44 protein-coding genes are annotated in these 53422 nt (G+C 58.3%); 24 read left to right on the top strand and 20 right to left on the bottom strand.

Annotated features, from left to right (window positions below; translation table 11 throughout):
* From IM267_RS09365 to IM267_RS09340, 6 genes are all read left to right on the top strand, one after another.
* A partial coding sequence (locus IM267_RS09365; RefSeq protein ID WP_193033250.1) for a BapA/Bap/LapF family large adhesin occupies positions 1-10434 on the top strand: 10434 nt, incomplete at its 5' end.
* 80 nt (positions 10435-10514) lie between these two features.
* On the top strand, positions 10515-11918 hold the full coding sequence (locus IM267_RS09360) for a TolC family outer membrane protein (protein ID WP_063865314.1): 1404 nt from the start codon (positions 10515-10517) through the stop codon (positions 11916-11918).
* Positions 11915-14107 (top strand): type I secretion system permease/ATPase, encoded by a 2193-nt coding sequence (locus IM267_RS09355; RefSeq protein WP_193033249.1) that lies wholly within the window; start codon positions 11915-11917, stop codon positions 14105-14107. Before IM267_RS09360 ends, IM267_RS09355 begins: the two co-directional genes overlap by 4 nt.
* Positions 14088-15287: an HlyD family efflux transporter periplasmic adaptor subunit gene (locus IM267_RS09350; RefSeq protein ID WP_226847992.1), complete on the top strand. Its 1200-nt coding sequence runs from the start codon at positions 14088-14090 to the stop codon at positions 15285-15287. The genes IM267_RS09355 and IM267_RS09350 overlap by 20 nt, the downstream gene beginning before the upstream one ends.
* Before the next feature lie 316 nt (positions 15288-15603).
* Positions 15604-15903: a type II toxin-antitoxin system RelE/ParE family toxin gene (locus tag IM267_RS09345; RefSeq protein WP_193033248.1), complete on the top strand. Its 300-nt coding sequence runs from the start codon at positions 15604-15606 to the stop codon at positions 15901-15903.
* Positions 15904-15913: 10 nt separating this feature from the next.
* Complete coding sequence (locus tag IM267_RS09340) at positions 15914-16261, top strand: HigA family addiction module antitoxin (protein WP_193033247.1); 348 nt, start codon at positions 15914-15916, stop codon at positions 16259-16261.
* Between the two features lie 50 nt (positions 16262-16311).
* Here the strand turns inward: IM267_RS09340 and IM267_RS09335 are convergent, their stop codons facing one another.
* Entirely contained in the window at positions 16312-17493 is a 1182-nt protein-coding gene (locus IM267_RS09335; protein ID WP_112792777.1) for a PLP-dependent aminotransferase family protein, read from the bottom strand.
* A 20-nt stretch (positions 17494-17513) separates the two neighbouring features.
* A complete protein-coding gene (locus IM267_RS09330) occupies positions 17514-18401 on the bottom strand; it encodes a LysR family transcriptional regulator (RefSeq protein ID WP_112792776.1) in 888 nt (295 codons plus the stop codon).
* Between the two features lie 97 nt (positions 18402-18498).
* Between IM267_RS09330 and IM267_RS09325 the strand changes: the two genes are divergently transcribed.
* Positions 18499-19101, top strand: coding sequence for a short chain dehydrogenase (locus tag IM267_RS09325; RefSeq protein ID WP_203465061.1), 603 nt, complete (start codon positions 18499-18501; stop codon positions 19099-19101).
* On the opposite strand, the gene IM267_RS09320 is transcribed toward IM267_RS09325, so the two are convergent.
* The 5 genes from IM267_RS09320 to IM267_RS09300 all read right to left on the bottom strand — a co-directional run bounded on the left by IM267_RS09320 (position 19098) and on the right by IM267_RS09300 (position 23877).
* Positions 19098-19829, bottom strand: a complete 732-nt coding sequence (locus IM267_RS09320; RefSeq protein WP_193033246.1) for a bifunctional 2-polyprenyl-6-hydroxyphenol methylase/3-demethylubiquinol 3-O-methyltransferase UbiG — start codon at positions 19827-19829, stop codon at positions 19098-19100. The two genes, IM267_RS09325 and IM267_RS09320, sit on opposite strands and share 4 nt — an antisense overlap.
* A 74-nt stretch (positions 19830-19903) precedes the next feature.
* Positions 19904-20902, bottom strand: a complete 999-nt coding sequence (locus IM267_RS09315; RefSeq protein ID WP_063451815.1) for a transketolase family protein — start codon at positions 20900-20902, stop codon at positions 19904-19906.
* Positions 20902-21747 carry a transketolase gene (locus tag IM267_RS09310; RefSeq protein WP_193033245.1) on the bottom strand — a complete coding sequence of 282 codons (846 nt, stop codon included), beginning with the start codon at positions 21745-21747 and terminating at the stop codon, positions 20902-20904. The genes IM267_RS09315 and IM267_RS09310 overlap by 1 nt, the downstream gene beginning before the upstream one ends.
* A 12-nt stretch (positions 21748-21759) precedes the next feature.
* Complete coding sequence (locus tag IM267_RS09305; RefSeq protein WP_003862216.1) at positions 21760-22509, bottom strand: SDR family NAD(P)-dependent oxidoreductase; 750 nt, start codon at positions 22507-22509, stop codon at positions 21760-21762.
* Between the two features lie 36 nt (positions 22510-22545).
* Entirely contained in the window at positions 22546-23877 is a 1332-nt protein-coding gene (locus IM267_RS09300; RefSeq protein WP_193033244.1) for an MFS transporter, read from the bottom strand.
* A 216-nt stretch (positions 23878-24093) separates the two neighbouring features.
* On the opposite strand from IM267_RS09300, the gene IM267_RS09295 reads away from it, so the two are divergent.
* On the top strand, positions 24094-25014 hold the full coding sequence (locus IM267_RS09295) for a LysR substrate-binding domain-containing protein (protein WP_063451819.1): 921 nt from the start codon (positions 24094-24096) through the stop codon (positions 25012-25014).
* An 18-nt stretch (positions 25015-25032) separates the two neighbouring features.
* On the opposite strand, the gene IM267_RS09290 is transcribed toward IM267_RS09295, so the two are convergent.
* The 6 genes from IM267_RS09290 to IM267_RS09265 all read right to left on the bottom strand — a co-directional run bounded on the left by IM267_RS09290 (position 25033) and on the right by IM267_RS09265 (position 32597).
* Positions 25033-26412, bottom strand: coding sequence for an amidohydrolase family protein (locus IM267_RS09290; protein ID WP_193033243.1), 1380 nt, complete (start codon positions 26410-26412; stop codon positions 25033-25035).
* A 1-nt stretch (position 26413) separates the two neighbouring features.
* Complete coding sequence (locus IM267_RS09285) at positions 26414-27370, bottom strand: carbamate kinase family protein (RefSeq protein WP_193033242.1); 957 nt, start codon at positions 27368-27370, stop codon at positions 26414-26416.
* On the bottom strand, positions 27367-28917 hold the full coding sequence (locus tag IM267_RS09280; RefSeq protein WP_045260886.1) for a hypothetical protein: 1551 nt from the start codon (positions 28915-28917) through the stop codon (positions 27367-27369). Before IM267_RS09280 ends, IM267_RS09285 begins: the two co-directional genes overlap by 4 nt.
* Positions 28918-28928: 11 nt before the next feature.
* A complete protein-coding gene (locus IM267_RS09275; RefSeq protein WP_193033241.1) occupies positions 28929-30344 on the bottom strand; it encodes a DUF1116 domain-containing protein in 1416 nt (471 codons plus the stop codon).
* Positions 30344-31885, bottom strand: a complete 1542-nt coding sequence (fdrA, locus tag IM267_RS09270) for an acyl-CoA synthetase FdrA (protein ID WP_193033240.1) — start codon at positions 31883-31885, stop codon at positions 30344-30346. The genes IM267_RS09275 and fdrA overlap by 1 nt, the downstream gene beginning before the upstream one ends.
* A 106-nt stretch (positions 31886-31991) precedes the next feature.
* Positions 31992-32597 (bottom strand): ankyrin repeat domain-containing protein, encoded by a 606-nt coding sequence (locus IM267_RS09265; RefSeq protein ID WP_193033239.1) that lies wholly within the window; start codon positions 32595-32597, stop codon positions 31992-31994.
* Between the two features lie 319 nt (positions 32598-32916).
* Here IM267_RS09265 and IM267_RS09260 point away from each other — a divergent pair, with 319 nt between their 5' ends.
* Positions 32917-33846, top strand: a complete 930-nt coding sequence (locus IM267_RS09260; RefSeq protein WP_193033238.1) for a LysR substrate-binding domain-containing protein — start codon at positions 32917-32919, stop codon at positions 33844-33846.
* Here the strand turns inward: IM267_RS09260 and IM267_RS09255 are convergent.
* Positions 33843-34001, bottom strand: a complete 159-nt coding sequence (locus tag IM267_RS09255; RefSeq protein ID WP_003862203.1) for a YqaE/Pmp3 family membrane protein — start codon at positions 33999-34001, stop codon at positions 33843-33845. The genes IM267_RS09260 and IM267_RS09255 overlap by 4 nt on opposite strands.
* Positions 34002-34179: 178 nt before the next feature.
* Here IM267_RS09255 and IM267_RS09250 point away from each other — a divergent pair, with 178 nt between their 5' ends.
* Together IM267_RS09250 and IM267_RS09245 are read left to right on the top strand one after the other, a co-directional pair.
* On the top strand, positions 34180-34698 hold the full coding sequence (locus IM267_RS09250) for a rhodanese family protein (RefSeq protein ID WP_193033237.1): 519 nt from the start codon (positions 34180-34182) through the stop codon (positions 34696-34698).
* Between the two features lie 82 nt (positions 34699-34780).
* Positions 34781-34960 (top strand): hypothetical protein, encoded by a 180-nt coding sequence (locus tag IM267_RS09245; RefSeq protein ID WP_193033236.1) that lies wholly within the window; start codon positions 34781-34783, stop codon positions 34958-34960.
* Between the two features lie 37 nt (positions 34961-34997).
* Here the strand turns inward: IM267_RS09245 and stpA are convergent, their stop codons facing one another.
* Positions 34998-35402 (bottom strand): DNA-binding protein StpA, encoded by a 405-nt coding sequence (gene stpA / locus IM267_RS09240; protein ID WP_063869457.1) that lies wholly within the window; start codon positions 35400-35402, stop codon positions 34998-35000.
* Positions 35403-35898: 496 nt separating this feature from the next.
* On the opposite strand from stpA, the gene alaE reads away from it, so the two are divergent.
* Positions 35899-36348: an L-alanine exporter AlaE gene (alaE, locus tag IM267_RS09235; RefSeq protein ID WP_063869455.1), complete on the top strand. Its 450-nt coding sequence runs from the start codon at positions 35899-35901 to the stop codon at positions 36346-36348.
* Between the two features lie 32 nt (positions 36349-36380).
* Here alaE and IM267_RS09230 read toward each other — a convergent pair whose 3' ends face one another.
* A complete protein-coding gene (locus IM267_RS09230) occupies positions 36381-36725 on the bottom strand; it encodes a DUF2002 family protein (RefSeq protein ID WP_006811693.1) in 345 nt (114 codons plus the stop codon).
* A 158-nt stretch (positions 36726-36883) separates the two neighbouring features.
* Between IM267_RS09230 and IM267_RS09225 the strand changes: the two genes are divergently transcribed.
* The 12 genes from IM267_RS09225 to emrB all read left to right on the top strand — a co-directional run bounded on the left by IM267_RS09225 (position 36884) and on the right by emrB (position 49848).
* Entirely contained in the window at positions 36884-37210 is a 327-nt protein-coding gene (locus IM267_RS09225; protein WP_063869453.1) for a DUF883 domain-containing protein, read from the top strand.
* 243 nt (positions 37211-37453) lie between these two features.
* Positions 37454-37693, top strand: coding sequence for a glutaredoxin-like protein NrdH (gene nrdH, locus IM267_RS09220; RefSeq protein WP_063451831.1), 240 nt, complete (start codon positions 37454-37456; stop codon positions 37691-37693).
* Positions 37690-38100 (top strand): class Ib ribonucleoside-diphosphate reductase assembly flavoprotein NrdI, encoded by a 411-nt coding sequence (nrdI, locus tag IM267_RS09215; RefSeq protein WP_063869450.1) that lies wholly within the window; start codon positions 37690-37692, stop codon positions 38098-38100. Before nrdH ends, nrdI begins: the two co-directional genes overlap by 4 nt.
* Entirely contained in the window at positions 38073-40217 is a 2145-nt protein-coding gene (gene nrdE, locus IM267_RS09210) for a class 1b ribonucleoside-diphosphate reductase subunit alpha (protein WP_193033235.1), read from the top strand. The genes nrdI and nrdE overlap by 28 nt, the downstream gene beginning before the upstream one ends.
* A 9-nt stretch (positions 40218-40226) precedes the next feature.
* Entirely contained in the window at positions 40227-41186 is a 960-nt protein-coding gene (nrdF, locus tag IM267_RS09205; RefSeq protein WP_112792766.1) for a class 1b ribonucleoside-diphosphate reductase subunit beta, read from the top strand.
* Positions 41187-41519: 333 nt separating this feature from the next.
* On the top strand, positions 41520-42722 hold the full coding sequence (gene proV / locus IM267_RS09200; RefSeq protein ID WP_063869443.1) for a glycine betaine/L-proline ABC transporter ATP-binding protein ProV: 1203 nt from the start codon (positions 41520-41522) through the stop codon (positions 42720-42722).
* Entirely contained in the window at positions 42715-43779 is a 1065-nt protein-coding gene (gene proW / locus IM267_RS09195; protein WP_063869441.1) for a glycine betaine/L-proline ABC transporter permease ProW, read from the top strand. The genes proV and proW overlap by 8 nt, the downstream gene beginning before the upstream one ends.
* Positions 43780-43788: 9 nt before the next feature.
* Positions 43789-44784, top strand: a complete 996-nt coding sequence (gene proX, locus IM267_RS09190; RefSeq protein ID WP_063869439.1) for a glycine betaine/L-proline ABC transporter substrate-binding protein ProX — start codon at positions 43789-43791, stop codon at positions 44782-44784.
* 169 nt (positions 44785-44953) lie between these two features.
* On the top strand, positions 44954-46138 hold the full coding sequence (locus IM267_RS09185; protein WP_107533585.1) for an MFS transporter: 1185 nt from the start codon (positions 44954-44956) through the stop codon (positions 46136-46138).
* Positions 46139-46452: 314 nt separating this feature from the next.
* Entirely contained in the window at positions 46453-46983 is a 531-nt protein-coding gene (gene emrR, locus IM267_RS09180; protein ID WP_017694792.1) for a multidrug efflux transporter EmrAB transcriptional repressor EmrR, read from the top strand.
* 128 nt (positions 46984-47111) lie between these two features.
* Positions 47112-48284 (top strand): multidrug efflux MFS transporter periplasmic adaptor subunit EmrA, encoded by a 1173-nt coding sequence (gene emrA, locus IM267_RS09175; RefSeq protein WP_064909826.1) that lies wholly within the window; start codon positions 47112-47114, stop codon positions 48282-48284.
* Positions 48285-48300: 16 nt separating this feature from the next.
* Complete coding sequence (gene emrB, locus IM267_RS09170) at positions 48301-49848, top strand: multidrug efflux MFS transporter permease subunit EmrB (protein ID WP_006811709.1); 1548 nt, start codon at positions 48301-48303, stop codon at positions 49846-49848.
* A gap of 151 nt (positions 49849-49999) precedes the next feature.
* Here the strand turns inward: emrB and luxS are convergent, their stop codons facing one another.
* From luxS to yqaB, 4 genes are all read right to left on the bottom strand, one after another.
* Complete coding sequence (gene luxS / locus IM267_RS09165; protein WP_063451839.1) at positions 50000-50515, bottom strand: S-ribosylhomocysteine lyase; 516 nt, start codon at positions 50513-50515, stop codon at positions 50000-50002.
* Between the two features lie 151 nt (positions 50516-50666).
* On the bottom strand, positions 50667-52211 hold the full coding sequence (gene gshA / locus IM267_RS09160) for a glutamate--cysteine ligase (RefSeq protein ID WP_107533587.1): 1545 nt from the start codon (positions 52209-52211) through the stop codon (positions 50667-50669).
* Between the two features lie 83 nt (positions 52212-52294).
* Entirely contained in the window at positions 52295-52723 is a 429-nt protein-coding gene (locus IM267_RS09155) for a YqaA family protein (RefSeq protein WP_017692791.1), read from the bottom strand.
* On the bottom strand, positions 52720-53286 hold the full coding sequence (gene yqaB / locus IM267_RS09150; RefSeq protein ID WP_063869432.1) for a fructose-1-phosphate/6-phosphogluconate phosphatase: 567 nt from the start codon (positions 53284-53286) through the stop codon (positions 52720-52722). Before yqaB ends, IM267_RS09155 begins: the two co-directional genes overlap by 4 nt.
* Positions 53287-53422 lie beyond the last annotated feature (136 nt).

Raw genomic sequence — 53422 nt, 5'->3', positions numbered from 1 at the left:
CTCACCGCGCCGGATGCGCCGCAGATTGTCACCGTCAGTGATAACGTGGGCACCGACGCCGGCCCGCTGAGCAACGGACAGCGCACGGACGATGCACGCCCGACGTTTAGCGGCATCAGCGAAGCTGGCACCGTCATTACCTTCTATGACAACGGCAAGCAGATCGGTACCGCCACGGCCGATGCCAGCGGTAAATGGAGCTTTACCCCGTCGACCAACCTGTCTGAAGGAAACCACGCTATTACCACCACCGCGACCGATGCCGCAGGCAATACCAGCCCGGCGTCCACGGCGGTGACTTTCGTGGTGGATACGGTCGCGCCGGGTGCCCCGGCGATCGTCAGCATAACTGATGACGTTGCGCCCAATACCGGCACGCTCGGAAGCGGAAGCACCACGAACGATCCGCGCCCGCAGCTCACCGGCACGGCGGAAGCGGGCTCTACGGTCACCATCTATGACAACGGCATTGCCATTGGCACCGCGGTTGTGGGCAGCAACGGAAGCTGGAGCTTTACGCCGACGGTAAACCTGAGCGAAGGCAGCCACCAGCTTACCGTACGCGCCACCGACGTCGCCGGTAACACCGGACCGGCCTCGCCGGCCTTTACCGTAACGGTGGATGTCACCACCCCGCCGGCGCCAACAGGATTTATCGTTAATGACGATACCGGAGGACTGAAAGGCGCGATTACCGCCGGACAGGTTACCGACGAGTCACAGCCGCGTCTGACGGGCCGCGGAGAGCCGGGCAGCACGATTACGGTTTACGATAACGGCGTTGCGATTGGCAGCACCACCGTTCTGCCGAACGGTACCTGGAGCATCACGCCGACAACGCCGCTGGCAGAGGGTGCACACTCAATTACCCTGCGCGAAACCGATGCGGCAGGCAACCAGAGCGGCCTGTCTGAGCCGATCAACTTCACCGTCGATCTTACGCCGCCAGACATGCCGGAGGCGACGCTCAACTCCACAGGCACGCAAATCACCGGTACCGCCGAGCCGGGCAGTAAAATTGTCATCACCAACAACGCCGGGGTGCAAATCGGGACCGCCACTGCCGACAGCAACGGCAACTACGTCGCCAACCTCAACCCTGCACAAGTGAACGGCGAGATCATCTCCGTGGTCGCTTCCGATGCCGCAGGCAACCAGAGTTCACCGGCGCTGGTTAACGCTGCGGATATCACCCCGCCTGCCGCACCGGGTAACCTTGTGGTGGCAGAAGACGGGGCAAGCGTCAGCGGAACCGCCGAGCCAAACAGCACGATTATCATTAAAGCGCCAGACGGTACGACCATCGGCCAGGCCACCGCCGGCCCGGATGGCACCTTCACTATCCCGATTTCGCCAGCCCAGACCAACGGCGAGGCCCTTGAAGTGACGGCTACCGACGGCAGCGGCAACACCAGTCCGTCCGGCTTTGCCGACGCGCCAGACAGCACGCCGCCGCAGGCGCCGGAAAATGTGGTTATCTCTGCCGACGGCACCACGGTGACCGGTACAGCCGAGCCGGGCAGCACCGTGACCATTCGTGAAAATGGCGTGAAGGTCGGGGAAGCGGTTGCCGACGATCAGGGTAATTTCAGCGTTGATCTGATCCCGCCGAAAGCCAACGGCGAAGCCCTGACCGCCGATGCCACCGATACCGCCGGCAACACCGGCCCGACCGCGCCGTTTGACGCGCCGGACATCACCGCAGCGCAAACCCCGGTCATCACCGGCGTGGTGGACGATGCGCCAGGCGATACCGGTCCCGTCAGCCAGAACGGTCTCACCAACGACAGCACGCCAACCATCAACGGAACGGGCGAGCCAGGCACCACCATCACCCTTTACAGCGGCACTACCGTCATTGGCACCGGTACGGTTGGGCCTGACGGCCAGTGGTCCATCACGCTGGCTACCGCGCTGCCGGACGGCGGGCACGTGCTGACGGCGACCGCGGTTGATGCCGACAACAACCTCAGCGGGACATCGAACACCTGGAGCATCACGGTGGATACCGCCGTTCCGGGCGCCCCGGCCATTACGCAGGTCGTTGATGACGTACCGGGCACTACGGGGGCGCTGGACAGCGATGGCATCACCAACGACACGCTCCCTACCGTGAACGGTACCGGCGAGCCGGGAACCACCGTAACGATCCGACTGGATGGGCAGGATATTGGTACAGCCCTCGTTAACAGCGCCGGCGCGTGGACCTTTACGCCTGCCACGCCATTAGTGAACGGCCAGCATACCTTCACCGTCGTTGCGAGCGATGCGGCAGGTAATACCAGCGCGCCTTCTGGCGGCTTTACCTTTACCGTCGATACGACTCCGCCACTGGCGGCCACCATTGACACCGTCTCCGATAATATTGGTCCAGTGCAGGTTCCGCTTAACAGCGGGGATACTACCGATGATACGCTGCCGCAGTTGCAGGGTACCGCACCGGCAGGCACCACCATCACTATCTATGACGGCACCACCCTGCTCGGCACGGCCGTGCTCGACGGCAGCGGCGGCTGGAGCTTTACGCCAACCACGCCGCTGACGGAGGGTCCGCATTCGCTGACGATCCACGCCACGGATGAGGCGGGTAACACCACCATCTCGCCACCGTTTGAGCTGGCGATCGACACGACCGCGCCTGCAACGCCGGATATTCCTGACATTACCGTCAACCCGGACGGCGGCACGCCGGGTACTGCCCTGAATCCGGGGGAGACTACCCGCGATACCACGCCAACCCTGAGCGGCTCGGGCACGCCGGGGGATACCGTGAACATTTACGATGGCGCCACCAAAATTGGTGAAGCCGAGATCGACGGCGACGGCAACTGGACCTGGACACCAACTACCCCGCTGCCTGACGGCACCTACGATCTCTCCCTGACGGTGACCAACCAGGACAGCGCCGGGAACGAAAGCGCGCCGTCCACGCCGGTGACTATTACCATTGACAGCGACGCCCCTGCCGCGCCTGGTGTTCCGGTGGTGACGGACAGCGTGAGCCAGATCACCGGTCCGGTGGCCGATGGCGGATCCACCAACGATCCGCGTCCGGTACTGAGCGGCACCGGTACGCCAAACGACGTCATTACCATCTATGACCAGGTGGGTACAGGCGCGCCGCAGGCCGTAGGCAGCGTTACGGTAGACGGTAATGGCAACTGGACCTGGCGTCCGGAGAGCAACATCGGCGAAGGGACGCACGAATACACGGCGACCGCCACCGATGAATCCGGCAATGAATCTGTGCCATCAGCCGGTATCACGATAACGGTAGATACCCTTGACCCGACTACCCCGGTCATCAGCGACATCGCTGGCGCGCAGAACGGCGGGTCTACTAACGACACTACGCCAACCCTGAGCGGCACCGGCACCACCGGCGAAACGGTGATCATCTACAACAACGGCGTGGAGGTGGATCGCGTTGACGTCGTCAACGGTCAATGGTCCTATACCCTGCCGACGCAAACCGATGGCCCGCTGAACATCACCGTTGCCGCGGTGGATGATGCGGGTAACCTTAGCCCGGTCAGCCCGGTCTTTAGCGTGACGGTCGATACCCAGACGCCAACCGTACCGCAAATTGACGCCGTCTCTGACAGCCAGCTGGCGAACAGCGTGCTTTACACCCGTGACGGCACCCCAACCCTTACCGGGATCGGCGAGCCGGGTTCGAACGTAACGGTCACCGTTGACGGCGTCGCCTCTCCGGTCGTGGTGGTGGTTCAGCCGAACGGGACGTGGTCCTGGACCGCCGACCCTGCGCTCGCGGAAGGGCCGCACACCTTCTCGGTCGCCGCGAGTGATGCCGCGGGGAATACCTCCGTCAGCTCCGGCGATCTCAGCGTGACGGTGGATACGCTGCCGCCTGCAACGCCAACGAATATCGACATCGCCGAGCAGGGTACGCCGCTGACCGGTACGGCGGAAGATGGCACCACCGTGACGGTACGTGACGCCAACGGCAATATCATCGGAACCGGCGTTGCGACGGGAGGTACCTTCACCATCGCCCTCTCGCCGGCCCAGCTGGATGCCACCACGCTGACGCTGATCGCCACGGACGCAGCAGGAAACGCCAGCCCGTCAACCACCTTTGACGTGCCGGAGTCCACGCTCGATCTGCCTGCGGTACCGGTGATTACGGCAATCAACGATGACGTCGATCCCGTCACGGGCGACGTGAAAGATAAAACCACCAATGACACCACGCCTACCCTTACCGGCACCGCCGATCCGGGCAGCGTGATCGCCATTTATCAGGATGGATCGCTGCTTCCGGTGACCACTGTCGTTGCGGATACCAACGGCAACTGGAGCTACACGCCGCTCCTGCCGCTGACGGAAGGGCCACATACCTTTGCCGTGACCGCCACGAATACCACCACCGGCGAGACCAGTGGGCAGTCGCCAATCGCGACCGTCACCGTCGACCTCACCGCCCCGACAGCGCCAGCCATCGGTGCGGTGACCGATGATGTGGGTCCGGTTACTGGCCCTATCGCCGACGGGCAGAGCACCAACGACAACCGTCCTACCCTCACCGGGACAGGCACGGCTGGGGACACCATTACGATTTACAATAACGGCGACCCGCTGGGCACCGTTCTCGTCGGGCCAACCGGCACCTGGAGCTATACGCCGCCTGCGCTGGATGACGGCAGTCACACCCTGACCGTCACCGCCACCGACCCGGCAGGGAATGAAAGCACCCCATCGGCAGGGATCACCATCGTTGTCGATACCGTCTCCACCACGCCGGTGATAACCAGCGTGACGGATAACGCGGGCAATGCCGCAACGCCTGTACCAAGCGGCGATCCGACCAACGACACCACGCCAACCCTGACCGGCACCGCAGAGCCGAACAGCGTCGTCGCTATATTTGATGGCACCACGCAGATTGGTACTGTGGCAGCAGACAGTACCGGCGCCTGGACCTTTACCCCGGAAACCGCCCTCGGCGAAGGGACGCATGACTTTACCGTCAGAGCGACGGATCCGCAGGGCAACGTTAGCCAGCCGTCCGGCGTCTGGAGCGTCAATATCGATCTGACGGCGCCACAGGTGCCGACGATCGATTCGGTCAGCGATAACGCCCCGGGTGGCGTAACCGGCCCGCTTACCGCCGGGCAGGTCACCAATGACACCACGCCAACCCTTAGCGGCACCGGCCAGGCGGGCACCACCATTCACGTGCTGAATAACGGCGTGGAGATTGGTACCACCACGGTCGACAGCAGCGGCAACTGGACCTTTACGCCGGATCTGGTCCTGACGGACGGGACGTATAATCTGCGCGTTAACGCCAGCGATGACGTCGGAAACGTCTCCGCCAACTCCCCAGTGTTCGCCTTTACGGTGGATACCGCTGGCCCTGCGGCTCCGGTCGTCACGACGGTGATAGACGACGTGGGCCCGGGAACGGGAACCCTCGCCAGCAACGGGGCCACCAACGACACCCGTCCAACCTTCAACGGTACGGGGGAAGTGGGCGCAACGGTACACGTTATTGTTGATGACGTGGAAATTGGCACGGCGGTCGTCAACGCCCAGGGTACCTGGAGCTTCACGCCGACCACCGCGCTGAGTGAAGGGCCACACACCATTACCTTCAACGCCACCGACGCCGCAGGCAATACCGGCGACACTTCGCCGCCGTTCAACCTGACGGTGGATACGTCGGTACCCGTTGCACCGGTCTTTACGCCAGCCACCGATAACGTTGGCACCGTACTGGGCCCGATCGCTTCGGGGCAAAGCACAGACGATACCACGCCAACGCTGAACGGCACCGCGGCGGCCAACGCGACCATCACCATTTATGAGAATGGTCAGCAGGTGGGCACCGCCGTGGCGGATGCCAACGGCGTATGGAGCTTCACCCCCGGCACGCTGGCAAACGGCAGCCACACCTGGACCGCCACGGCAACCGACGCCGCGGGCAACGTCAGCCCTGCCTCACCGGGCTTTACGCTGGTTGTGGATACGACCGTGCCTGTCGCGCCCGTTATCACGCAGGCGATTGACGATGTTGGCACCATCACCGGGGCGATCGGTTCCGGCCAGACCACCAACGATCCTCTCCCGCGTCTGGTGGGGACCAGCGAGCCGCTGGCAACCGTGAATATCTATGAGGGCAACACGCTGGTGGGCACCGGTACTGCCGATGCCAACGGCAACTGGACCATCGATATCACCGTGCCGCTGGACAACGGGCCGCATACCTTTACCGCAGAAGCCACGGATCAGGCGGGCAACACCAGCGCGCCATCCGGCGACTTCAGCCTGACCATTGATACCACGCCGCCAGCGCTGCCGGTGCTGACCAGCATCACCGATGACGTCGGTAACGCTGCGACGCCTGTCGCCAACGGCGGGTTAACCAATGATGCCCGACCAACGCTCACCGGTACGGCAGAAGCCGGCGCCACGATCACCATCTTTGATAATGGGGTACAGATTGGCACCGCTGTCGCCACCGGCGGCGCATGGAGCTTTACGCCGTCTACCCCGCTGGCTGACGGGCCGCACAATCTGACCTTCTCCTCCACCGACGCCGTGGGCAACGCCAGCGCGCAGACCGGCGGCTACACCATCAATGTGGATGCCACCGCCCCTGTCGCGCCGGCCATCACCTCGATTGTGGATGATGTGGGAACCGTCACCGGCCCTGTCACCGGCACTAACCCAACCAACGATACGCGTCCAACGTTAAGCGGCACGGCGGAAGCCAATTCCACCGTACGTATTTACGACGGCACGACGCTGGTGGGAACGGTCACTGCGGATGCCAACGGCAACTGGACGCTGCCGCAAACCAGCACCACGCTGACGGAAGGCGCGCATAACTTCACCGCCACCGCCACCGACGCCGCGGGCAATACCAGCGTGGCATCACCGATTATCACGATTAACGTTGACCTGACGCCGCCGCCTGCCCCGGCGAGCCTGGCGGTGATCACCAACGGTACGCAGGTGACCGGTACGGCGGAAGCGGGAAGCACCGTCACCATCACCAGCAGCACCGGAACCGTTCTTGGAACGGCCGTCGCTGACGGTAGCGGGAACTTTAGCGCCACCATCACACCTGCGCAGACCGCCGGCGAATCCCTGATCGTCTTTGCTACCGATAAGGCCGGTAACGCGGGTATCACCACCTCCGTGATTGCTCCAGTCACGGCGATCCCGAACGCGCCGGTTATCGCCACCATCGACGATAACGTTGGGACGGTGACGGGCAACCTGACCAACGGAAAAACCACCGATGACACCACGCCAACCCTGAGCGGTACGGCGCAGCCGAACGCGACCATCACCCTGTATAACAACGGGGTGCTGATGGGCACGGTCACCGCGAATGCCAGCGGCAACTGGAGCTTCACCACGCCGGTACTGAGTGAAGGCCCGCATGCCTTCACCGCCACGGCGAGCAACGGCTCGGGCACCAGCCCGATTTCCACGCCGACGACCGTGATTGTCGATCTCACTGCGCCAACGGCCCCAACCGGGACCTTCAACGCAGACGGCAGCGTACTGACCGGCAGCGCCGAAGCGGGCAGCACCGTCACCATTCGCCTGGCGGATAATTCAACGGTCACCGCCACGGCGGACAGCAACGGCAGCTGGAGCTACACCTTCCTCAATAAACAGACGGAAGGCCAGACGCTGCAAATCACCGCCACCGATGCGGCCGGCAACGTCTCGCTGCCTGGCTCAGCCCTTGCACCGGTGGTGCCGCTGTCGGCCAGCACCAACGCTGAAGAGCTGGCGCTGACGACCACCGCCACGGTGACCAACTCGCAGTACAGCGACTACGGTTTCCTGCTGGTGGGCGCCGTGGGTAACGTGCTGACGCTGCTCGGCAACGACACCGCGCAGGTAGGTTTCACCGTCGGCAGCGGCGGCACGGCGGATATTGCCGTGAACGCCAACGCCACGGGTGCCGTGCTCTCCCTGCTCAACACCCTTGAGCTGGTGGTGCAGCGCTTTGACGCCGTCAACAATACCTGGACTACCGTGGTGGATACCGGACAGCCGCAGTTCGCTGACCTGTTGACCCTCGGCGCGGCGGGGGTGTCGCTCAACCTGACCGGCCTGGCGAATGGCCAGTATCGCGTCCTGAGCTACAACACCAACCTGCTGGCAACCGGCTCCTACACCAGCCTCGACGTGGCGGTGAAAGAGACCAGCGCAGGTACCGTGTCCGGCGACACCAGCCTTGCGGGTAACGTGATCACCGACGTTGACCCGACCGCAGGCAGCGACAACGCCCCGGCGGGCACCACCGTCACCGCGGTCACCAACGCCCAGGGCACCACCACCAGCGTTACGGCTGACGGCACGGTGATTCAGGGGCAGTACGGCACGCTGACCATCAACCTGGACGGCAGCTATACCTATAACCTGACCAACACCAGCGCCTCGGTCATTGGCCGCACGGAGAGCTTTACCTACACCATCACCCACAACGGCACCAGCGCCTCGGCAAATCTGGTTCTGTCGCTGGGCGAAGGCGCCACCAGCAGCGGGATCGTGGCCGTGGACGATACCGCCTCGCTGACCTTCGACACGACCGTTGAGGCCATTAACAACGGTCCGTCGTCGCAGGGCGGCTTTACCCTGGTGGGCATTAACCTTGGCAATACGCTGGGGCTGAACCTGCTGGACGATCTGGCCAACCCGATCATCTATAACGTGGAAGAAGGCACCACCCGCACCATGACGGTTCAGGCCTCCGTGGGCGGCGTGGCGCTGGCCTCGGTGTTCGACCTCTACATCTATAAGTTCAACAATGCGACGCAGACCTTCGAGCAGATGCGCGTTGAACCGGGCTGGCTGCGCGCGCCGCTGCTGGGCGGCACCTCGCCGCAGCTGACGCTGAACCTGCCCGCCGGCGAGTACCTGTTCCTGCTGAATACGGCGGCGGGGATCACCGCGCTGACGGCCTACACGCTGAACGTCTTGCAGGATCATGTCTACAGCGTGGCAAGCGTGAGCGAGTCCACCACCGGGGATGTGCTGTCCGACGATATCGCACCGGCGGGTACCGTGGTCTCCGACGTTAACGGCGTGACGGTGAACGGCAATGGTCTGACGGAGATTACCGGCGAGTACGGTACGCTGCGGATCAACGCGGCCGGGGAGTACACCTACACCCTGAAGAGCGGGGTCGGTGCTGACAGCATCAGCACGCCGGATACCTTCGTTTATACCATCACCGCGCCGAACGGTTCGAAAGACACGGCATCGCTGAACATCACCCCAACCGCGCGGCCAATGGACGCGGTAAACGATGTCAGCACGGCGATGGACGTGAACTCGGTACACCGCACCGCCGCCTACTCGGATACCACCGTCGGCTCGGCGAGCTGGAACGCCGCGCTGCTCACTTCAACCCAGGGCAGCGGCTTCGGCGACTTCGTGGTGGGCGCGAATACCGCGCTGCACAACGTGGTGCTGACGTTTAACGTCGCCTCGTTGCTCTCACTCGGCGGGTTAACGGTGGACTGGACGCTGTCCAACGGCGCCACCACCGTCAGAACTGGCTCGTTTAACGGCGGGCTGCTGCTGGGCGGCAGGGCAACCATCAACCTGACGGGGCTCGATCTGGAGGCGGGGACCTATACCCTGAGCTATACCGGCAGAATGGGGCCGCTGGCTGTAGGAAATATCACCATAACCCCAAGCGTTACCGGCACCAGCTACTCACTGTCGCAGTTCGACGCCACGGGCACCCACACCGTTGACGGCAATATCTTCGACGGCACCGGCTCCGCGGGCGCAATGGACCAGCTGCACTCGGTGGATACCCGCCTCAGCATTACCGGCTACGACGGCGTGACCACCACGCTGGATCCGTATACCGGCAGCACGCAGGTGAACATTACGGGCCATTACGGCACGCTGGCGATTGCCGCAGACGGCAGCTACACCTACACGCTCAACCCGGGGATATCGTTCTCTACCATTACCAGCAAGGAGGTCTTTAACTACACCCTGACCGATGCCAACGGTAGTAAGGATACTGCGTCGCTGACCATCAACATGGCGCCGAAATTTGTCAGTTCGGAGCATAACGATCTCATCAGCGGCACGGCCTATGGCGACACGCTGATTTATCAGGTGTTGAACAATACGGCGGGTAACGCAACGGGGGGCAACATCACCAGCGCTGGCGGTGACCACTGGACGAACTTCTCCCTGGCGCAGGGAGACAAGATCGACATTGGCGATCTGCTGGTGGGCTGGAACGGTAGCGCGTCGACGCTTGGGAACTATGTCTCTGTTTCACAAAGCGGTGGCAATACTGTGATCTCCATCGACCGTGACGGCACGGGAGCCGCCTACACTAAATCTACGCTCGTTACGCTTGATAACGTTCAGACCACCTACGACGAGCTTGTAAACCAGCAGCACATCATTACCTGATAGCACGTGCAATAAATGACCCGGGCGCGCAGCGCCCGGGCATAAACAATAAAGCAGTACTCTTTTATTAGGGACAAGACATGGGAAAGAAGATGCCTTACTGGTGGCTCTCGTGCTGCCTGATATCTGTGCCCGCTATCGCGGCAAACCCTGCGGCGATGATTAATACCGGACAATTACGCGAAACGCAGGAACTCCCCTCGTTAAACGGTCGCGTAGCGCCCGTTGCCGGCAAGGCCGCCCCCGGCACGCTTCAGCTGGATGAAGCCGTTAACCGCGCCGTGACCTGGCATCCTGCCATCAGTGAAGCCGTCGGCAAGCTTTATCAGCAGAGCGAAAATGTGGACGTCGCCAAATCAAAATATTACCCACAAATCAACGCTGGCATGGATAACGGCTATACCCACGACGGCGACGATAACGGCTTTACCCCCTCGCTGGTGCTTTCCCTTTCGCAGATGCTCTATGACTTTGGCAAAGTCGCCAGCCAGGTGCGCGCTGAAAACGCGGGCGTCGCCCAGCAGCAGGCTAACGTGCTGGTAAGCATCGACACCATCGCCCACGATACCGCCATCGCCATGGTGCAGGTGCAAACCTGGCAGCAGATGGTCGAGACGGCCAAAGAACAGCTGGACGCCCTGACCTCCATCGGCTCGCTGACTAAGCTGCGTAATGACGAAGGCGCCACGTCGCTCTCTGACGTGGTGCAGACCGACGCCCGTATCGAAGGCGCGCGCGCGCAGCTGATGCAGTATCAGGCCAGCCTCGACAGCTCGCGCGCCACGCTGATGAGCATGCTCGGCTGGGACAGCCTGAACGCGGTCAGCAATGAGTTTCCGCAGAGCCTGGCCCGCAGCTGCGACATCGCCGAGCCGGACGATCGTCTGGTGCCCTCGGTGTTAGCCGCCTGGGCGCAGGCCAACGTCGCGCAGGCTAACCTTGACTACGCCAACGCGCAGATGACCCCTACCGTCTCGCTGGAGCCGGAGGTTCGCCACTATCTTAACGACCGTTACTCCGGCAACGAAACCCGCGACCGCACCCAGTACTCCGCGTGGGTAAAGGTGCAGATGCCGCTCTATCAGGGCGGCGGCCTCACCGCCCGGCGTAACGCCGCCGGACACGCGGTGGAATCCGCCCAGTCCACCATTCAGCGCACCCGTCTTGAGGTGCGGCAAAAGCTGCTGGAGGCGCGCAGTCAGGTGATGAGCCTGATGAGCACGCTTCAGATCCAGGGGCGTCAGGAAGCGCTCAGCGCCCGCACCCGCGAGCTGTATCAGCAGCAGTATCTCGATCTCGGTTCGCGCCCGCTGCTCGACGTGCTCAACGCCGAGCAGGAGGTTTATCAGGCGCGCTTTACCCAGCAGCAAACCGCCGGACAGCTGCATCAGCTTCAGCTGAACTGCCTCTACCAAACCGGACGCCTGCGTCACGCGTTCGATCTTGAAAACCGCACCATCCAGACCGTGGAGATCCAGCCATGAAGCAACGCGATATCCCGCAGGGTGAAAACATGACGGATGAGGCGCTGGAGCAGTGGGCGCAGGCGTTTGGCTATGTGGCGACGCGCTATCGCGTTGCCTGCTCGCCAGGCTCGCTCGTCGCGGGCGCGCCGTGGCTGAAAGGCAAACCGATGGTGCCCGCGCTGACTCAGCTCGCCCGTGAAGCCGGGCTGACCTTCCAGATGCTGACGGCCGATCAGCAGTCCATCAACAGCTGGCGTCTGCCGGTGGTGGTGGAGCTGAACGACGGCAAAATCGGCGTGATCGACAATTTCGACGGCGAGGATACGCTGGAGGTCAGCTTTTTCGACGACAGCACGCACACCAACCGCCTGTCGATGAGCGCGATGCTGCCCGCCATCCGCCACGTTATTGCCCTGCGTCCGCTGGCGGCGCTGAAGGACAGCCGCGTGGATGCCTATATCTCAAAATACCGCCCGGACTGGCTCTACCGGCTGGTGATGCGCGACCTGCGCCCTTACAGCTGGGTAATGCTGGCGGCGCTCTTTATCAACGTGCTCTCCCTTTCCGGCATTGTGTTTTCCATGCAGGTGTACGACCGGGTGATCCCCGCCCAGTCCTACCCGACGCTCTACGTGCTGACCATTGGGGTACTGATCGCCACGCTGTTTGGCTTTGTGTTGCGCGTGGCGCGCGGGCACATTATGGATCTGCTGGGCAAGCGCTCGGATCTGCGCGTGTCGGATCGCGTGTTTGGCCACGCGCTGCGGCTGCGCCACAGCGCCATTCCGCGATCGACGGGAAGCTTTATCTCCCAGCTGCGCGAGCTGGAGCAGATCCGCGAGATGGTCACCTCCTCCACTATTTCCACCATCGTCGATCTGCCGTTCTTTATCCTGTTCGTGATCGTGCTGGCGATCATCGCCCCGCAGCTGGCGTGGATCGCCCCGGTCGCGGCGCTGATCATGGTCCTGCCCGGCCTGCTGCTGCAAAAGAAGCTGGCGGAGCTGGCGAAGCAGTCGGCGCATGAATCCACCCTGCGCAACGCGGTGCTGGTGGAGAGCGTGCAGGGGCTGGAGGACATCAAGCTGATGCAGGCGGAGAACCGCTTTTTGCAGCAGTGGAACAGCTATATCCAGATCACCGCCGAATCCGGTCTGCGCACCCGCGAGCTGACCCAGAACCTGATCAGCTGGGGGATGACCATCCAGAGCCTGGTCTATGCCGGGGTGATCGTGGTGGGCGCGCCGATGGTGATCGACGGCACCTTAACCACCGGTTCGGTGGTGGCCGCCTCGATGCTGGCCTCGCGGATGATCGCCCCGATGGCGACGCTGTGCGGCGTGCTGGCCCGCTGGCAGCAGGTTAAGGCGGCCAAAGAGGGGCTGGACAGCATTATGCAGCTGCCGACCGAGAACCAGCGCGAAGAGACGCCGATCCGCCAGGACGTGCTGCGCGGCCACTATCTTTTCGAGCAGGCGCAGTTCCGCTATCACCCGGAAGATCCGCGCATGGCGCTGCGCATTAACCGCCTGGAGATCAAAGCGGGCGAAAAAGTGGCGATCCTCGGGCGCAACGGTGCGGGGAAATCAACCCTGCTACAGGCGATGGCGGGTGGAATGGATCTGGCGGGCGGCGAGCTGCGGCTCGACAACCTCAGCCTGCCGCATCTGGACGTGGCGGACGTGCGGCGAAACGTCGGCTTTATGACCCAGAACGCGCGGCTGTTTTACGGCACCCTGCGCGAAAACATCACGCTCGGCATGCCCCGCGCCACCGACGAAGAGATCTTCGAGGTGCTGGAGATGTGCGGCGCGGCCAGCTTTGTGCAGAAGCTGCCGAAGGGGCTGGATTACCCGATTATGGAGAACGGCGTCGGGCTGTCCGGCGGACAGCGGCAGTCCATCCTGCTGGCGCGGATGCTGCTGCGCGACCCGAATATCGTGCTGATGGACGAACCGACCGCCTCCCTGGATGAACACACCGAGCGGGAATTTATTCAGCGTCTCGGGGCATGGCTTGGCAACCGTACGCTGGTGGTTGCTACCCACCGCGTGCCGGTGCTGGAGCTGGTGGAGCGCGTGGTGGTGCTTAAAGACGGCATGCTGGTGATGGACGCGCCAAAAGCACAGGCGCTGAACAACAGCCGTATGCAGCAACAGCAGCAGGCAACCGGACGGGAGTGGAAAAATGAAAATCAGTCAGCGTGACGTCGCCGCAGTAGAAGATCTGGATAACGCGCTCGACTCCGAAAGCGGTTATACCGGCGCCCGGCGCATCGTTTTCTTCTCCCTGGTGATGTTTGTGGTGCTCGGCATCTGGGCGTGGTTCGGGGTGCTGGACGAAGTCTCAACCGGCACCGGAAAAGTGATCCCCAGCTCGCGCGAGCAGGTGTTGCAGTCGCTGGATGGGGGGATCCTCACCGAGCTGAACGTGCACGAAGGCGATCAGGTGCAGGCCGGACAGGTGCTGGCGCGGCTGGATCCTACCCGCTCGGAATCTAACGTTGGCGAAAGCGCGGCGCGCTACCGCGCGTCGCTGGCCTCCAGCGCGCGCCTGTACGCCGAGGTCAACGACCTCCCGCTGAAATTCCCCCCTTCGCTGGCGAAATGGACCGACCTGACCGCCGCCGAAACGCGGCTCTACAATTCGCGGCGCGCCCAGCTGGAGGATACGCAGCGTGAACTCCGCTCCGCGTTAGCGCTGGCCAATAAAGAGCTGGCGATCACCCAGCGGCTGGTAAAAACCGGGGCCGCCAGCCACGTGGAGGTGCTGCGCCTGCAACGGCAGAAAAGCGACCTGGAGCTGAAGCTCACCGACGTGCGTTCTCAGTATTACGTGCAGGCCCGTGAAGCGCTGTCGAAGGCCAACGCTGAGGTGGACATGGTGTCAGCGATCCTGAAAGGTCGGGAGGATTCCGTTACCCGCCTGACGGTGAAATCGCCGGTGCGCGGGATCGTGAAAAACATCAAGGTGACCACCATCGGCGGCGTCATACCGCCCAACGGCGAGCTGATGGAAATTGTGCCGGTGGACGATCACCTGCTGATTGAAACCCGCCTCTCGCCGCGCGACATCGCCTTTATCCACCCTAATCAGGAAGCGCTGGTGAAAATCACCGCCTACGATTACGCGATTTACGGCGGGCTGCACGGGGTGGTGGAAACCATTTCGCCGGACACCATTCAGGACGAAGCGAAGCCGGAGGTGTTCTATTACCGCGTATTCATTCGCACCAGCCAGGATTATCTGGTGAACAAGGAGGGCAGGCATTTTTCGATTGTGCCGGGGATGATTGCGACGGTGGATATTAAGACCGGAGAGAAAACGGTGCTGGATTATATGATTAAGCCGTTTAACCGGGCGAAAGAGGCGCTGAGGGAACGGTAGTTAAACGCCGGGCGGCGGCTACGATCTTCTCCCTCACCCTCTCCCCAAAGGGGCGAGGGGATGATTCGCTGCTCGCATTAATTTGTGGCGATTCCTCCGCCCCGTGGGACAGGGCCGGAGGGAGGGCATCATGCCGCACCCACACCGCAATACGTTTTTTCTGGAATCCGCTTCGAAGAAACCGCTTTTAATGACGCCTTCCGCTTTCCTTCAGCCTGCATCAGGGTAACATAGCTGCCAATCAAAACGCACTTGCGCACTGTGCAAGAGTGCATTACTATCCACATAGCTTCATGGACTGGAGCTCATAAGCACTATGATTAATCATTTTCGTGATCAATGGCTTAAGGATTTTTTTCTGTATGGGAAATCCAGCAATGTCATCCCTTCAAGCCTTGAATCAGCCTTAGGGAGGAAGCTGGATATGATCAACGCTGCCACCTCGCACCGGGATCTGAGATCCCCGCCAGGCAATATGTATGAATCGCTGAATCCCCCGCTCGCAGGGTACTCGGCGATTCGCGTGAACAGGCAATACAGGTTGGTATTCAGGTGGTCAGAGGGCAAAGCAGACGATCTCTACCTCTCTCCCCACAAGTACACGCCATACAAATGAGGCATTACCTATGACTCTTCAACAGGCTCTACGCAAACCCACCACGCCGGGCGACGTGTTGCAGTATGAATATCTTGAGCCGCTCAATCTGAAAATTAGCGATCTTGCGGAAATGCTTAACGTGCACCGTAACACCATCAGTGCTCTCGTTAATAATAATCGTAAACTGACGGCCGATATGGCATTAAGACTGGCCAAGGCGTTTGATACCACCATTGAATTCTGGTTGAACCTACAGCTAAACGTCGACGTCTGGGAAGCGCAAACCGATTCCCGGACTCAGGAGGAGTTGAGCCGTATAAAGACGGTCGCGGAAATTATGGCAAAAAGGAAATCAGGCCAGCCGGATGTGGCCTGATCGGTCGTTTACCCCGGTACGATATTGACCGCACCGGGTTTCACGCGTATTTACAGGGAGATTTTCAGGCGTCGAACCGCTTCTTTCAGCTGTTCATCCGTTGGGGTAACGAACGACATGCGCAGCGTTGTCTGGTCCGGTTCGTTGCAGTAGAAGAACTCACCTGGCACAAACACCACGCCGTTGCTCAACGTTTTTTCCAGCCATTTCGTCGTATTCATGCCGTTGTTCATTTTTGCCCACAGGAACATGCCGCCCTTCGGCTTGTGGAACGACATCACGTCGCCCAGCTCGGCTTCCAGTTCCGTTGCAAACGTCTGGTATTTCTGGCGATAGGCCTCGCGGATCATTTTAATCTGGTTCGCCAGACGCCCGGTTTTCAGATACTCGTAGGTCATCAGCTGCGACAGCGTGCTGGTGTGCAGATCGGTAGTTTGCTTGAGGTTCACCACCGCGCGCTTCAGCCATTCCGGCACCAGCACCCAGCCCACGCGGGTGCCCGGCGCGAGAATTTTAGAGAAGGTAGAGGTGTACACCACGTTATCCTCATTGCCGATATCTTTCGCATGGGCAATCAGCGGGCGGAACGCTTCGTCGGTGTAATTGATCTCGCTGTACGGGTCGTCTTCGATAATCACGAAGTCGTAGCGCTTCGATAATTCCACCAGCTGTTTACGGCGCGCTTCGGAGAGCGTCACGCCGCCGGGGTTACCGAAGGTTGGCACGATATAGACCGCCTTGATGGTTTTCTTCGCCACCAGCGCTTCCAGCTCATCCACTTTCATGCCATCGCCGTCGGTGCCGACGGATTCAAAATTCGCCTGTGCCAGGCCAAAGACCTGCAACGCGGCGAGGTAGGTAGGACGCTCAACGACGACCGTATCGCCTGGGTTAATTAACGCACGCGCCAGCACGTCCAGAGACTGTTGCGAGCCCGAGGTGATGACCACGTCATCGGCTTTACAGGCGATGCCGCGTCCTTCGCAGATACGCTGGATCTCTTCGCGCAGCCCCGGGACGCCTTCCGTCAGGCCGTACTGGAACGCTTCGCCAAAATGCTGAGACAGCACGGCATCAGCAGCGATTTTTAAACCTTCGTGATCGAACAGGTCCGGGTTGGGAATACCGCCACCCAGCGAAATCACGCCTGCCATTTTGCTATGTTTTAATAATTCACGAATGGCAGAGGATTGCAGGCCCTGCGCGCTGCTGGCGAGTTTGTTTGCAGACATTCTTTGCTTACCTTCTTTTTTTATAGTGTGCCCAATCTTAGCAGAATATGCGCAATAAATTCCGTTAGCTTAGGCAGCGGACGCAAATCCTGACGCCACAGTAAATGCACCGGCCTCGGCGCGGGTGTGAATGCCTCCAGCACCCGTACCAGCCTGCCGCTCGCCAGCTCTTCCGCCACCAGCACTTCCGGTTGCAGCAACAGTCCAGCCCCGGCTCGCGCCGCCATGCGTAACCCGTAGCCGTCATTGCACCTTAAGACGGCATCCCGCTTCCAGCGCACTTCGCCTTCAACACCCGGCAGCCGCCACTCGTTACGCGCCGTCCATACCGTGTGCGACAGGCACAGATGATCCACCAGATCGGCTGGCGTTTGCGGCGTACCGTGGCGCGCCAGATATTCCGGCGCGGCGCAGATCGTCATGTTGTAGGGACACAGGTATTTCGCCACCAGATCGTCATGACGAATCTCACCGATGCGAATGGCCAGATCGACCCCTTCTTCTACCAGATCGACCATTCGATTGGTGAGATCCAGCTCGATGCGCACTTCCGGGTAGCGCTGTAAAAACGAGGCGGTCAGGGGCGCGATAACGCAGCCGCCAAACGACGTGGGGGCCGTCACGCGCAGGGTGCCGGCAGGTGCGGCACGCAGACGTTCAACCGCGTTTTCGGCAATCGAGACCTGCTCCAGCACGCGCCTTGTCTCTTCGTAATAAACGCGCCCGGCATCCGTCAGGCTCTGGCGGCGGGTGTTGCGCTCCAGCAGCCGCGTGCCGAGCTGCGATTCCAACTGTGCAATATACTTCCCGACCATCACCGCCGACATCTCCAGCCGCGACGCCGCGCCGGTAAAGCTGCCGCTCTCTACCACCGCGATAAACGTCTCCATTCCGCGAAGCTTATCCATATTCCAAATCTCTGGTTAGCAATCATCTAACTTTAGCCCAGTTTATCTGATTTTTTATTTATTAAAGAATGAGGGCTCACAACATGAGGAGTCGGATATGAAAATCGTCATTATTGGTGCCAGCGGTACGGTCGGTCGTGCAGTCGCAGAAGAGTTAAGCCAACGCCACGAGACGATCCGCGTGGGTCGCACGCAGGGCGATCGTCAGGTGGATATCACCTCTCAGGCGAGCGTACAGGCGTTGTTCGAAAAAATCGGCCCGGTGGATGCGATCGTCTCCGCAACCGGAGGGGTGCACTTCGGCCCGCTCGCAACTATGACCGACGGCGAGTTCAACCAGGGCTTGCAGGATAAGCTGCTGGGGCAGGTTCGTCTGGCGCTGACCGGTCAGCACTACCTGAACGAAGGCGGTTCGATTACGCTGATAAGCGGGATTGTGGCGCACGAGCCGATTGCACAGGGCGTCAACGCCACCACGGTAAACGCGGCGCTGGAAGGGTTTGTCCGCGCCGCGGCCTGTGAACTGCCGCGCGGGATCCGCATTAACCTGATTAGCCCGACGGTGCTGACGGAATCCGCCGAAGCGTATGATGGCTTCTTCCCCGGCTTTGAAAGCGTTCCCGCCGCGAGCGTGGCGCAGGCCTACCGCCGCAGCGTGGAAGGGGTGCAGAGCGGTCGGGTATATAAAGTCGGTTATTAAGCCTTACGGGCGGCGATGAGCACCAGCATCGGGCGCTCCGCCTCTTCAGCCAGCGCGGGCCAGGCGTCAACCTGCGCCTGCGTTGGCCCCCACTCATTGACTTCACTTATCGTTAATCCCGCCTTGACCAGCGCGTTGAGGACCGTACCCAGCGTGCGGTGATATTTGATGACCCCCTCTGCCAGCCAGTTGCTGACGCGCTTGCCTTCGTCCTGATAATGGTTAACGCCCCAGAACCGCTCGCCGTTGTCGTCGGTGAGCCAGCCCTGACGGGTGGCGCAGGTGTAAATCGGGTGTTCCATCGAGAAGACCAGGCTGCCGCCGGGTTTGAGCGCGCGCTGGACGTTGGCGAATAGTATGTCCAGTTGCGGCAGGTAGTGCAGCGCCAGCGAGCTGTAGACCAGATCGAGACTGTTTTCGCGAAGCTGAAGAGAGTCGAGATCGCTACGCTGATAGTGAATCTGCGCGTCATCCGTCAGTTCAGCCGCGCGGGCCAGCATTTTTTCTGATATATCGACGCCCGTAACGTCGCAAGCGCCCAGCTCGCGCGCCACGCGGCAGAACCAGCCGTAGCCGCAGCCGAGATCGATAACCGATTTTCCGGTTAAACCCGGCAGCATCGCCTTAAGCGCAGGCCACTCCGGCGCGCCGTCCAGCCCCTGCACCGAGCGCGGAAGCTGAGCGTAGCCTTCAAAAAACGCCGGGTTGTCGTTGATGTTTTGTGCCATGACGGACTCCTTTATCGCAACAGAGGCAAGGGTAAAGCCCCCCTCGCCCGTTGGCAACGTATCCGTCTAATAAATCACAGCCTGCGCCGGATTTTCTCCACCATGGCTGTGGTTGAGATCCCGTAGCGGTCATGAAGGGTTGGCAACGCGCCCGCATCAAGGAACGCGTCCGGCAGCGCGACGGTATCGAAATCCACGTTCACGCGGTTGCGCATCAACAGCGACGCGACGGCTTCGCACAACCCGCCTACGCTGCTGTGGTTTTCCGCCACAATGACCAGCCGTCCCGGCTTCGCGGCCTGCGCCAGGATCGTCTCTTCGTCCAGCGGCTTAATGGTGGGCGAGTGCAGCACCGCCACGCTGACGTTATCCTTACGCAGTTGCTTCGCCGCTTCCAGCGCACGCATGGTCATCAGGCCTGAGGCGACGATCAGGACATCGCTCCCCTCTTCCAGCAGCGCAGCTTTGCCAAGCTTAAACTGGTAGTTGTACTGGTCCAGCACCACCGGCACCTTGCCGCGCAGCAGGCGCATATAGACAGGGCCATCGTGCGCTGCCATCGCCGGCACCGCCTGTTCCGTGTCGATTGCGTCACAGGGATCGATAATCGTCATGCCCGGAATACCGCGCATAATCGCAATATCTTCCGTCGCCTGGTGGCTCGGCCCGTAACCGGTGGTTAGCCCCGGCAGCGCCGCGCAGATCTTCACGTTCAGGTGCTCTTCAGCAATCACCTGATGGATAAAGTCGTAGGCGCGGCGGGTAGCGAAGACGGCATAGGTTGTGGCGAAAGGAATAAAGCCCTCTTTCGCCATGCCGCCCGCGGCCCCCATCAGCAGCTGTTCGGCCATGCCCATCTGGAAGAAGCGTTCCGGGTAGGCCTGGGCAAAGATATGCAGATCGGTGTATTTGGACAGATCCGCCGTCATACCGACGATCTCCGGTCGCTGTTCCGCCAGCTTTACCAGCGCGTGGCCGAACGGTGCGGCGCGCGTCTCCTGGCCCTCTTCCGCGATAGAGGCAATCATCGCCGACGTGGTTAAACGCGGTTTTTTCTCCGTGGTCTGGCTCATTACAGCACTCCTTCAGGTTTGTTGGCATCCAGCACGGCGAGTGCCTTTTGCCACTCGTCAGCATCCACGCGAATAAAATGGTTCTTGTCACGCTTTTCGAGGAACGGCACGCCCTTGCCCATCAGCGTGTCGCACAAAATGACGCGCGGCTGGTTTTCCGGGTAGCGTTTGGCATTATCAAACGCCGTCACCAGCGCAGGAACATCGTTGCCGTTCACGCGCTGCACGTACCAGCCGAAGGAGGTCCATTTATCCTCCAGCGGCTCAAAGCCGAGGATCGCGTGCGAGTTGCCATCCGCCTGCTGGCGGTTAATGTCCACCAGCACGATCAGGTTCGACAGGCCGTGATGTGCCGCCGACATTGCCGCTTCCCAGGTTGACCCTTCGTCCAGCTCGCCGTCCGACATGGAGTTAACGACCCATGCCGCGCTCTGCTTGTGCTTCAGCCCCAACGCCATGCCAACGCCAATGCTTAAGCCCTGCCCCAGCGAACCGCCGGAGATCTCCATACCTGGTGTGTAGGTTGCCATACCGGACATCGGCAGGCGGCTGTCGTCCGCACCGTAGGTCTCCAGCTCCTCTTCAGGAACGATCCCGGCTTCAATCAGGGCCGCATAACAGGCAATGGCGTAATGGCCGTGGGAGAGCAGAAAACGGTCACGCCCTTCCCACTCCGGCTCGCCCGGCTTAAGGTTCATTCCGTGGGTAAACGCGGTGGCCAGCACATCGGCATAGCCCAGCGCCTGCCCGATGTAGCCCTGCCCCTGCACTTCGCCCATGCGCAGCGCGTAGCGGCGAATGCGCCAGGCCGCGGCGACAACCTGTTGAACTGTGGTATCCGTCATCGTCGTATCTCCTTAATGGATCAGCATCCCGCCGTTCACGTCGAGCGTGATACCGGTGGAGTAAGAAGAGAGGTCGCTGCCGAGGAACAGCGCGGCACGGGCAATATCCTGCGCGTCTCCGAGGCGGTTAAGCGGAATGCCCGCCAGAATGGACGTTTTCATCTCATCGCTCAGCTTGCCTGCGGTGATGTCCGTCTGGATAAGACCCGGCGTGATGCAGTTTACGCGCACGTTGTCGGGCCCCAGTTCACGCGCCATAGCTTTTGCCAGTCCCAGCACACCCGCTTTTGCAGCGCTGTAGTGTGGGCCGCCGAAGATGCCGCCGCCGCGCTGGGCCGATACCGATGAAATGCAGACGATGCTGCCCGACTTTTGCGCGCGCATAGTGGGAATAACCGCCTGGGACATTAGCAGCGTGCCGCGCAGGCTGACGTCAAGCACCGCATCGTAATTTTCGCGTTTGATATCCATCAGCTTGATCGGCTGAGTAATGCCGGCGTTATTCACCAGAATATCGATGCGCCCGTATTTCCCCAGCACCTGCTCAATGGCGGCATTAACCTGTAATTCATTGCTGACGTTCGCCGCAAGGCCCAGATGTTCGTCGCCCAGGCTCGCGGCGGCAGCCCGGCTGGCTTCAGCGTTTAAATCGATAATCACCACTTTCGCACCCTGTTCGGCATATAATTTCGCCGTAGCGAAACCCAAACCGCGTACGGAAGCCGCGCCGGTAATAACGGCGACTTTATTTTTCAGTAGCATATATTTACTCCATTCGGACAAGAGAGATTTAATGATTTATTTCGGTTCTTCCAGCAGCATAATCATAATTAAGCCAATGGCTGCGCAAATACCGAAATAAATAAACACGGAATTAAAACTACCTGTTTTATCCAGCAGATAACCTGCCAGCATCGGGGAAACAAATCCGCCGAGATTACCGCCACTGTTGATGATGGACGCGGCAATGGGATAGGTTTTATTGTCTGCAACAGCCATGCCATAAGCTGTAAAAGCAGGCCAGCCAATATTCAGACAGAGGCCGACAAAAAATAGCCCGACGCAAACCGCCACGGTGCTTTGCGGAATATTCAGCATAATGACCATCATTAAAACGGTGCTGATGGCGGTAAACATCATGGTCGGTTTACGTCGGCGGCCGAGCAGTTTGTCGGAGACGTAGCCGCCAAAAATCGCACCGATAAATCCACCGATGCACGGCATGCTGGCGACCAGCCCCATGCTCATAAACGTAAAGCCTTTCTCTTTCACCAGATAGAGCGGGATCCACGTCAACAGTCCGTACAGCACGCTGACCATCATAAAATAGGCTACGCAGTCGCCGAGAATATTCTTCGAGGTAAACAGCCCTTTCACCGTGCTTACCGGGGCTAACTCCCGCACGCGGATCAGCCGATCGAGGCGTGCAAAGCCCGGTGAAATCACGATGTTTTCACGTCTGGCGTCCGGCGTCTCCTGACCGGCGGTAATGGTCTCCAGCTCCGCTTTAGAGACGAATGCGCTCTCGGACGGCTTCGTGCGTACCAGCAGATACCACAGGACGGCAATGACCAATCCTGGGATCGCAAAGGAGAAGAAGACCCAGCGCCAGCCCCAGGTCATGGCGATCCACACGGCCAGCGGCGGCACGAGGATGGGCGCGAACATGGTGGCGGCGATGTAGACGCCCGTGGCCGTGGCCTTCTCCTTTGGCGGAAACCAGTTATTGATGGTGGAGGCCAGCCCGACCGGGCACGGCCCCTCTGTTAACCCCAGCCCCAGGCGGATACACTTCAGGCCCAGAACCGAGGTTGCGGTGCCCATCAGCCAGGTAAAGGCAGAGAAGCCGAATATCGACAGTGCCACCATGCCGCGAATTCCCTTTTTGGCAATAAAAAAGCCCGCAGGAATTTGGCTCAGGGCATATCCCAAAAAAAACATGCTGGCGATAGCACCGGCTTCGAAATTATTGATATGAAATTCGTCAATGATAAACGGCAGTACCGCACCAATATTTGTTCGGTCAGCATAGTTAATGGCATAAACAATAAAAATTAATGCCAGCACAACGAAACGGTAATTGGTTTTTTTAGTCTTTATGTAGGGGACAGCTTGTTCTATACGAGACATAACTTACCTCATTATTCGAACACCGTGAGTCGTTTTATTATTGCGTTCAACGTCAATATATCGGCTCACCCATGAAACGCCATTCAATAAAGCTCATTTATTGCTGAGATAAATTTGATTCGCGATACAGCTCAAAAAAAATAACATCGGGATAAAATTGCCCGCTCGCAGTCACAATGTTATGTTTTTTATCAATTATCGTGTAAGGAGTAGGCCATGTCCGCGCAGGATCGCCAGACGTTATCGCTGCCCTCGCTCAGAAATTTGCAGGCGTTTATCGCCGTTGCTAACGCCCTGAGCATTCATCAGGCGGCGGAACAGCTCAACGTCACGCCTTCGGCGGTAAGCCACCAGATCGCGTCGCTGGAATCGTGGCTGGGCAAGAAATTATTTATCCGCAGCGGCAAAGGGGTTCAACTCACCCCGACGGGAGAAAAATATCTGCGGGAGGTCTCGGCGGCGATGAGCGCCATTGGGCGCGCCACCGATCAGATCGTGAAAGAAAAAGACAATGCTGTGCTTCGCGTGCACTCTTCCCCCACCTTCGGACTGTCATGGCTGTTGCGCCGTCTGGGCAGATTCCGCGCCGAATATCCTGATATCACCATCAATCTCACCTGCTCCTATGAGAACCAGCAGTTCGCCAGAGATAATATCGACATTGATATCCGTCATGGTATTCCGGACTGGGATGCTTACCGGGTGATGACCATTAAAAACGACACTCTGGTAGTATTGGCCTCGCCGGGCTATGCAGAAGAGCATCCCATCAGCACGCCCGCCGATCTGCTGCAACAGTCGCTTATCTCCTCCACCAGCACTCTGGTGAACTGGGAAAAATGGTTCGCCTGGCACAATATCGACAGGCCCTGGCTCAATTTCAGCCTCAGCTTCGACCGTTCCTATATGAGCTTTGAAGCGGCGCGCATGGGGCTGGGGTTTATTCTGGAGAGCAAAATGATGGCTACCGATCACCTGAAGGATGGCTCGCTGGTACAGGTTCTGCCGGATGAGATGGGAATCGCCATTAACGCGCATCATCTGGTGATGCCGCACATGAACGAACGCGCGTGGAAGATCCAGCAGTTCGTCGAGTGGATTGATCGGGAGTTGCGATTGTCGGGGTATCACCTGTAGCGATACCCCATCGTGGCGTCAGGCGACCGTGCCCCAGACGAGGTTCCCCTTGTGGAACGTCGCGGTGCGCGGAGAAATGCGCGCCACCGCCTCGGCGGAACAGGAGGCGTCCACCAGCACAAAGCTGGCGTCGTCCTGCGCTTTCGGCCAGATGCGTTCACCTTTATCGTTCAGCGGCAGCACGTCGCCGGTGGCGATGCCAAGCGCGCGGGAGAGCGTCTGCTCGTTCGGGCGAATATAGAGCTGGGCGTACAGATTAGCTTTCTCCAGCATGTCCCCGAGACCGTACGGTGACCAGTGGTCGATCACGCTGTCGGTGCCCGTCATCACGAACACGCCCTTCTCCCGCAGCTGCTTCAGCGGCATGTGCAGGGTGCCAATCGGCACGGTGGAGGCGATGGTCACCTGCTGCGCCGCCATGCGGGTGGCAATCTCATCCACCTGCTGCTCGTTGAGCGTCGCCAGTGCGAAGGCGTGGCTGATGGTCAGCTTACCCTTCAGCGCCGGCGTTTTCTCCACGGTTTCCACCATGTAATTCACCGCCGCTACGCCCGCCGGGCTGGTTTCGTGCAGGTGAATATCCACCCCTTTGTCGTAGTCCAGCGCAATCTGGAACATGGTATCGAGCGATTTTTCCATCGCGCCGTCAACGCTGGTTGGGTCCAGCCCGCCCACGTAGTGCGCCCCGGCCTGCATCGCCTCGCGCATCAGCTTTTCAGAGTTGGAGAGCAGCAGACCGTGCTGCGGGAAGGCAACGATTTCGCAGTCGAAACCTGCGCTGCGGCGCGCCAGCACCGCCTGCAAATTCTCCAGGTTTTTCAGGCCGGAAACCGGCTCAATATTGCAGTGGCTGCGGGCAATCGTGGATCCTTTCGACTGGATCAGGTCGATCAGCTTTTCTGCGCGCGCCTGGGTGTAAGGCTGTAACTCCGGCAGCAGCGTCTGCTCCAGGCGGATCATGTCCTGAATAGTGGTGCCCGCCGGGCGGTTGAGCGACCGCCACGGGCCGCCGTAGAAGGTTTTATCCAGATGGATGTGCATGTCGCGCATCGCCGGAAGCATCAGTTTCTTACCCGCGTCGTAGTGCGGCAGCGCGGCGTCGGCGTGGCTGTTGTTATCGCGCAGGGCGACGATTTTACCGTCTTTGATCTCCAGCGTTTTCAGCTCGGTGCGGGTGCTCGTCGCCACGCTGCCGTCGACGTTGAACCCGGCCTCCAGCAGCACGTTGTCCAGATAGTAATGTTTTGCGGTGATGTTCATCGGTTTCCCCGTCTCGCAGGTTGCCTTTGCAGAGTCGGCAGCATACGCGACGGAGCCGGTTGCGCCAAACAGCGCGCAGGCGGTGACCATTTTGCCGCTCTGGCTGATAAACTCGCGGCGGCTTTTGTTTTCACTCATCTTATCTTCCTTCATTAACAATGTGGGTACCCGTTTCACCGCGCAGCGCCGCGGGCAGGCAGTCCGGCGAAGTGATGATCACGCGCCTGCCGCCGTGGCGTAAAAACGCCAGCGAGGCGACGATTTTGGGCAGCATGCTGCCCGCCGGGAAGTGGCCTTCGTTCATGTAGCGCGTCATCTGCGCCACGCTGACGATGTCCAGCGCCTGCTGTTCTGGCTTGCCGAAGTTAATGCAGACTTTCTCCACGCCGGTGGTTATCACCAGCACGTCGGCGCAAATCTCACGGGCCAGCAGCGCGGTGGAGAGATCTTTATCGATAACCGCATCGACGCTCTGATAGTCCCCCTGCTCGCTGCGCACCACGGGAATGCCTCCGCCGCCCGCGCCGATGACCACAAAACCCTTCTGCGTTAGCGCCTTAATCGCATCCGCCTCGACGATGCGCAGCGGCTGGGGTGAGGCCACCACGCGGCGATAGCCCCGGCCTGAATCCTCGACAAAATGCCAGTCCGGGTGCGCGAGCTGTAGCTCGTCGCGCTGCGCCTCGCTGAAGAACGCGCCGATCGGTTTTGTCGGGTGCGTAAAGCCGGGATCGTTTTTATCCACCTCCACCTGGGTAACGACCGTGACCGCCTTCTGCTCGCCGCGCGCCGCCAGGCGGTTGTTGAGCGCCTGCTGGATCAGGTAGCCGATACCGCCCTGGGTATCCGCCACGCAGTTTGCCAGCGGGGTCAGCGGCAGCCCTTCCCGCTCGTGGGCGATCTCGGCGCGGCGCAGATCCAGCCCCACCTGCGGGCCGTTGCCGTGGGTGAGGACGATGTCATAGTCGGAGGCCAGCATTTCGAGCACCGACTCGGCCACCGCTTTGACCGCCTGCGCCTGATGTTCAACCGACTGGCTGGCGTTGTCTTTGATGATGCTGTTGCCGCCGATGGCGACGACCATAAGCTCTTTCATACGTTTTCCTTCGCAACGGTAACTTCAGCGCTCGCAACTTCGCGGCTGTCGAGGAAATGCTTCACCACAAACATCCCGCCCATCATCAGGTAGGCCGTGACGAACATCAGGGAACTGCCCTCGGCAAAGCCCACCACCGGCGCGTGGATCACGCCAAACAGCGCCAGCAGCGCACCTCCTGCGGCGGCGACGGCCCCGCGCAGCGGTTTGTTGATGATGGCGAAGATAGCGATACAGCCCCAGAGCATGCTGGCGAGCGGCGCACCGTTGCCGAGGTGCATCAGCCCCTCGTAGTAAATCCCTTTGCTGTGCAGCACGTCGGTGCCAATTTTCGCCGCGCTGGTTCCCGCCGCGCTCATCACGCTGTTCATCATGGTCAGCGCCCAGTTAGCGATCCACGGGAACAGGCAGATAAAGATGACGGGCACCTCCACTTTCGGCGTTTCCCGCACCACCTGGTTGGCGGTGACGACGCCGATAAACACCAGAATCGGCACGATAGCGGTCATCGGTATGATGGCGAGCATAAACGCCCCCAGCCCGAACAGCGGCACGATAAACATGGTCACGCCGGACGCCAGCGTGTAGCCGATGCTCGCCCCCATCGCCTTCCAGCCGGGATGGCCCACGTAGACCGTGACCGGGAACGGGTTGCCCATCAGGCAGCCAAGCATGGAAGCCAGGCCGTTTGCCAGCATTACCTTGCGGGTCGGGTACTCATCCCCCGCCGCGTGGGCGCTTTCGATGTTCTCCAGGTCAAAGATGTAGTTCGCCAGCCCCAGCGGCACAGCGGACGCCAGATACGGCAGCGCGTGCGGCAGGCCCTGCATAAAGCTGTCGACGTGAACCTCCGGCGGGTTAAAGCCGAAGGAGGACATAGACGCTTTAATGGCATCCGGGCTTTGCAGTCCGGAAATCCACGCTAATGCCGTTCCGGCAATCAGCAGCAGCAGGCCGGTCGGGATTTTGGCGAAAATCGGCTTTTTACCGAACCAGTTAATGAAGATCAGCAGCAGGACGATGAACGACACGGTGGGCGCTTCGAACGCCTGCAACATCGGGTTCATCGCCAGCAGCAGCAGGCCAAGACCGGACAGGCACGACAGCAGCACGGTACGCGGAATCATCTTGCGGATGGTCTCACCCAGGAACGAGCCGCCCGCCAGGATCATCGCTTCCACGAAGCACCACACCAGGCCAATCTGAATCGCGAAATCCGCATCCCCGGTTTGCTGGTAGACGGGCATCAGCACCAGGAAGGTCACGGTAAAAATCGAGGGTGCGCTCGGGCCGGACGGCAGCGCGGTGACGTCCGTACGTCCGGTGGCGCGCGCCATTTGCAGGCCAAACCATGTGTAGCATAAGCTCGCTACCAGCACCGCCAGCCCGAAGGCCGGCGCGATGCGTCCATAAACAATCTCCTTCGGGATGCCGACGACAAAAATGAGCAACCCCATCATGGTCAGCAAATTAGTCAGGTTGTTGGTCATCAACCCGAAATAGGCCGCCCAGTCACCTCTTTTCCACTCCAGTTTCATGTTTTTCATGGATGCATACCTTATAGAACGTAGCGATCGCGGAAGGTCAACAGCGCCTTTTCAAAACAGCTAAACGGCGGGTGAACGATGCCCGCCCCAATCATGCCGATGCCCGCGTCCTTGTGGGCTATGGCGGTGTTGATCACCGGCAGAATGCCGCTGCCCGCCACTCTGGTGATGTCGATGGCGGTTGGAATGCCCATAAACGACAGCAGCGGAATGGTGACGTTCGGGTTCTCGCCGAGGGTGATTTCGCGCATCTGGCGGGAGAAGTCGATGGCTTCCTCCACCGTGCCGCCCACCAGCGCAACGATGGCCGGTGCCGTCGCCATCGCAAAGCCGCCGATGCCGTAGGTTTCGGTGATGGCGCTGTCGCCAATGTCCAGTCCGGAGTCTTCCGGCTTATAGCCTGCGAACATCGGGCCAATCACCTGCTGCGCCGGACCGGTAAACCACTGCCCCGGCAGGCCGGAAACGCGCAGGCCGAACTCGTAGCCGTTGCGCGCCATGGTAGTCACGACGGTGCTGTACTCAATGCCGTGGGCGGCATCCAGCGCGGCCTTACACATCGCCATCCACGTCGGGCCGGAGAAGTAGTCGCTGCTGGCGACAAACTCGAACACCTCACGCTGCTGCTCCACCGGATAGCCCGTCTGGATCAGCCCCGGCGTCAGGGCCTGGATCAGCAGCGTGGTGCCCGCGTTGTTGCGGTTGTGGCACTCGTCGCCCATGTGCAGCGCCTGGGTCAGCATCAGGCGCAGGTCGATTTCGCCGATGATGTTCATCGCGTCGCGCAGCATCGGGCCGAGCACGTCGCGCATCCAGTTCAGGCGGTCGATCACGCTCTGGTCGTTAGCCCCCATGCGCAGGATCTTCGCCATTTGCTCGCTGAGGTTGGTGAACGCCCGGTTGCCGTAGGTTTTGTTCTCAACGATGTGCATAAACATCGACGCGGAGGTGACGCCCGCCATGGAGCCCACGCAGTCGTGCTCGTGGCACGGCGAGAAGATGATGTCGCCTGAAGCCGCCAGCCTTGCGGCGTCCTCCAGATCCGTCGCCAGCCCTTCAAACACCAGCGCACCGGTAACCGCGCCCTTCATCGCCCCGCACATGTTTTCCCAGGAAACCGGCGGACCGGCATGCAGAATGGTGGTGCGGGTCATGCCCGGCACCACGTTAATCGCCTGGTCATAGCCCACCAGCACCGGATGGGATTGGATGATGCGCTCAAGGGCGATTTTGTTCGCGGCGGCGATCTTCTCCGCCAGCGGTTTCTCTGCCAGCTGGTCGAGGGCCTCCACCACTTGTATATTGCCCTGCCCCGGCGGCGTCCAGTCGAGCTGGGTCACGGGAACGTGCTGCTTTTTGAGGTCGTCGCTGAACATCGCAATGCCGACGTTAATGACGTTAAGCGGCTGGTTGAATAAAGTGGTCATTATGCTTTCTCCCCTTTGCAGACAAATTCGCGTGCCAGTAATCCGGTGTTGGTGCTGCTGCTGGCCCAGATGACGCCTGCATCGGTAAGCCGCTGGCACTGCTGCGCCAGCGACTGCGGATCCTGGTCGGTGCCGAGCACGTAGCCGAGAATTTCCAGCGGACGGTTATCGGCTTTCGCAATGGCCTGTGCCTCTTTGATCGCCTCGATCATCACCCCCACCGGATCCTCGTGTGCGCCAAAGCCGAGCACGAAGTCCATGACGATGACGCCCACCTGCGGATCGCGCGCCTCCTGTAGCAGGCGGCTGATGCGGTTGGTCGGGTCAATCATTGGGTGCGGTTTGCCGTTGGTGAAGTCGTCGTCACCGAAGTCAAGGAAGGTGTGGGCCTGGCTGACGCTGATGTCCTTCAGGCGCTTAGCCGGATCGGGCTGGATGTTGCTCCAGACATCGTCGAATTTCTCCAGCGCGGCGAACATCGCCTCATCGCACAAAGTGCCGCCGCAGAACAGGCCGCGAATGTACTTCTGCTGCGGCGTCAGGCGGGCGCGCACCTCTTCAATCAGCGGCCAGTTGAGCGGATGTAAATCCATCGACTCTTTTTTAACGCCAGTAAGCAGCACCGCTTTCAGCGCCGCCTCTTTGGTGCCACGGGCAAACTGCAAGCCGTCTTCATCGGCGGGCGGGTCGTTGCGGCCAAGGAAACAGACGACCACGGGCTTACGGCAGGCGCGCGCGCGGGCCAGCACTTTCCCGGCCACCGCGGGTGCAGGCGGCTTGGAGATGAGCGCAATCACCTGGGTGCCCTCATCCGCCTCAAGCATGTCGATGGCGTCGAGCATCATGAGACCGCCGATTTTCTCGCTGAGATCGCGCCCGCCGGTGCCGATCAGCTGCGACACGCCGCCGCCGAACTCGTGAATGCGTACGCTCAGCTCCTGGCTGCCGGTGCCGGAGGCGCCCACAATCCCAATCGGCCCGCGACGGACCGCGTTGGCGAAGCACAGCCCCGCACCGTTGATGATGGCGGTCCCGCAGTCTGGCCCCATCAGCAGCAGCCCTTTCTCATGCGCCAGCTGCTTCAGCGCCAGCTCGTCGTCCAGCGACACGTTATCGGAGAACAGCATGACGTTAAGATCGTTTTCCAGCGCCTGACGCGCTTCGCGGGCGGCAAAGGTGCCGTTGACGGAAATCACCGCCAGGTTGCTGTCCGGGCGATGGGTTTTGGCGCTGGCAATCGTCGCGTAGCGTGCTTCATGGGCGCCGCTGCTCGCTTTGCGGGTAAATAAGGCTTCTATTTCCGCCAGCGTTTCATCGTTCGCCGCATCGCCTTTAATCACGATCATCAGGTCGCCATTTTTGGCTTCTGCTAATTCCGGCGTGAGCAGCCCGAGATTTTTCAGAACGCCTTTATTCATTTCCGTCGCCATCGCCACAAATGCCTGTTCGACGCCCGGCAGTTTATTGGCTTTGGTGGAGACCGACATTAAGGAAACCGAATCAAAATACGTGTTCTTTTTTATGACGATTTTGGTTGGCATTATTTTCACCTGTTTAAGATAAAAGGGGGCCGCCGTCGTGCTAAAAGCACGTCGGTAACAATGCGTTTTTGATTAATGGCCAGCCGGAAAAGGCTGGCCAATTGCGCTATGCGCCTGCCGCCAGCAGCAGGTCTGCTATCGCGTTGAAGCCTTTTTCCCGCGCCAGTTCGAGCGGGGTTTTGCCGTATTTATCGGTCATGTGCGGATTCGCGCCGTGGTCCAGCAGCAGCTTCACAATTTCCTGCTGCTTCGCGCCGCCGTCATTCAGCACGATGGCTTCCAGCAGCGGCGTCCAGCCGACAAAGTTGGTGTGGTTGACGTTAATATCGGTTTTTTCCAGCAGCTCGCGCACGATGTCAACGTGCCCTTTTTCACTGGCAGGGGTTATACCCACGCCGCCAAAACGCGTCAGACGGTCGAGATCCGGCTCCGCCGGAAGAACAATGCGCAACAGGGTTAAATCATTGGTCAGGCAGCTAATCAGGAAGGGGTTAAAGCAGGTCTGGTCCTGTTTATCAATATCCGCCCCGGCGGCAATTAAAAATTCCACGCAGGCGTAATGCTTTTTCAGGCTGGCAATAATAACGGCGGTTCTTTTCTGGCGGTTGGTCGCGTTAATATCCACGCCTTTCTTCAGGCAGGCTTTTAGCGCATCGATATTGCCCTCTTCTGCCGCCAGCAGAAATTCTGTAACCAGTGCAGTTGCAGACATATTAAGACTCCCTATGTGTCACTTCTGATGACCTGAGAATAGCAACAGGCTGTTCATAAAAGAATCCGCTTAAAAATGATTCATCGACACGCAATTCATTGTTGAGTTAAATTCAACGGTCAGGCAAAAACGTGCGTCTGTGCAACCTTTTTCTTATGTTTTACCGCGTTCAGGCACCTCAGGCTGCATTATCCTTATGGCTGAAAAAGCCTTACATGACGCGGATCTGCGTGAAAAGCCAGAACTGTGACCGGCATCAAATTTGATGTAACGTCGTTGTTAAAATATGTTCAAAACTGATGGCTGAGGATGCTGTGATATGAATTCCATCTTTACCGAAGAGAATTTGCTGGCCTTCACCACCGCGGCGCGTTTTGGCAGTTTTAGCAAAGCTGCTGCCGAGCTGGGCGTGACCACCTCCGCCATCAGCTACACCATTAAACGCATGGAGACCGGGCTGGACGTGGTGCTGTTTGTACGCAACACGCGCAGCATTGAGCTGACCGAATCCGGCTTTTACTTTTATCGTAAAGCGACCGACCTGCTGAATGACTTTCACGCCATCAAGCGCGGGATTGATACCATTTCGCAGGGCATTGAGACGCGGGTGCGCATCTGCATTAATCAGCTTTTGTATACGCCACGCCATACCGCGCGTTTGCTCCAGGTGCTGAAAAAACAGTTTCCCACCTGCCAGATCACGGTGACGACCGAGGTGTACAACGGCGTCTGGGATTCCATCATTAATAATCAGGCCAACATTGCCATTGGCGCGCCGGATACGCTGCTGGACGGCGGCGGCATCGATTACACCGAAATAGGCGCGATCCGCTGGGTATTTGCCATCGCTCCGACGCATCCGCTGGCGTTCGCCCCTGAGCCCATTTCTGAAAGTCAGCTGCGTCTGTATCCCAATATCATGGTCGAGGACACTGCGCACACCATCAACAAGAAGGTCGGCTGGCTGCTTCATGGCCAGGAGGCGATTCTGGTACCGGACTTCAACACCAAATGTCAGTGTCAGATCCTGGGGGAAGGTATTGGATTTTTACCGGAATATATGACGCGGGAGGCGGTAGAGGACGGGCTGCTGGTGACGCGACGGATCGATAATCCGCGCCAGGACTCGCGCATGCTGCTCGCCACGCAGCATGCGGCGACCGGTCAGGTCACGCGCTGGATCAAACAGCAGTTTGGCCCCGAGGGCGCGCTGACCCGGATCTACAGTGACTTACTGTGGCGTATTTAGCTTTTCGTCTGAACCCAAAACGCGTGGATAAGGCCCGGGAAGTAACCCAGGATGGTCAGAAGGATATTCAGGATGAACGCCCAGCCCAGTCCCTTGCCAAGCAGCACGCCCAGCGGCGGGAGAATAATCGTAAAAACAACACGCCAAAAACCCATAAAAACTCCGTGCAAGCTAACCAATTGAAAAGTATAAAAGACACAACTCTAAGCGTAGCCAGTTTACGGGTAACTGCCATTCGGCACTCGCGCTTTTACCTGCCTTTACCCTCTTTACACTGGCTTAAACCTTGCCTTAAATGCTCTACTGTTCTGAAAATGACCGTAAGGAAACACAATGTCTCTTCCCCTTATTACGCCCCGGCAGGCAAGCGCGCTGATTGCAGAGGGCGCTAAACTCATCGATATTCGCGACGCCGACGAATTTGCCCGCGAGCACATTCCGGCGGCGCACTCCATCCCGCTGGATTCGTTACCCGGCGGGCTAAACCCAGCGCCGGGAGAAACGGTGATTTTCCACTGTCAGTCCGGCGCGCGAACCTCAAACAATGCCGCTCGCCTTGCCCGGGCAGCGTCCCCTGCAAACGCCTTTGTGGTTGAGGGGGGTATTCAGGGCTGGAAGCAGGCCGGGCTGCTGACCGTTGAAGACAGATCGCAACCCCTTCCGCTGATGCGTCAGGTGCAGATCGCCGCCGGGCTGCTGATCCTCTGCGGCGTGGTGCTGGGCTACAGCGTCTCCAGCGCCTTTTTCCTGCTGAGCGGTTTTGTGGGCGCCGGGCTGCTGTTTGCCGGTGTGACGGGTTTTTGCGGCATGGCGCGACTGCTGAAAGTGATGCCGTGGAACCGGCGTACCTGATAAGGGGTATTTGCAAGATTAGACTGTACCCCGCCCCAGGAGGTGGGCTATGGTGAAGATCATAACAACGTGAGGAGGTGCTATGTTTTCTGTCGGCGATTATGTTCAACCGCGTCAGGGCGGTCCGAAACTGAAAGTGATCGAAGTGAATGGTGAAAATATTGTGGCCGTACAGGCCAGCAATGAGCAGGGCGAGAAATATAACCTGAAAGCGGCGAACGTGGTTCTGTACTCCGAAGAAGGTGACTTTGGCGTCTGCTGAGTCAATAACCGGGCGGAATACACCGCCCGAATTATCATCAGATCAGGAAATCGTCCAGAGATTTACCGTTTGCCAGCGCGTTCGCAATGGGCTTTGGCGTACGTCCCTGACCGGTCCACGTTTTCTCTTCACCGTTCGCATCGATGAAACGATATTTCGCCGCACGCGCTTTACGTTTTTTAGCCGGCTGGCCCGCATGAGCCAGTTCACCGCCTAACAGATCGCTCGGGGAAATACCGTCAGCCTTCATCAGTTCCAGCAGAGCATTAATTTTTTCCTGCTGCTCAGCGCGTTGACGCTCTAATTCAGCCTGCTCGCTGCGTTTTTCTTCCGTGACCATCCGGACTTTTTCCAGCATTTCTTCCAGAACATCCATGGATAATTCACGCGCCAGCGCCCGGAGCGTACGGATATTATTAAGATTCTGTAACGTTAAAGCCATAATAATGAGAAACCTTTCTTCGTGTGTATAACATAAATCAGGCAACAGAATAATTGATTTTTGTTCTGATATCTACCCACCCTGTCGTTTTGACATTATTGTAAATGTTTTAGAATATCCCGTTAATATAACCCGGAATTATCCGTCAGTTATAATGCGTAATATACCGTCCTGCATCTGGTCAAAAACGCCTGTTTAAAACCGTTCAAAAAACCGCCCTTAAACGCTCGTACAACAAACGTTTCACGCGTGCTTAGATAAGCTAATGGATTGATTTCTTTTAACAAAAAAGTTGATGGGAAAGAAAATAACGAAGCGCGCAAAAAACAGACGACTTTAGAGAATTTTATGGACAAAGCGCCACTAAATAAAGATTAATCACTACTTGTTAGTTAAAAGCCAGAGAGATACGCTATACACTCAAAACAAACCAACCTAAAGCACTAAACGCCGCAGGTAAAACGCCACTTTTTTGTCCTGTTCGAGGAGTTCAGACATGTTCTCACCGCAGTCTCGCCTGCGCCATGCGGTAGCGGATACCTTCGCGATGGTCGTTTACTGTTCCGTCGTGAACATGCTGATTGAAATATTTCTGTCGGGAATGTCCTTTGAGCAGTCCCTCTCGTCGCGCCTGGTGGCCATTCCGGTGAATATTATGATCGCCTGGCCGTACGGACTGTATCGCGATGCGGTGATGCGTTATGCCCGGCGTATTAGCCCAGCAGGTTGGGTAAAAAACCTGGCTGACGTGCTGGCCTATGTAACGTTCCAGTCCCCGGTGTATGTGGTTATTTTGCTGACGGTGGGCGCAGACTGGCATCAAATCGCCGCCGCGGTAAGTTCGAATATCGTGGTATCAATGCTGATGGGTGCGGTGTACGGTTACTTTCTTGACTACTGCCGTCGCCTGTTTAAAGTCAGCCCCTATAGCCAGGCCAAAGCGTAAGGTGAGGCGACTGGCACATGCCAGTCGCAGAGTTATTGTACGTCGCCAAACAGCCCTTTCAGGAACCGCTCCAGCGCCATACGCGAGCTGAAACCGTGCGGAATACCATAATGTTCATGCGTCTCGCCGCCTAAATAGAGCGGAAATTGCTGATAATGATCGCAGGTTTTAATATCCGAGGCGGGCTCAGCAAATGACAGGCTTCTGTCTTTCAGTGTCGGGTGAATAATGAGAGCAGTACGCCCCATTCTTGCTTCACGGTTAACGTAAACATAATTCTCGCCACGGCGATATCCGTACGCTTTTGATGTTACCTCATCCATGGTGAACCCTTCTTTTTCAAGAACGCGCGCCACCTCATCGGGTCGTAAATACATATCTCTTCCTCATTATCATACCTGCCGGGCAACCTTACAGTATTCAGCATTAGCAGGGCTTTCAGAATATTCCATAAACTGCCCGATAACCCGTTACTGGCTTCAGATATTAAATTTCTGAACTAAACTAAACGGGAACACAAATTATGGAGGATCGTATGTTTAACAGACCGAACCGAAACGATATTAACGACGACACTCAGGATATTCGTAATGATGTCAGCCAATTAGCGGATACGCTGGAAGCGGTGCTGAAATCCTGGGGCTCTGATGCGAAGGATGAAACAGATGCCGCGAAACGTAAGGCTCAGTCTCTGCTGCGTGAAACGCGCGCAAGGATGAATGGCCGCTCACGTACCACCCAGGCGGCCTGCGACATGGCCAGCTGCGCCACCACCTTCGTACGTGAAAAACCGCTGTGTACGCTGGGAACGGTGGCGGCAGTCGGTATTTTTGTCGGCGCCCTGCTTAGCCTGCGTAAGTAAGCGCGAGTTCTTAGCCCCGGTTGCCCCTGGCGCCGGGGCTTTTCTTTGCCGGAAAGCCTGAAAAACATGCACAGCACGCCCTGCCCCGCCGGGCTCATCATTAGGGCCTTATCAATCTAAATTTCCCATATCTTGTGTGGTTGAAACTTATCGCAACTACATCTAGTATTCCCTTTAGACAGATACACACAACATGACGCGTTTACTCGCGCCGTTCTCTCATTCTAAATGGAAATACGAATCATGAGCATTATTATTTACACTCGTAACGATTGTGTTCAGTGCCACGCCACGAAACGGGCGATGGAGAGCCGCGGCGTGGCATTTGAGATGGTCAATCTTGATCAGGTGCCCGACGCGGCTGACATCCTGCGTGCGCAGGGTTTTCGTCAGCTTCCGGTGGTGGTTGCCGGTGATACCAGCTGGTCTGGCTTTCGCCCGGACATGATCAACCGTCTTGCCGCTCAGGCCGTCAGTGCATGAGCAGGCTGGTCTACTTTTCCAGCAGCTCGGAAAACACGCTTCGGTTTATGGAGCGCCTCGGGCTGCCTGCGATACGCATCCCGCTGAACGAGCGGGAGCGTATTCAGGTAGACGAACCTTACATACTGGTGGTGCCGAGCTATGGCGGCGGCGGCACCGCGGGGGCTGTTCCCCGTCAGGTGATCCGCTTTCTGAACGATCCCCATAACCGACAGCTGATTCGCGGCGTGATTGCGGCGGGCAATCGTAATTTCGGCGAGGCCTTTGCCCGCGCCGGGGATGTCATCTCTCAAAAATGCGGCGTGCCGTATCTCTATCGTTTTGAACTGATGGGGACACAGCAGGACGTAGAGAACGTGCGTAAAGGAGTGAACGAATTTTGGCAACGACAACCGCAGAACGCGTGATTCAGGCGACGCCGGATTACCACGCATTAAACGCAATGCTTAACCTCTACGACCGCGAGGGGCGCATTCAGCTCGATAAAGATCGTGAGGCGGTGGACGCCTTTTTTGCCGCCCACGTACGCCCGAACAGCGTTACCTTTGGCAGCCAGCGGGAACGTCTCGACTATCTGGTAAAAGAGGGATATTACGAAGAGCGCGTCCTGACTCGCTACGATCGCGCCTTCGTGGAGGCATTGTTTGCACATGCGCACGCCAGCGGTTTTCGCTTCCAGACGTTTCTTGGCGCATGGAAGTATTACACCAGCTACACCCTGAAAACCTTCGACGGCAAACGCTATTTAGAAAGCTTTGAAGATCGGGTGGTCATGGTGGCCCTGACGCTGGCGCAGGGCGATGAAACCCTGGCCGAAAGGCTGACGGAGGAGATCCTCTCAGGCCGCTTCCAGCCTGCCACGCCAACCTTCCTTAACTGCGGCAAAGCCCAGCGCGGCGAGCTGGTCTCCTGCTTCCTGCTGCGTATTGAAGACAATATGGAGTCGATTGGCCGTGCGGTGAATTCGGCGCTACAGCTGTCGAAACGCGGCGGCGGCGTGGCGTTTCTGCTCTCAAACCTGCGGGAAGCGGGCGCGCCGATCAAACGCATCGAAAACCAGTCTTCCGGCGTCATCCCGGTGATGAAGATGCTGGAAGATGCCTTCTCCTACGCCAACCAGCTTGGCGCACGCCAGGGTGCGGGCGCGGTTTATCTGCACGCGCACCACCCGGATATTCTGCGTTTTCTCGATACCAAACGTGAAAACGCCGACGAAAAAATCCGCATCAAAACCCTGTCGCTCGGTGTGGTTATCCCGGATATCACCTTTAAGCTGGCCAAAGAGAATGCCGACATGGCGCTGTTCTCGCCGTATGACATTGAACGGATCTACGGCAAAGCGTTTGGCGACGTGGCGATAAGCGAGCTTTATGACGAGCTGGTTGCAGACGATCGCATCCGCAAGAAGTACATCAACGCCCGCGATTTCTTCCAGACGCTTGCGGAAATTCAGTTTGAGTCCGGCTACCCGTACATCATGTACGAGGATACGGTTAACCGCGCCAGCCCGATTGCCGGGCGCATCAACATGAGCAACCTGTGCTCGGAGATTTTGCAGGTCAACAGCACCTCCACCTATGACGAAAACCTCGACTACGCGGACATCGGCAAAGATATCTCCTGTAACCTCGGGTCGCTGAATATTGCCCACACCATGGATTCGCCAGATTTTGGCCGCACGGTGGAAACCGCCGTTCGCGGGCTGACGGCGGTATCGGACATGAGCCACATCCGCAGCGTGCCGTCCATTGAGGCGGGCAACGCCGCGTCGCACGCCATCGGCCTGGGGCAGATGAACCTGCACGGCTACCTGGCGCGGGAAGGCATCGCCTACGGCAGCCCGGAAGGGCTGGATTTCACGAATCTCTATTTCTACACCATCACCTGGCATGCGCTGCATACCTCAATGATGCTGGCGCGCGAGCGCAGCCAGCGGTTCGCAGGCTTTGAGCAGTCGCGCTACGCCAGCGGGGAATATTTCAGCCAGTATCTGGAAGGCGACTGGCAGCCGAAAACCGAAAAAGTGCGCGCGCTGTTTGACCGCGCCGGCATTACCCTGGCGACGCGCGAGATGTGGCAGCAGCTGCGCGACGATGTGATGCGCTACGGCATCTATAACCAGAACCTTCAGGCAGTGCCGCCGACCGGCTCTATTTCCTATATCAATCACGCCACGTCGAGCATTCACCCGATCGTGTCGAAGATTGAAATCCGCAAGGAAGGCAAAACCGGGCGCGTCTACTACCCTGCCCCGTTTATGACCAACGACAATCTGGCGCTCTATCAGGACGCCTATGAGATCGGGCCGGAGAAAATCATTGATACCTACGCCGAGGCGACAAAACACGTGGATCAGGGGTTGTCGCTGACGCTCTTCTTCCCGGATACCGCCACCACGCGGGATATCAATAAGGCGCAAATTTATGCCTGGAAGAAAGGCATCAAAACGCTGTACTACATTCGCCTGCGCCAGCTCGCGCTGGAAGGCACCGAAATCGAAGGCTGCGTGTCCTGCGCGCTGTAAGGAGAAAGGATGAAACTGTCACGCGTGAGTGCCGTTAACTGGAACAAGATTCAGGACGATAAAGACCTGGAGGTGTGGAATCGCCTGACCAGCAACTTCTGGCTGCCGGAAAAGGTGCCGCTCTCCAACGATATTCCGGCCTGGCAAACGCTCAGCCACGCCGAGCAGCAGCTGACAATCCGCGTCTTTACCGGCCTGACGCTGCTGGACACGATTCAGAACACCGTGGGTGCCCCCGCGCTGATGAGCGATGCGCTGACGCCGCACGAAGAGGCGGTGATGTCGAATATCAGCTTTATGGAGGCGGTCCATGCCCGCTCCTACAGCTCGATTTTCTCGACGCTATGCCAGACCAGAGACGTTGACGCGGCCTACGCCTGGAGTGAAGAGAGCGCGTCATTGCAGCGGAAGGCGGAGCTGGTGCTGGAGTATTACCGCGCCGACGAGCCGCTGAAGAAAAAGATCGCCAGCGTGTTCCTGGAATCTTTTCTCTTCTATTCCGGCTTCTGGCTGCCCATGTACTGGTCGAGCCGGGGCAAGCTCACCAATACCGCCGATTTGATTCGCCTCATCATCAGGGATGAAGCGGTACACGGGTATTACATCGGCTATAAGTACCAGAAAGGGCTTGAAAAAGTCAGCGCAGCGAAGCAGGAGGAGCTGAAGGGATTTGCGCTCGATTTGCTGATGGATCTGTACGACAACGAGCTGAGCTATACCGAAGAACTGTACGCCGGAACGGGCTGGGAAGAGGACGTAAAAGCGTTCCTCTGCTACAACGCCAATAAGGCGCTGATGAACCTGGGCTACGAGGCGCTTTTCCCGCCGGAGATGGCGGAGGTGAACCCGGCGATCCTCGCGGCGCTGTCGCCCAACGCGGATGAAAACCACGACTTCTTTTCCGGGTCCGGCTCATCGTACGTGATGGGTAAAGCGGTGGAGACGGAAGATGAGGACTGGGATTTTTAATGAGTGAATTAACGTTCGTTAATTAAATATAAAGTTCATTATTCCCGGCCGAATATTTCACTACGTACTACACTGTAATTTCCACGTCATATTCGCCTGAATCACACCGATGCAGGCGAAATTTCCCCATGCAGCAGCAAAAAATTGAGAAAAATTCAAACCGCCCTCAGCCCTTTATTCATGGGAAATTCAGCCGTTTCGCTTGTGGCAAAATTCCGACCTCATGCCCGCTCAGGGTTGTCTCAGATTCTGAGTATGTTAGGGTAATGCCAGTTAACTATTTACCTTGGTAATCATATCGACATAAACAAATAACAGGACACTCTCTATTGCATGGCAATTAAATTAGAAGTGAAAAATCTTTATAAAGTATTTGGTGAGCACCCGCAGCGTGCTTTCAAATATATTGAGAAAGGCCTTTCGAAAGAGCAAATTCTGGAAAAAACCGGGCTATCGCTTGGCGTTAAAGACGCCAGTCTGGCCATTGAAGAAGGCGAGATTTTTGTCATCATGGGATTATCCGGTTCGGGTAAATCCACTATGGTTCGCCTTCTCAATCGCCTGATTGAACCCACCCGCGGACAGGTGCTGATTGACGGCGTGGATATCGCCAGAATCTCAGACGCAGAACTCCGCGAGGTGCGCAGAAAGAAAATTGCGATGGTGTTTCAGTCATTTGCGCTGATGCCGCACATGACGGTGCTCGATAATACCGCCTTCGGCATGGAGTTAGCCGGCACGCCCGCTCAGGAACGTCAGGAAAAAGCCCTTGATGCGCTGCGTCAGGTTGGGCTGGAAAATTACGCTCATGCCTACCCGGATGAGCTGTCGGGCGGCATGCGTCAGCGCGTGGGATTAGCCCGCGCATTAGCCATTAATCCAGATATTTTATTAATGGACGAAGCTTTCTCGGCGCTCGATCCCTTAATTCGCACCGAGATGCAGGATGAGCTGGTAAAATTACAGGCCAAACATCAGCGCACCATCGTGTTTATTTCTCACGATCTGGATGAAGCCATGCGTATTGGCGATCGAATTGCCATTATGCAAAATGGCGAGGTGGTGCAGGTCGGTACGCCGGATGAAATTCTCAATAATCCGGCAAATGATTATGTGCGCACCTTCTTCCGCGGCGTGGATATTAGCCACGTATTTAGTGCAAAAGATATTGCCCGCCGAACGCCAAACGGCATTATTCGAAAAACGCCAGGTTTCGGCCCGCGTTCCGCGCTGAAGCTGTTGCAGGATGAAGATCGTGAATACGGTTATCTGGTTGAACGCGGCAACAAATTTGTCGGCGTTGTCTCCATCGACTCTCTGAAAACCGCCCTGAGCGAAAACCAGGGAATCGATGCGGCGTTGATTGACGCTCCGCTTGCCGTGGACGCCGAAACGCCGCTCAGCGAGTTGCTCTCTCACGTGGGTCAGGCGCCTTGCGCCGTGCCGGTTGTCGGTGAAGAACAACAGTACGTTGGCATCATTTCAAAACGGATGTTGCTACAGGCTTTAGATCGCGAGGGGGCAAACAATGGCTGATCAATCAAACCCATGGGGTACCACTGACGCTGCGGACAGCGCGGCGCAATCTGCCGATGCGTGGGGTTCCACGCCCGCACCTGCCGACGGCGGCGGCGCGGCAGACTGGCTCAACAGCGCACCTGCGCCTGCGCCAGAGCATTTCAATATTATGGATCCGTTCCACAAGACGCTGATCCCGCTGGACAGCTGGGTGACGGAGGGGATCGACTGGGTCGTTACCCACTTCCGCCCGGTGTTCCAGGGGATCCGCATCCCGGTGGATTACATCCTGAACGGCTTCCAGCAGCTGATGCTAGGCATGCCTGCGCCCGTGGCGATAATCCTGTTCTCGCTGATCGCGTGGCAGTTCGGTAGCGCGGGGATGGGCGTCGCCACGCTGATCTCTCTGATCGCCATCGGCGCGATTGGCGCGTGGTCTCAGGCGATGATTACCCTGGCGCTGGTGCTGACCGCCCTGCTCTTCTGCATTGTCATCGGGCTACCGATGGGGATCTGGCTGGCGCGCAGCCCGCGGGCCGCGAAAATTATTCGCCCGCTGCTGGATGCGATGCAGACCACGCCGGCGTTCGTTTACCTGGTGCCTATCGTCATGCTGTTCGGTATCGGTAACGTGCCGGGGGTAGTGGTGACCATAATCTTCGCCCTGCCGCCGATTATTCGCCTGACGATCCTGGGCATTAACCAGGTGCCTGCGGATCTGATTGAGGCCTCGCGCTCGTTCGGCGCCAGCCCGCGTCAGATGCTGTTCAAGGTTCAGCTTCCGCTGGCGATGCCGACCATTATGGCAGGCGTGAACCAGACCCTGATGCTGGCGCTGTCCATGGTGGTAATCGCCTCGATGATTGCCGTTGGCGGGTTAGGCCAGATGGTACTGCGCGGTATTGGCCGTCTTGATATGGGGCTGGCGACCGTCGGCGGCGTCGGGATTGTGATCCTTGCCATCATTCTTGACCGCCTGACCCAGGCTGTCGGTCGTGATTCACGCAGTCGCGGCAACCGTCGCTGGTACACCACCGGCCCTGTCGGGTTACTCACCCGCCCCTTCACAAAATAAGGAACAACGATGCGACATAACGTACTTTTTGCCACAGCGTTTGCGACCCTTGTCTCCACCAGCGCGTTTGCCGCTGACCTGCCGGGCAAAGGCATTACCGTGCAGCCGGTGCAAAGCACCATTTCGGAAGAGTCCTTCCAGACGCAGCTCGTCAGCCGCGCGCTGGAGAAGCTGGGCTATACCGTAAATACCGCCAGCGAAGTGGATTACAACGTGGGCTACACCTCGATTGCCTCCGGTGATGCCACCTTTACCGCCGTGAACTGGCAGCCATTGCACGACGATATGTTTGCTGCCGCAGGCGGTGACAAGAAATTCTATCGCGAAGGCACCTTCGTGACCGGCGCGGCGCAGGGCTATCTGATCGACAAGAAAACCGCCGACCAGTACCACATCACCAATATTGAACAGCTGAAAGATCCGAAGATCGCCAGACTGTTCGACACCAACGGTGACGGCAAAGCGGACATGATGGGCTGTTCACCGGGCTGGGGCTGTGAAGCGGTGATTAACCACCAGAACAAAGCGTTCGATCTGGCGAAAACCGTCGACGTGAGTCACGGCAATTACTCCGCGATGATGGCCGACACCATCGCCCGCTTTAAAGAGGGCAAGCCGGTGATCTACTACACCTGGACGCCGTACTGGGTGAGCGACGTGCTGAAGCCGGGCAAAGACGTGGTGTGGTTGCAGGTGCCCTTCTCCTCCCTGCCGGGCGAGCAGAAAGATATCGACACCAAACTGCCGAACGGCATGAACTATGGCTTCCCGGTTAACACCATGCATATCGTGGCGAACAAAGCCTGGGCAGAGAAAAACCCGGCTGCGGCGAAATTGTTCTCGGTGATGAAGCTGCCGCTGGCGGACATCAACGCCCAGAACGCGATGATGCACGCGGGTAAATCGTCCGAAGCCGATATTAAAGGCCACGTGGATGGCTGGATCAAAGCTCACCAGCAGCAGTTTGATGGCTGGGTGAAAGAGGCGCTTGCGGCGCAGAAGTAAAAATACAACATAACCTTACCCCTCACCCTAACCCTCTACCCTTTAGGGAGAGGGCTGGGGTGAGGGGGATAACCGCACAAACACACACATAACAATCCCCCAACATTCTCAATCATTGGTTATTATGTTTCCGGAAAAATAATCACTTAACTCACGATTCCTGAAACTAATGACAAAAACATCTCAGGGGCTTAGCCCCGCGCTCATCCTTTTAATGTCCGTGGCAACGGGTCTGGCAGTCGCCAGCAACTATTACGCGCAGCCTCTGCTTGATACTATCGCGCGCGCCTTCGATCTTTCCGCCAGCTCCGCCGGCTTTATCGTCACCGCTGCGCAACTCGGCTATGCGGCAGGGCTGCTGTTCCTGGTGCCATTGGGCGATATGTTTGAGCGCCGGATGCTTATCGTCTCTATGACGCTTCTGGCGGCAGGCGGGATGTTGATCACTGCCAGCAGCCAGTCGTTAACGATGATGATTATTGGCACCGCGCTGACCGGCCTGTTCTCCGTGGTGGCACAAATTCTGGTTCCCCTTGCCGCTACGCTGGCGTCCCCGGAAAAACGCGGCAAAGTGGTCGGCACTATCATGAGCGGCCTGCTGCTGGGCATCCTGCTGGCGCGAACCGTTGCCGGGCTGCTGGCGAGCCTCGGCGGCTGGCGCACCGTCTACTGGGTGGCGAGCGTGCTGATGGTTATCATGGCGCTGGCGCTGTGGCGCGGCCTGCCGAAAGTGAAGCAGGAGAATCACCTGAACTATCCCCAGCTTCTCGCCTCCGTTTTCAGCCTCTTTACGCAGGATAAACTCCTGCGCACGCGCGCCATTCTGGGGTGTCTTACCTTCGCTAACTTCAGCATCTTATGGACGTCGATGGCATTTCTGCTCGCCGCACCGCCGTTTAACTACTCAGAAGGGGTGATTGGCCTGTTTGGGCTGGCAGGCGCGGCTGGCGCGCTGGGCGCACGCCCGGCCGGTGGGCTGGCCGACAAAGGCAAATCGCATATGACCACCTCCGCCGGGCTGGTGTTGCTCCTGCTCTCCTGGGCGGCCATCTGGTACGGACACGTCTCAGTGCTGGCGCTGATCGTCGGTATTCTGGTGCTCGACCTCACCGTGCAGGGCGTACACATCACCAACCAGACCGTTATTTACCGCGTGAAGCCGGACGCACGTAACCGCCTGACGGCCGGATATATGACCAGCTACTTTATCGGCGGCGCGGCGGGCTCGTTGATCTCAGCCTCCGCCTGGCAGCATGCGGGCTGGACGGGCGTGTGCGCCATCGGCGCCATCGTCGCGGCGATAAATCTGCTGGTGTGGTGGCGCGGCTACCACCGCCAGGAAGCAATTCACTAAGTTTTACATTGCTTTGGGCCCCCTGGGGTGTAAAGGGGGCCTGCATCTGTTAATGTAACGGTAATCATTTATCCCAGAAATTTTACTGTGGGTGACATATTTACTACCGGCATGAATAGTTCAGACCCCTGTCCTCACATCCCCTCTTTCGCGGGTATACACCCCACGCTTTCTGTGCTCACCGGGTCACGGATTTACCCGGCGCTTTCTGATGGTGACATTCGTTTGGCGGATATAACCGCACAAATAATTCATTTACATTATTTGTCACTATCGTTACTATATCGGCTGTAATTAATGAGGTTATGCCCAAAATGGATAGTTCGTTTACGCCCATTGAACAAATGCTTAAGTTCCGCGCCAGTCGTCATGAGGACTTCCCGTATCAGGAGATCCTGCTGACTCGCCTGTGCATGCACATGCAGGGTAAGCTGCTGGAAAATCGTAATAAGATGCTGAAAGCGCAAGGGATTAACGAGACGTTATTTATGGCGTTGATTACGCTTGAGTCTCAGGAAAACCACAGCATTCAGCCGTCTGAACTGAGCTGCGCGCTGGGTTCATCCCGTACCAATGCCACCCGTATTGCTGATGAGCTGGAGAAGCGCGGCTGGATCGAACGCCGTGAAAGCGATAACGATCGCCGCTGCCTGCATCTGCAACTGACCGAGAAAGGTCACGAATTCCTGCGCGAAGTGCTGCCCCCGCAGCATAACTGCCTGCACCAGCTCTGGTCCGCCCTCAGCACCGCCGAGCGCGACCAGCTTGAGCACATTACTCGCAAGCTGCTCACCCGTCTGGATCAGATGGATGAAGATGGCGTCATTCTTGAGGCGCTGCGCTAACGCGACGATCCGCTCAACCATCCAGATTTCAAAAGAAAAACTGACAGGCCAGCACGTGAAACTGCTGGCCTTTCTGACAACAGGTCGGCTCAGCCGATGTGAAAATAAAAAGATCGTGGAGAACAACAATGAGCGCAAATGCGGAGAACACTCCCCCGCAGCAACCGGTTAACAAGAAGGGCAAACGTAAGAGCGCCCTTATTCTGCTGACCTTGCTCTTTATTATTATTGCCGTGGCATATGGGATTTATTGGTTTTTAGTATTGCGTCATGTTGAAGAGACAGACGATGCATACGTGGCAGGGAATCAGGTTCAAATCATGGCACAGGTGTCGGGCAGCGTGACGAAAGTCTGGGCTGACAACACCGACTTTGTGAAAAAAGGGGATGTGCTGGTCACGCTCGACCCGACCGACGCCCAACAGGCGTTTGAAAAAGCACAGACGGCGCTGGCCTCCAGCGTTCGCCAGACCCGCCAGCTGATGATCAACAGCAAACAGCTTCAGGCCAGTATCGACGTGCAGAAAACGGCCCTGGCCCAGGCGCAAAGCGACCTTAAGCGTCGTGTTCCTCTCGGCACCGCCAACCTGATTGGCCGTGAAGAGTTGCAGCACGCCCGCGATGCGGTGGCCAGCGCACAGGCGCAGCTGGACGTGGCTATTCAGCAGTACAACGCTAACCAGGCGATGGTACTGGGCACCTCTCTGGAAAACCAGCCGGCGGTGAAACAGGCGGCGACCGAAGTACGCAACGCATGGCTTGCCCTGCAACGTACCAAAATCGTCAGCCCGATGACCGGCTACGTTTCCCGTCGTTCCGTACAGCCCGGCGCGCAGATTGGCACCACCACGCCGCTGATGGCGGTCGTTCCGGCGAACAATCTGTGGGTGGATGCGAACTTCAAAGAGACCCAGCTGGCGCATATGCGTATCGGCCAGACCGCAACCGTGGTCAGCGATATCTACGGCGATGACGTGAAGTACACCGGTAAAGTGGTCGGTCTGGACATGGGGACCGGCAGCGCGTTCAGCCTGCTGCCTGCGCAGAACGCCACCGGCAACTGGATCAAAGTGGTACAGCGCCTGCCCGTGCGTATTGAACTGGATGCCAAACAGCTGGCGGACCATCCGCTGCGAATTGGCCTTTCCACGCTGGTGACGGTTGATACCGCCAACCGCGACGGTCAGATCCTCGCAAATCAGGTGCGCAGCACGCCAGCTTATGAAAGTAACGCCCGTGAAATTAGCCTCGATCCGGTTAATAAGCTGATCGATGACATCGTGAAGGCAAACGCCGGTTAATCCGAAGGTGAGCGTTATGCAACAGCAAAAGCCGCAAAAACCGCTGGAGGGGGCGCAGCTGGTCATTATGACCATTGCGCTGTCGCTGGCGACATTCATGCAGGTGCTGGACTCCACCATCGCAAACGTGGCGATCCCAACCATCGCCGGGAACCTTGGCTCATCGCTGAGCCAGGGGACCTGGGTCATTACCTCGTTCGGGGTGGCGAACGCCATCTCCATCCCCATCACCGGCTGGCTGGCGAAGCGCGTCGGTGAAGTGAAGCTGTTCCTCTGGTCGACGATCCTGTTCGTGCTGGCCTCCTGGGCCTGCGGGATGTCCAGCAGCCTGACGATGCTGATATTCTTCCGCGTCATCCAGGGGATTGTCGCCGGGCCGTTGATCCCGTTGTCGCAGAGTTTGCTGCTGAACAACTATCCGCCCGCCAAACGCTCCATCGCGCTCGCGCTGTGGTCGATGACGGTGATTGTCGCCCCGATTTGCGGGCCTATCCTTGGCGGTTACATCAGCGATAACTATCACTGGGGCTGGATCTTCTTTATCAACGTGCCCATCGGTGCGCTGGTGGTGCTGATGACGCTACAGTCTCTGCGCGGTCGCGAAACGCGAACCGAACAGCGGCGGATCGACGGTATCGGTCTGGCGCTGCTGGTGGTCGGCATCGGCAGCCTGCAAATCATGCTCGACCGGGGTAAAGAGCTGGACTGGTTCGCCTCTACGGAAATCATCGTGCTGACGGTGGTCGCCGTGGTCGCCATTAGCTTCCTGATTGTCTGGGAGCTGACGGACGATAACCCGATAGTCGATCTCTCGCTGTTTAAATCGCGAAACTTCACCATCGGGTGCCTCTGTATCAGCCTCGCCTATATGCTCTACTTCGGCGCGATCGTTCTGCTGCCGCAGCTGTTGCAGGAGGTATACGGCTATACCGCAACCTGGGCGGGGCTGGCCTCCGCGCCGGTGGGGTTAATTCCGGTTCTGCTGTCGCCGATTATTGGCCGTTTCGCCCATAAGCTCGACATGCGCAGGCTGGTGACGTTCAGCTTCATCATGTACGCCGTGTGCTTCTACTGGCGCGCGTATACGTTCGAACCGGGAATGGACTTTGGCGCCTCCGCGTGGCCGCAGTTTATTCAGGGCTTTGCCGTAGCGTGCTTCTTTATGCCGCTGACCACCATTACGCTTTCCGGCTTGCCGCCAGAGCGGATGGCGGCGGCATCGAGCCTGTCGAACTTTACCCGTACGCTGGCGGGCTCCATCGGGACCTCGATTACCACCACGCTGTGGACCAACCGGGAATCGATGCACCACGCCCAGCTGACCGAAGCGGTGAACCCGTTCAACCCTAACGCTCAGCAGATGTATAGCCAGCTTGAGGGGATGGGCATGACGGAGCAGCAGGCGTCCGGCTGGCTTGCCCAGCAAATCACCAACCAGGGGCTGATTATCTCGGCAAACGAGATATTCTGGATATCGGCGGGGATCTTTATCGTCCTGCTGGGGCTGGTGTGGTTTGCCAAACCACCGTTTGGTGCCGGTAGCGGCGGCGGCGGTGCGCATTAACCCTGTTTATGGGTTGCCGGGTGGCGGCTACGCCTTACCCGGCCTACGATAACCGGGCCTCTGTCCGGCCCGGTTATCCACAATTATCAGTATCGATAAAGGATTGTAGGCCCGGTCAGCGAAGCGCCACCGGGCATCAACGGGCACAATACTAAATGTGCAGTTCCTGAAGTTTTTCTTTTGGCAGGGCCAGTTCGTCGTTGCTGTTTACACGAACATCACGTTCGATGATATGACGGGCAATGTCCTGGGCTTCTTCCAGAGAGTGCATCTGGTAAGTGCCGCACTGGTAAACGTTCAGCTCAGGGATCTGGTTCTGCTCTTTCACCTTCAGCACGTCTTCCATCGCCGCTTTCCACGCATCCGCAACGCGTTTCTCTTCCGGCTGACCAATCAGGCTCATGTAAAAACCAGTGCGGCAGCCCATCGGAGAGATATCGATGATCTCCACGCCGTTGCCGTTCAGGTGGTCGCGCATGAAGCCGGCGAACAGGTGTTCCAGCGTGTGAATGCCTTTCTCCGGCATCACTTCTTTATTCGGCACGCAGAAGCGCAGGTCGAAAACGGTGATCGTGTCGCCGTGCGGCGTGTTCATGGTCTTCGCCACGCGGACTGCTGGTGCTTCCATACGGGTATGGTCGACAGTAAAGCTATCTAATAACGGCATACGTCACCTCCGATAGTGATTTTTTTAAAATAAACTGAACTCTTCTACAGAATGCGCGTCTGAGTATATGAAAGACGCGCATTTGTTATCATCATCCCTGAATTCAGAGATGTATATTTTGGCCACAGCGATGTGGCCTTTTTCTTTTGGTTCAAGCCTGCTTCGCCAGAAACGCCTCAAACGACTCCGTATCCGCCGCTTCGATCGCTTTCTGACGCACAACGGATGCGTCGCGCTCTGCCACAAAATCCGCTTCGCTCAGAACCTCTAACGGCTCCTGCATCAGCATCTCACGGTACTCCGCTGACAGTGAACGTCCTGTGCCGCCAATTCCCTGCTCAATCATAGAACGCAGAATGCGTGCCGAGAACGTCAGTTCCGGGTTATCAAAGCTTTCAACCAGTTCGTCGCAGACCTTCTGGTATGCTTCGCCGCCGTACACGCTATCCAGCGTCTGGGCAACGCGCTTCAGGTCTCTGAACAGATCTTTCCCCACCTTAGAGAGCGGGAACTGCGCCGTTTCACAGCCAATCCCTAACGTCAGGCCCGGCTTACGCCCTTCCAGAATCACGCGATTCCAGTTGGTACGGGTACACAGCAGCTCGTCGGAACTCATTTCCGGCGCATCCGCCAGGACGCACCAGACCATAAACAGATCGAGGAAGCGAACCTGCTGCTCGTCAACGCCAATCGGCGAGAACGGGTTGATATCCAGCGAGCGCACTTCAATGTATTCAATCCCGCCGCGCTGTAGCGCATCCGACGGCGTTTCACCGCTGCGCGTTACGCGCTTCGGACGAATCGGCGCATACAGTTCGTTCTCAATCTGCAATACGTTGCTGTTGATTTGCAGGCGCTTGCCGTCTTTTTCGAGGCCGATTTTTTCGTACTCTTCAGACGGAGTTTTGATCGCCCGCTTCAAGCCTGCCACATAGTCGTGCAGATCGTTAAACGTAATTCCGAGATTGCTTTGCGATTTATTGGTATAGCCAAGGTCGCTCAGGCGAAGAGAGGTCGCGTACGGCAGGTAATACATGCCACACTCGGTCTTCTCGAACGGCAGCGTGGTCGGTTTCCCTTGCAGGAACGATGAACAGATGGCCGGCGACGCGCCAAACAGATACGGAATAACCCAGCCAAAACGGTAATAGTTGCGGATCAGGCGGAAGTAGCCCGCGGAGATCGCGTCTTTATCCGTTTCACCGCATTTCGCCTGCCAGAACGCCATCGGCAGAGAGAAATTGTAGTGCACGCCAGAGATCGTCTGCATCAGTGCGCCGTAGCGGTTTTTCAGGCCTTCACGGTACAGCGTTTTCATCCGCCCCACGTTAGAGGTGCCGTACTGCGCCAGCTCGATATCCTGCCCCTGCTCGATATAGCACGGCATGCTGAGCGGCCACATACGCTCGTCGCCGAGGTTGCGGGCGGTAAAGCGATGCACATCGCGCATGATCGTCAGCATATGATCAATATCACCGTCTACCGGCGTGATGAACTCCAGCAGCGCTTCGGCGAAATCGGTTGTGATCCATTTATGTGTCAGCGCCGAGCCTAACGCCTTCGGGTGTCCCGTTGTCGCTAAGCTACCATCCGCATTTACGCGCAGCGTTTCGCGCTCAAGCCCACGCTGAATCCCCTTCAGTGCCTGAGGGTGGTTTTCCAGCCAGGCCAGCGCCTGTGATACGTCCGGGATCAATTTGACCTCCCGCCTGTCAAAAAATTGTCACTCAGCATAATTGTAATGGTTGACGATTGAAGGTCGCGAATTCATTCCACCAATTAGTGCCACCACGTCATACCCTGTAGTGTTACCCATGCCAATAAAACATAGCGTAACGCCTTGCCAAGGCACAAAAAAAAGAGCACCGGTCCCCAGGAGATGCGCATCCATCCCGCCAGCAGACACAGTAAATCGCCTATTACAGGCATCCAGCTTAATAACAGCGTGGCAGCGCCATAGCGTTTTAGCCAGCCCACTGCCTTTTCCTGCCAGCGAGATTTTTCGCGTAGCGGAAAGAAACGTCCAAGAATAACGTTAGTCAGCCCTCCAAGGCTATTACCCATTGTTGCTATTAAGACCAGCAACCAGGGCTGACTCACGCCGGACAACAGCATCGCCACCAGTACCACTTCCGAATTCCCCGGCAAGAGGGTGGAGCTTAAAAAACTGCTGGCGAATAATGAGGCAAGTGACAGCGCGTCACTCACAGTAAGCGAACGTCCACCGCCGCCATTCCGGCATCACGCGCGGCCTGAATACCAAAGTCGGCATCTTCAAACACAACGCATTTTGCAGCCGGGACACCCATTAATTCTGCGCAGAGCAGGAAGGTGTCCGGAGCGGGTTTATGATTTTTAACGTGATCGGCGGCCACGACGGCAGAAAAATAGTGGCGCAGGCCAAGATGGTTGAGTAGCGCTTCAGCAATCGCGCTCTCGCTGCCCGTGCCGACAGACATAGGACGACGCCCGTGCCACGCTTTGACGACGTCAATGAGCGGTAATGGCTGCACGGTGTCCAGCAGTATGGCTTTTACCGCGTCGGTTTTTTCACGCGCGAGCAGGTGCGGGTCGAGATCGGCCTGATTCAGCTCAATCACGGCCTGTGCGATACGCCAGGTGGGCGATCCGTTGAGGGCAATCATCGCCTGTAGATCGAAACGCATACCGTAACGGGCAAGAACGTCGGTCCAGGCCTGGCGATGCGTGGGTTCGGTATCCAGGAGGGTGCCGTCCATGTCGAAGATCAAACCGTCATACTGTGCGTACATCGTGCTCTCGCTAACCGATTAACAAAGCATTACTTTATCGTAAAAGGGGATTTTTGTCGCTGACTGAGAGTGTGATTGCTGACGGAACGTCGAAGGAATAAACAAAGAAGGAGAATATGGTGCATCCGGGAGGATT

It is taken from the genome of Enterobacter cloacae complex sp. P15RS (assembly GCF_014895905.1).
Classification (GTDB): Bacteria; Pseudomonadota; Gammaproteobacteria; order Enterobacterales; family Enterobacteriaceae; genus Enterobacter; species Enterobacter quasihormaechei.
This window is presented reverse-complemented; position numbering and strand designations above follow the sequence as displayed.

What these genes read in the sequence shown, in the direction of transcription:
- IM267_RS09360 (WP_063865314.1), top strand. Translation starts at nt 10,515, where the DNA reads ATGGGAAAGAAGATGCCTTACTGGTGGCTCTCGTGCTGCCTGATATCT.
- IM267_RS09355 (WP_193033249.1), top strand. Translation starts at nt 11,915, where the DNA reads ATGAAGCAACGCGATATCCCGCAGGGTGAAAACATGACGGATGAGGCG.
- IM267_RS09350 (WP_226847992.1), top strand. Translation starts at nt 14,088, where the DNA reads ATGAAAATCAGTCAGCGTGACGTCGCCGCAGTAGAAGATCTGGATAAC.
- IM267_RS09345 (WP_193033248.1), top strand. Translation starts at nt 15,604, where the DNA reads ATGATTAATCATTTTCGTGATCAATGGCTTAAGGATTTTTTTCTGTAT.
- IM267_RS09340 (WP_193033247.1), top strand. Translation starts at nt 15,914, where the DNA reads ATGACTCTTCAACAGGCTCTACGCAAACCCACCACGCCGGGCGACGTG.
- IM267_RS09335 (WP_112792777.1), bottom strand. Translation starts at nt 17,493, where the DNA reads ATGTCTGCAAACAAACTCGCCAGCAGCGCGCAGGGCCTGCAATCCTCT.
- IM267_RS09330 (WP_112792776.1), bottom strand. Translation starts at nt 18,401, where the DNA reads ATGGATAAGCTTCGCGGAATGGAGACGTTTATCGCGGTGGTAGAGAGC.
- IM267_RS09325 (WP_203465061.1), top strand. Translation starts at nt 18,499, where the DNA reads ATGAAAATCGTCATTATTGGTGCCAGCGGTACGGTCGGTCGTGCAGTC.
- IM267_RS09320 (WP_193033246.1), bottom strand. Translation starts at nt 19,829, where the DNA reads ATGGCACAAAACATCAACGACAACCCGGCGTTTTTTGAAGGCTACGCT.
- IM267_RS09315 (WP_063451815.1), bottom strand. Translation starts at nt 20,902, where the DNA reads ATGAGCCAGACCACGGAGAAAAAACCGCGTTTAACCACGTCGGCGATG.
- IM267_RS09310 (WP_193033245.1), bottom strand. Translation starts at nt 21,747, where the DNA reads ATGACGGATACCACAGTTCAACAGGTTGTCGCCGCGGCCTGGCGCATT.
- IM267_RS09305 (WP_003862216.1), bottom strand. Translation starts at nt 22,509, where the DNA reads ATGCTACTGAAAAATAAAGTCGCCGTTATTACCGGCGCGGCTTCCGTA.
- IM267_RS09300 (WP_193033244.1), bottom strand. Translation starts at nt 23,877, where the DNA reads ATGTCTCGTATAGAACAAGCTGTCCCCTACATAAAGACTAAAAAAACC.
- IM267_RS09295 (WP_063451819.1), top strand. Translation starts at nt 24,094, where the DNA reads ATGTCCGCGCAGGATCGCCAGACGTTATCGCTGCCCTCGCTCAGAAAT.
- IM267_RS09290 (WP_193033243.1), bottom strand. Translation starts at nt 26,412, where the DNA reads ATGAGTGAAAACAAAAGCCGCCGCGAGTTTATCAGCCAGAGCGGCAAA.
- IM267_RS09285 (WP_193033242.1), bottom strand. Translation starts at nt 27,370, where the DNA reads ATGAAAGAGCTTATGGTCGTCGCCATCGGCGGCAACAGCATCATCAAA.
- IM267_RS09280 (WP_045260886.1), bottom strand. Translation starts at nt 28,917, where the DNA reads ATGAAAAACATGAAACTGGAGTGGAAAAGAGGTGACTGGGCGGCCTAT.
- IM267_RS09275 (WP_193033241.1), bottom strand. Translation starts at nt 30,344, where the DNA reads ATGACCACTTTATTCAACCAGCCGCTTAACGTCATTAACGTCGGCATT.
- fdrA (WP_193033240.1), bottom strand. Translation starts at nt 31,885, where the DNA reads ATGCCAACCAAAATCGTCATAAAAAAGAACACGTATTTTGATTCGGTT.
- IM267_RS09265 (WP_193033239.1), bottom strand. Translation starts at nt 32,597, where the DNA reads ATGTCTGCAACTGCACTGGTTACAGAATTTCTGCTGGCGGCAGAAGAG.
- IM267_RS09260 (WP_193033238.1), top strand. Translation starts at nt 32,917, where the DNA reads ATGAATTCCATCTTTACCGAAGAGAATTTGCTGGCCTTCACCACCGCG.
- IM267_RS09255 (WP_003862203.1), bottom strand. Translation starts at nt 34,001, where the DNA reads ATGGGTTTTTGGCGTGTTGTTTTTACGATTATTCTCCCGCCGCTGGGC.
- IM267_RS09250 (WP_193033237.1), top strand. Translation starts at nt 34,180, where the DNA reads ATGTCTCTTCCCCTTATTACGCCCCGGCAGGCAAGCGCGCTGATTGCA.
- IM267_RS09245 (WP_193033236.1), top strand. Translation starts at nt 34,781, where the DNA reads ATGTTTTCTGTCGGCGATTATGTTCAACCGCGTCAGGGCGGTCCGAAA.
- stpA (WP_063869457.1), bottom strand. Translation starts at nt 35,402, where the DNA reads ATGGCTTTAACGTTACAGAATCTTAATAATATCCGTACGCTCCGGGCG.
- alaE (WP_063869455.1), top strand. Translation starts at nt 35,899, where the DNA reads ATGTTCTCACCGCAGTCTCGCCTGCGCCATGCGGTAGCGGATACCTTC.
- IM267_RS09230 (WP_006811693.1), bottom strand. Translation starts at nt 36,725, where the DNA reads ATGTATTTACGACCCGATGAGGTGGCGCGCGTTCTTGAAAAAGAAGGG.
- IM267_RS09225 (WP_063869453.1), top strand. Translation starts at nt 36,884, where the DNA reads ATGTTTAACAGACCGAACCGAAACGATATTAACGACGACACTCAGGAT.
- nrdH (WP_063451831.1), top strand. Translation starts at nt 37,454, where the DNA reads ATGAGCATTATTATTTACACTCGTAACGATTGTGTTCAGTGCCACGCC.
- nrdI (WP_063869450.1), top strand. Translation starts at nt 37,690, where the DNA reads ATGAGCAGGCTGGTCTACTTTTCCAGCAGCTCGGAAAACACGCTTCGG.
- nrdF (WP_112792766.1), top strand. Translation starts at nt 40,227, where the DNA reads ATGAAACTGTCACGCGTGAGTGCCGTTAACTGGAACAAGATTCAGGAC.
- proV (WP_063869443.1), top strand. Translation starts at nt 41,520, where the DNA reads ATGGCAATTAAATTAGAAGTGAAAAATCTTTATAAAGTATTTGGTGAG.
- proW (WP_063869441.1), top strand. Translation starts at nt 42,715, where the DNA reads ATGGCTGATCAATCAAACCCATGGGGTACCACTGACGCTGCGGACAGC.
- proX (WP_063869439.1), top strand. Translation starts at nt 43,789, where the DNA reads ATGCGACATAACGTACTTTTTGCCACAGCGTTTGCGACCCTTGTCTCC.
- IM267_RS09185 (WP_107533585.1), top strand. Translation starts at nt 44,954, where the DNA reads ATGACAAAAACATCTCAGGGGCTTAGCCCCGCGCTCATCCTTTTAATG.
- emrR (WP_017694792.1), top strand. Translation starts at nt 46,453, where the DNA reads ATGGATAGTTCGTTTACGCCCATTGAACAAATGCTTAAGTTCCGCGCC.
- emrA (WP_064909826.1), top strand. Translation starts at nt 47,112, where the DNA reads ATGAGCGCAAATGCGGAGAACACTCCCCCGCAGCAACCGGTTAACAAG.
- emrB (WP_006811709.1), top strand. Translation starts at nt 48,301, where the DNA reads ATGCAACAGCAAAAGCCGCAAAAACCGCTGGAGGGGGCGCAGCTGGTC.
- luxS (WP_063451839.1), bottom strand. Translation starts at nt 50,515, where the DNA reads ATGCCGTTATTAGATAGCTTTACTGTCGACCATACCCGTATGGAAGCA.
- yqaB (WP_063869432.1), bottom strand. Translation starts at nt 53,286, where the DNA reads ATGTACGCACAGTATGACGGTTTGATCTTCGACATGGACGGCACCCTC.